We start from the raw sequence: 57,671 nt of genomic DNA, 5'->3' as shown, positions 1-57,671 counted from the left end.
GTATGGGTCGGGGTCATTAAAAGGTGTGACAGTTGGAGTAAGTTCCTTGTACTTATCCACTAGAAATTGTAGATCGGCGTTTTTGTCTAAGGCAGCCCGTGGCAAGCCTAACTTTTTAGCTAAATCAGCAATTTTATCTGCGCGTTCTTCAGTTTTGGTTTTCTTGAATTTACGGTAGCGGTGTAGGGGGATGGGACCATCAACTGGGTAAAATGGTCCGTAGCGCTGGTCGTCAAACTCTACGTACAATTCGTTGTCAAACAAACCCCACCACAACACCACAGTTTCCCCAGCCAAGTCAGGTTCTATCTCATAAGCCACGCCCTCTACAGATACCCTAGCATCTGTTCCCACTTTCCTTCTTTGTGGCTCGCGAGCAAAGGTACAGAATCGCTCCCAACTGCACATCGAGCGTAAACCAGACTTTGGTATATTTCGTAACCAATCCTCCAACCGCGAGTGTGGTTCTATGCGGTGTGGTTTGTCGTTGTAATGCAATAAATACTGGCGCAACCACAAGTTCGCTTCAACATCGCTTTCAGGTTCGTGAAAGTGATATAGAGTCTCGTGGGCTTCTTTGACCGTCCGAAAAGGTCTTTCCACTTTACCCTTGGAGCGAGCTGTTACCCGACGACCATCTTTACCCGCAGGCATGTGCGTGACAAGATTGATTCTCAAGCAATCCATCACATTTTGAAATACATGGCTTTTGGAAATTGGTCCGTTGTCTGTATAAATCATCTCTGGAATTCCCTGAAAGGCGAATCCGTCAGTTGTTTTCGCCGTCATCGCATTAAATAAGAAACGCAATGCAGCTTCCACATCCTCTCCATAAACGCAGTGGTATTCCTGGTAACATACACCACTACGGTCATCGACAATGCTATAAAGCATCAGTAGTGGATTACCCCTACCCGGTTCCACCCATGATGGCTGTTTTACGTGTTTGAGATCGGATGGGCTGAGGTCAAAATGCCAACAAGAGTTGCTGTACTCTGCTTGAAAACGTACCGCCGGTGGTTGCCGGGTCATCCGTTCATTGTCATACCCCCACGCTTTCAAGTAGTAATTGACAGTACTCCTGGTCAACATACCTTTGGGCGGTTGGACGAAACCATCAGGTGTCTCCATCCCAAACTTCTCCAATAGTTCAATCGCCCGTACTGTGGAGACATGTCGCCCTTTTTTGTTACTGGTGCGGATTTTCATCGCGGCAATAACTTCGCAGTAACGTTCCATTTCAGAAAGTGAAAGTTTTCTCGGTACTCCACTATCTGAGCGATTGATGGATTTGGGACGCGAGGAATTACGCAAAGTTCGATATAAAGTATCTGTTGACACACCATACAGTGCTGCTGTTTCTTCAATGAGAATTCGACGCTCTTGGCAACGACTGGGCAAACCGTCAAGGCGGTGGCGTAAATTAATCAGTGCCTCTAACGGGATTTGCTTATGTGCCATGTTAGGTGTTTATCTCTGCTATATAGTTGTAAAGCGTTGGTTTGGAAATTCCCATTAACCTACAGATTTCAATAATTGTGTGGTGTCCCTCGGTATAAAGTCTTACTGCTAATTGACGTTTAGCTGGGTCAAGAGCTTTTGGTCTGCCTCCCTTGTGACCACGCGCTCGCGCTGCTACAAGCCCAGCAGTTGTGCGTTCGTGGATTAGATTACGCTCAAACTCCGCCAATGCACCAAATAGATGGAAAATTAGTCTGCCACTGCTGTTCGTTGTGGTGATGGATTCTTGTAAACTTGAGAGTCCAATTCCCCTCTCATCTAACGTGGACATGATCTCAATTAGGTCTTTGAGCGACCTTCCCAGGCGATCTAGCCGCCACACCACCAGTACATCACCAGTACGCGCTACCTCCAGCGCTAGACTAAGACCAGGTCGTGCAGCTTTCGCCCCACTCATCCGATCCGAGTAAATTTTTGCACAACCAGCTTGCTGCAAAGCATCCGTTTGCAGGTTCAAATTTTGGTCGTCTGTTGAAACTCGCGCGTAGCCGATCAACATCCTTAAACCCCAGCAAGCAAGTAAATAAACTCGTTGTTTAACAGTATATATTGCCTTAAATATAATTACCGAGTTTCTTTACCAAACTTGAGCAGCTTTTAGGGTTTATTGGCAGTAGGTAGTCGCCGTAAAGAAAACGACCCTTTATCTTACCATGCTCGTTGCTTATCTTACCTGGTTGAAATTCAAATGGTTTTGTTTATAAGTGGGAGCGTTTTTTAGCAACTTGCCAAACTAACCTTTGGCAGGACTTTCGGTCAGTTGCAAATAATCCTGGCTGAAATCGATGATTGCAGGTTGGTTGCATTTAATCCTGGTTCAGTTGCAATTAATCCTGGCTGAAGCGTAATTATAGTTGCAAATATTCCTGGTTGGGAAACGCCTTGATTGCAGGTTTAAGCGATTAGTATTGCAGGTTGTTACAGGTAATATCCTTTATTTCACGTGGGTAAATAGCAAATAGAGATCCTTCGTCTACACCTTGGGCTATGCCAGCATTTAATTTAACTAGGACTGGATGAGAAGTTGCATCGACTTGCATCACCGTGGCAGTATACTGGAGGGATTCATAGCTGTTACCGAAAACCAAACGGTTACCCTCACCCATCAGCATGGGCGTTTGTTGCTGAAACTGACTGTGGATTTTGGCATTGATACGTGAGTAGAGTTCGTTATAAGTCAAATCCAGACTGCGGTTCTGTAGGGAATCTAACAACCAATAAGTTAAAGCTCCATTACGCTCAAAACCGTTAAAGGCATACTCATAAGCATATTCCGACGGACGACAAGCCGCTAGTAAAACATAATCTTTAACCAACGGGAGCATCCCACCTATAGCAGTAGCATTACGAGCTCCTCCTGTTAAGTTTTGCCAAGTCTTCACCAACTCCCAAGACGATGCGACTAAACTTTCTGTTGGTCTTGGTGTTGTGTCAACAGTGTTTGTATCAGCGCCACGAATGTCGGAATCTCCGGCTCGCGTTGCTCCTCCAGAATGGCAGCTATCTAACACGACTGTGACAACTAACCCTTTACTCACCATCTTTTGCAAAAGCGCCGCTAACTCCAAGTCGCGAAGATAACGAGATGTTGGCTTACCAATATCAAGGGGAACAAGTGCTTCATCAAATCCTTTTTCTCGCTTGAGTTCTGGATAAATTGTGACTGCACGTCCCCCGTGACCGGAGTAGTGAATGTAAACTTGGTCACCTGATTGCGCCATTGAAGTGACTTCCTGAAACATTTTGACAATATTCTCGTAAGTTGGCCATTTTGAAGGTGGCTCGAATGGCTCACCAGAATCGTCAACATTGGAAGCAGTCAGCATATAAATTTGCTCTGGTGGGAGATTAAACTGGCGCTTTAGGAAAGCTTCCACATGATTAATATCACGCACGCATCCCTTAAGGCTTCTATAAGAAGCACCATCTGGTAATTCGTTAGGTAAATAACAATCAATACCTACTAGCAAAGCGTACAAGTGGTTCATTACTTAATAACCTGTAGACGTTTTCAAGGGTAGGTGTAGGCAAAACCGACTTATTAAGTTGTATATTCTTATAGGTGCAAGCTCAATCAACTTATGCACTTACCACTGTGGCTGAAAGATTAGTAACTAGAGATGTCTTGCCCTAGCTTACCATTGAGAGGATCGCCATGATACGAATCATGGTCAGACGACTCGCATGATTTTTAACTGCTTTCGACTTTTAAAACCCTCTTACAATGATATCATCACAAAGATGGCGATCGCTTTTCTAAACCGCTTGAAAACACAATTTTATACCTGTAATCGACTTCAGAAACGAATTTTTTTTATTTACAATAGAGCATTGTTAAAAATTTTTGACACAGATTTTTTATCAGTGAGATGGAAAGCTTTGAATTCCAACCGGACGCCACAGAAATTCCGGGTGGAAAATGCGAAATTCCAACCGGACACGGTAGAAATTCCGGGTGGAAAATGCGAAATTCCAGCCGGACACGATAGAAATTCCGGGTGGAAAATGCGAAATTCCAGCCGGACACGATAGAAATTCTGGATCGAAAATACTGAATTCCAGATTCAAGTATCTTGGGAACACTATGGTTTGACAATCTTGACTATCCTAGTAACTACACCCGTAGGCGTTGTTGAACCAAGAAAGGCATTTTTATCTATCCTTTTGGTACGGCTATTCTTACTTTCCAGCCAATCTTTAAATACTTGGTACTTGCGATTAAAGAACACCGATTCAGGTACGACTGAAACTAACACTCCCTTGGGTACAAGTAGTTCCCATGCGTGGTAGATATGTTCGACGAGTTCACAAAAGGGTGGATTCATAATGCAGGCATTGTATAATTGGTCAGGATGGAACTCTAAAAAGTTTTTCCCTACAAGGTTAAATCCTTTGAGTTCCAGTATTTCTCTTAATGTGGAGTTAATCTCAACCACGTCTAGCTGAATATTGGGATAAGTTTGAATGAGCAATTCAGCGATATTTCCGCTACCAGCACTTGGTTCAAGAATGCGCCAGTCTGGTTTAATATCTACCATTGCAATCAATTCATGACAAATCGGTCTTGGAGTTGGGAAGAAATCTCCCGCTCTCATTCCAATTATTTCCAACTCAAGCCTGTTGAGTTTTTGTTTGGTGGTATCTATCTCTTCAGGCTTGATGACTTGCTGAATTTCTCTAATTGCGGATACAATTTCTTTGGCTGTGTGCAAGCCTGCACGAGAAAGTGATTTCATCCATTCATCTCGAAGGCTTTCTTCTACTTTCTGGAGGTTTGTTCCCTTTTGAGAGATTCTGAATAGTATCTCAACCTGTGATTTTTGGGTTATACCGCGTAGTACAATGGGGATATTTCCTGTCTCCCACATTTAGACGATCGCAATTAACCAGGACTGAATTATCTCAAGTTCAATTCCTTCTTGAATTATGCCTTGGGCTATGGTTTTACGGCGCTTTGTTGGACGTTGATTGCCAATAGCAGGGTTCTTCTTTTGGTCAATTTTCGATTGCATTGAAGCGGCTAGTTCTCGGAGAACTGCTGCTTTTTCTTGGTTAGGAATGTTGAAAATTTTTAGAGGTGAATTATCTTTATCGCAAGGCAGATTCAGTAGCGACAGTTGCATTATTTGATTCCTTCAAATCTTTGAGAGTGCATTCAAGAATGAGGGAGGTCGGTACACCCCAAGCTTTGACCTCCCAGGCAGTAGTTAATCGTTCGGTAGTGCGAACAATTGCACTAGTACATTTTTTGTTTTGGACAAGCCAATCTTTAAACTTCTCGGCTTGTTCTTTGGTATCGAACCCAAAGTAGGTAGTTTTTCGGTTTCCCAAGGGGTCAGTGATAGTTGCTACTCGGCGCGAAAGGATATTGAGCGTCCAACCACCATCAGGAGTCAGTTCGATTTTAGTAATATTGAATTCTGTCGGATTCATATTTCCACTTCAGGAATAGCTGCTAAATATTCCTCAGTCGATATTTCTCTTACCATCCATTTGGCATGAGCTTCTTGAGGAGTCATGTGGGTAGAATTTGCTTGTTTACTTGGACAATTTTCTGTTTCGCTGACAAATGGCGCTAGTGTTTCTTCTAGTCTTTTAAAGAAAGCCATGTGTTTGTCCTTAGAATAGGTAAACTGATAGAGATTGCCAGTATTAACAAATAGGTAAATTAAGCTAATCTGTTCTAATGGCATCTCAGTTTCTTGGTGTAAGAGGAATAGCCTTAATTGAGTTTGCCATGTGTTTTCTAAAGTATCAAATAAGATAGGTTTTTGAATACTCCAGTCAAAACCGATGACTTGATGTTCTCCATAGACAACCAGATCGTACTCGCTATATAGTAGATTTTGATGATACAAGTATTGAAGTTGGGCTTTCCATTGTTTACTGCCTGGAGTATCTAGAAATGGTTTTACCCTGTCTACCCAATTAGCAATTTGAGGGTATTCTTTTAAAAAGGGTTCAACTGGTAACCCTAGCCCAATTTGCTGCATGATGAGGTGAAACTGATTTCCAGCAACTTCGGATTGACTTCTTAGGTTTAGATAAGAATGCTGAGAAAGCAAACATTCTGGATTATGTTCGACTATCTCAAGTACTTTATGGTTGAATCGATTCATAAAAAATCTATCCCGAATCTACTTTTTCGAGATAGATATGCGTTAGTTGTTGTGGTAGTTTATCTATGGCATGTAGTATTTTGTGAAATTGTCAATACTTGTGTACAAACTACAAGTTGACATTGTTTTGAGGTCAAAATAACTGGTGAACTTTTTCAATCCTCCAGTTAGGGTTAGCGTCAGGAGATATTGAGCGGCGATCGCGGAGTGTGGTTCGTTGGTTGCATCACCGCAAAAGTCACTCGTTTTATGTTTATTTGTGCGATCGCTGGGGTGAAGGCGAAATGTGCCCGATGAGCTTGCATTGGCGATATTGCATCATGGATGTATACCCTTTCCTTTTCAGAAAAATCTATGAATGATAGAAGACAATATCTTCTTGAGTTAGCAAAGCGTAATGTAAAAGCTTACACCGCCAATTCAAAGGTTAAAGCAGCAATGGTTACAGGTTCAGTTGCAGAAGGGTTGTGTGATGAATATTCTGATATTGACATGAGCATTTACTACTCGGACTTACCAACTGATGAAGAATTACAGATTGCGCGTCAGCAAAATCAAGGTTCAGAACCTCTTTGGGTAATTGGCGATCGCTCTGATGGCGGGTTTGCTGAGGCTTATTTAGTCAATGGAGTGGAATGTCAGTTTGGTCATGTGACGATCGCGCAATGGGAACAAGACATCGCAAACATTTTAGAGAAATTCGATGTAAAAACTCCGTTAATGAAAGCCATGTCTGGAACCTTAATTTGCATTCCATTATATAATGAGATACTAATCCAGCAATGGAAAGCGAAAGTTGCTGAATATCCCGATGCATTGGCACAAGCGATGGTTGAACAGCATCTTCATTTTTTTCCGTTGTGGGGTGTGCAACAGCACTTAGCAGAGCGTGACGCAACCCTTTTTTACTATCAAGTTTTAGTTGAAGCAGCCCAAAATCTTTTAGGTGTTTTGTCTGGGTTGAATCGATTGTACTATTCAACGTTTCAGTTTAAGCGCATGAGACGCTTTGTTGAACAAATGAGTATTGCGCCAAAAAATGTTGCAGATCGGATTGAAAATTTATTTCATGCCGCTCCCGATCCAGCTGCCGATCGGCTTGAGGAGTTAGTTCAAGAAACCTTAGATCTTGTAGATATTCATATGCCGCAAGTCGATACATCATTAGCAAAGCGAAGACTAGGTTGGAGACAACAACCTTGGCAACTCCCACCAGAGAAATCATGAAAATGACCCATTTGACTGTTCATACTAAGAAAGATTAGCGAACCTAAATAAAGTACGGATAGTGATGCCAGTTTTGCGAAACGACTGCCATTTATAAGCACATTCGCCTATTTTGTACTTTGGTGATAGCTGGCTCCAGGAATCCCATGCTTTAAGTAAGATTGGACTAACACTTTTAAGTGCCATGCCTATTTGAATCCACGAATCGTAATCATCTGCAAATCGGGGATGAATAACCTCAAGCAGTACAAGTGCAGTCTGGATATTTTTTTCGATTTGGGGGTAGAGGTGCGTGTACCTGTCTATCCTATATCTGCGGTTATACTTTTCTTGAGGTAGATTTAGTACCCTTTTTTTCTCTTGCTTAATAAGCATTTGGGCAATTACCCAGTCAGGAGATTGACGCACTTCTATTTCAGATGGACTGCAACCGGGAAGCCATTTGTACTTTCTGCCGTTTGGGTGAAAGGAGGGTGGGAGGATTGAAGCTAGGTTTTTGCCCCTAAACTCCAAGTGCTCGTCTTTCCCAGTTTTGACTTTGCAAGATTTTACCTCCCAAGTTCTCGAATCAGGGATAAGGTATAAATGCTGACTACGGTATTTCCTTCCAGAAGTAAATGCAACTGTGTCCGGGAGGTATTTTTGAGCGCGAACGTATGCTTGGGCGGGTGAAAGTTGCTTCAGTTCCTCTGGTTCTGGATGTTCATTGATTTGTATGATTTTTCGCCAGGAACTTTCTCCATCGCAGTCTATGGCTACTAAGTATCCTTGGGGGTGATTGGGTCCACATACCAAGGCTACGCCAGTGGGGGTGATATATCTGTTGTTTGTCCAAACTTTCAGGCGGCGGCGGATAAGTTCGGCTTGTAGTTCTTTGGGAGAGTAAGTATTTTTCTCCCAATCTTTCCCTAGAGGACGTTTACCAAAGGTGGGAACGATTTGCCATTCAGAGGGTAAGCTGTTCAAAGAAGCCACCAGATGACGGATTTGGGCGTGCATGAGTTCATGTCATGAATTTTTTGTAATAATTCATATACGTATTGCGTTAGTATAGGTTGTTGTTCAAATTTGGTGTAACTACGGTTTTCTTAGGTAATTAGGGGAATACATCTCAACTAAGAGCGACGAGAAGGTTTAGCTGTAACTCCTTTTTCATAATGCAAAGTATACACTCCCGAAGCTCGCAACACTCTATGCCATAAGCCGATGTTTACTCCCGTAGATAGAGCCTTGCCAACATTCATTTTGGCATTTTTAAACTGTTCGGGTGTTAATTCATCTCCATACAAGTCACGTACAATCGCATCTATTTGAAAATGGAGTTCTGGTCGGCGGCGCATCAAAATCAGGATAGCGTTAGAGACGGAATATTCTTGGAATTCGCCTAGCATCGCTAAGGTTCCCGGTTTCCTGGGAGTATTTAGTTTGGGAATGTCCGAGATGTCTGGCTCAACTTCTGGCGCAACAGTTTCATCCAATGGAATTGGAGATTGGTGATTGGGATTTGGGGTAGGAGGTGATGCGATCGCCTTTGCTGCTGTCTCTTGGGCGATCGCACTTTGGTTGACTTCTACACTCGATTGTTGTGCAGTATCGAGTCTAGTGTCCTCTTTCTCAGGAGTGAGCGTATCGAGTGCTCCTGTTGTCCCCGATTCTTCCCCATCAGCTTCATCGGTTGGACTATCTTCTAAAAGTGCTTGACTAGAAGATTCAAAAAAACGCCTTTGAGATGGATACATCTGCTCTTCTTTTGCGTAACCTGATATAAGAACCTCTAAGGAAGTCGTTTGGTTGCGAACGTGCTGGAGACGACGCTCTAATTCAGCCGCTTCCAATACGTAGCGATCGCGCTCAGCTTCCAGTAACCTCAAAATCGATGAATATTCAAGCATAGTGGTTGAGTCAAATCAAATGGACAAACAGTTGGAAATTAAAGAAGTATTCGTTCAGGCTCACACTCGCGTCATTAAGCAACGAGTGTACCGCTTTGTATGTAAGGGCTGCAATCATGTGGTAGAACGGGTGTGTTATCCATCACAACCACTGTATTGCGAAAAATGCAGACCGACAAAACCAAAAAAGCAGAAACCTTCACCCACTTTGGTTAAATCAAAGAAAAAATTACCAATAAAACAACCCAAGGAAGTTACTTATGACTTGGAAGTGGCGACATCGAATGTAATATTGTGACGTAAAAACCAGTCCTCTAGAATGCTCGCCTGCAAGGTAATCCATCTGCTGGTGATGGATACCATCTCAAAAAAAATATAACAAAAATATATAAGAATTCTCTACATTTTGAACATGAAAAAATCTAAAAAATGTAGACAATAAAAAAAGCTGCTTTTAGTACACAATTATAAATATTTTTAATGCTATATGCGTAGTATTAGTATATGTAAATTTTTTATTACTACCAGTACGATCGCTGGTAGTAATGGATTTTTTATGATACTCGTGAATGACCTGCTTCTACTAACTTTGCAATAGTATTTTGGTCAAATGCTTTGATAGCTGCTACCAACTGTTGCCACTGTTGCCATTTTTCCAGCGAGTAGCCATGATTGGGGTCAAAGTTGCAAACTTCGCAGAATTTATTGAAGTCGGCGTTCCAATGAAAAGTGCAAATTCCTACTAGAAAATAATTAATTTCTTGGTTGTCCATAATTGGTTGATATTTTGGTTTATGAATGTTGGTTGTATGCTGATTGAGGGCATACTTCTACCCTGCTAAATCTCTACTGGTACTGTTGTTGTATTTATCTGTTAATGATGGATGCTATTGCTTCGTCCTTAGTAAGCCATTTCAAGCTTTGTGTACTGTAACAAGGTTGAGATACCCAAAAGCCTTCAAGATTCTGGTAAAAAGTTCCAATGAGTTTGATTCCTTCCCAAATGCGGTACAATTCACCAAAAATGTCGTTTACTGTATCGATTTTAATTTCTGGTTTATATTGCTTGAGCAATTTCCATTCTTCATGGGTCAGGTGTTCAAATGGTCTGTCTAGAAGTAGTTCTGTCTCTCTTCTTGGTATGAGATAACTATATTTGGGATTTTCTTGTTCAGATTTTTGACAAGAGATTTTTACCTCATAGCCTAGATTGACAGAATGATTGATGATAAGATGGATGCAATTTGCTTTGACAAAATCTCCTATTTTTAAGTTAAACTCTGCTAAGAGTTTGGTCGGTGCATGAAGAATTTGAAACTGTTGGAAGTTTTGACTTGAATCAGCTAATAACTTGACGGACATCACTAATTTTTATAAACTTCAATAAACTCTTGCGTAGCGATGTATGTGGGTTTACTACAAAAAAGATTCCCGCCTTTTAATGGCAGGAATAGTTCTAGGTTTTATCAAGAAATAATTCAGGAGACAGAATTCAGAATTCTGCATGAATCCTGTACGATTGACGAATGAATAAAGGGGTTTAAGACACCTTTAAATATTTGATTTAGTGGGGCTTCTAGGTGGCAAGTTTGAATTACCCACTGATTGATTCTGATTCTGACGGATGTATTCTGACTTCTGCATTCTTCTGTTGGAAAGTTATGATATCCTCTAGGAGAGTTAACCCAACAGATTTAAACAAAGCTTCGTTATCATTAGGACAGCGATGAATAGTGGTACAAGAGGAGCAGCCGTATTTACAAGGGCAATTTTGTACCAGAAACCTGGCTTTCATAAAAGCTGTCTCTAGATATTTGACAAGCGTATCGCACATTCCCGTACCGTGTTGGCACGTGTCGAAGAAGTAGCCAACTAAGTGAGGGTTATCGGGCTTTTCAAATAGGATAAAATCCATATCTCGACTGTTAGCTCCATGTTCGACCAGTGGTAGACTGAGTATGAGTTGATGTGCAAGAGTATGAACGCAAATATTGATTTCATTGCTTTCAAATAACGTTTTTTCTTCATTTGGGATATACTTCTGCTTGTTAAGTATATCTTTTCTGATGTTTTGGATCGTTGTCCTAAAGTATTTTCTGGCTTCGGCATTTATTTCAACCCTAATGCAGAATGTGTTGTAGTTAAGGGCAAGCGCTTCCTTATATTTGTTTTCCTCCAATAGCTCGATAACTTCTCGTTCAACAAGTTGGGTACTGCATGCAGGACAAGTTTGTAAATGTTCGGGTAATTTTGAATTAAAGTGACGACATTTGTTATTGCTACAAGTCCATTTGGTTAACCATCTGTATAAGTTATAACCCCAAATTTCTTCTTTGATTTTGGCGCTTAAAGGTGTGAATCTTGCTGCTCCTTGGGGAAGGTTGATGATTTTAGCACCGCCTGTGAGTTTAATTTCCTTAAAGTCTAGATTCCCTTGGGCGCGGGTAAAGAGATTGGTTGAACCGATTGGCTTAAGAATAGCTTTCCCTTCGGTTAGGTTAAGTTCGTTAGACTTGTACCACACGGGATTGCCATCGTAATCTTGAGCGGGATAAATTGCTCCAGGGTAAACTTCTCGCAAAGCAGAAGAAGCTGCGCTTTCTTCAAATTCCTCCCCGCTATTTTGATTGATGTAACTGACATTTCTGTCGGTATTGCCTCTGACTTTAATAGCTGAGTGTACATAGCCGAGGTTGCGGTTAGTTGTCAGCCTTTGGTTGTAGCTGAATATCAACTGGTTATCGGCGATGAGTTGTCGTGCGATCGCATCTCCAGAGTTACCAAAATGACGGGCAATTTGAGCGAGCGTGGGTTTACTTTCTTTGCAACAAGCAAGAATGTGCTGTGACAAAATTGTCTCATAATTGTGGTTAAAGTTGATAACTTCTGGAGAGTCAGACAAAAGGCGTTCTGGGTGGTAGGCGTAGTAAGAATCCATAATCGACCTTTTGGAAGGCACAAACACTAACAGCCCTGCTTCCTGCCTGCCAGCACGTCCTGCCCTTTGACGAAAGGCAAGAATTGAGCCGGGATAGCTATGCACAACCGTTGCATCAATGCAGCCAATGTCAAGCCCAGCTTCCAAAGCACTAGTTGAGACAATAAATTTGACCTTTCCGTCCTGAATATCCTCAATAATTTTGTTTCGTTGATTGGGCTTCATACTGCCATAAAATGCCGAGATAGTTTCTTCCAAGTGAGGTAGTTGCATCTGGGCTAAAGTCTTACGGATAGTGTTGGTCAAAACCTTGACTAATTCCCTGCTATCGCAAAAGCATATGCCAACAATTCCTTTACTCACAAGCATGGCTGCAACTTGGGCAGTTTGGTAAAGGGTGTTGTTTCGCGGTTTGAGACTCAGGAAAGTAATCTCCGAGCGTTTTGCCCCACTTTGGTCAATAATAGTGAGGTTGTTATTCTCGACTCGATTCGATATCTTTTGGGCGATTTCGCTGCTGTTGCTGATAGTAGCGGAGGCGAATACATATCTCAGTTTAGAAATATCATTGCCAGCAGATTCCATCATGAGTTGAGTGCGTCGATTCAGTAGTGCAAAATGAGCGCCAAAAACGCCTTGGTAAAAATGAGTTTCGTCACAAACAATAATCGAGATATTCCTAATAGTTTCGATAAACCCCCAGTTAGAATTGTTTTGATAATTGTTTAGTTCGTGATTCCAGACATCGGGAGTGATGCAGACTATGGATGGTTTATTGCTGTAGAGCGATTTGCGTTCTTGGGGTGGGATGTCACCATTGATATTAAGGACTTGCGGGCGAATTTTTTCATCTAGGTAACTAACAAAGGATTGGATTTTTTGTACCTGGTCAAACGCAAGTGCTTTGAGGTTAAAGAACACTAAAGCAGATTTACCATTCAAGCACTCGTGAATAATTGGAATTAGGAAAGAGATACTCTTGCCACTGCTTGTAGGAGTTTGAAGGATAATATCCCGCCCTTGTTTGTAAGCTAACCAAGCCTCAATTTGGTGGGAATATAATTGATTAATTCCTAATTTGATAAGAGCCTCTTTAACTTCAGGATGAATATCATCTGGTATGGGAGACAGTTTAGCAACAGTTGCGGGAATGATATCACAACTCTGTAGTTTTCCCATGCCGTCGAGAATAGCGGCTATCTCTTGATAGAGGATACTTTTACCGGGTGGTGCTTCATGAATGGGAAGGAGATTACCGTTATTGACTTCTTGTTTCCAGTTAAAGAGAATCTGATTTACATTTCCCTTTTTAAAGTAAAGATTTTCATCAATGATAGCGGCGATATGGATGACGCCATGTTCTTTGGAATAAACCTGTTTGTTTGCTTGTAACCACTCAGGCTGAGCCATAAAAATTACCTGCTCGTTCATCTTAACAAGCAGGCGTTAGTTAATAGTGGTGGTTTTTGTTATTACAGTATTAATCACACGTATCCCCATCCAGGTGGGTGTCGCATGAGGATGGCGATTTTGAACTGTAATTCTAGTTTTTGTTTTTGGACTTTCGGGCTTGAACTGTAATATTTTTTAATTCTTTCTACGGCTTGTTGCCAACTTCGCCACCATTGTTCTGAACTCAGGTCTTTTACATCTACGGCTTTTCCTTCAATACTAAAGGCAGGTATGTACTGGTAAAGTAAGATTTTAGGGATGCTTAAACCCGAACCACCAAGTTCCGAGGTTAAAAGAGTAAGCAAGATTGTGTGGGTTAAATCATACTTGTAGAGTACGTATCTAACGACACCATCCGAACAATATTCCAGATACACATCACCATGCTCGGAATTAGTATCTATTGGTTCCTTCCATAAAACCTGCCATTTGCCTATTATTAGTTCTTCACATTGTGAAAGTTTTACTTCATTTAAATCCATTTTGAGGTAGAGAATTATTACAAATCGTTTTTTTTATACAAGTGTTAACATCTGGAGTGATTTAAACTTTAAATTGGCTTTATAGAATATTTAGTTGATAAGTTGATATTTTTACACGTACTTAATATTTTTAGAAGATACTGGATATGGCTGTGTTTAAGAATTGGTAGTATGAGGTCTATACAAAAGCAACAGCAAATTGAGCTAATTATCCAGAAAGCTCGTCAGGAGAATTTTACTGATGAAGAGAAAGCTATTTTTGATGACTTTATTGTTGAGGCGGGGGTAAAAAATCCCGCGAAGATGACTGAGGCTAGTGCTGATGCTTTTATTAGATACCTTAATAGCTGTGATGCATCAAACGAATTTGTCGCTAATGTAGTCAATCGCCTCGCGCAAGTTGCTCCTGCTCATATCATGACTAAGATTCTTTTGAGCGATAATGATGGCGATGGTGTGCCTTTGTATCAGGAGTTACGGCTTGGCACAAAGGCTACTGAATACGATACTCCTTCAGAGATAGCGGCTGCACGGCAAAGGCAATATCCGTTCTTTCCGAGTCGAGATAGCGACATGGAGTTGTAGATATTAATGATATAATTTATACTAAATAATTTAAATTTTACTTATAAATTTAAAAAATTATGTTTAAAAAGATTTAGTACCTCTGAGATTAGCACTTATAAGCTTGATATCAATGAAAAAACCCTATGGGGTTTTTAAAGGTGTAGAGTTTTTGCCACGCAAAAGGAAAAACAGGACTCCATATTGGTCTTATATGAGATTACCCTTTAAAATTAGCAAAGGTATTATCATAATAAACTAGTTTATTATTCCCTATCATGTCTTTGGACTTCTCTGGTCAAAATCTGCAAGGTCGCTCTTTTAAAGGTCAAGTCCTTATAGGTACAGATTTTAGCTATGCCGATATCCGAGGTGCAGATTTTACCAGTGCTAACCTTATAGGTGCAAACTTTAGTAATGCAAAAGCCGGATTACAAATCAGTTGGAAACTTTTTTTGATACTAGCCTCATTTGTTCTATCAGGACTGTCAGGATTTTGCTTATCAGTAGTTCTTAGATATGTGACGTGGAGTACAACCCTAGTTGATCCCGTTATTATGACTTTGGTCTGGATTGGCTCTGGAACAGTCTCTATAACTGCCGTACTAGTTTTAGCACTAGTGGTAACTTTAGCAAAACAATTGGCTGGGAATAAAGCTGGTATAGGAGCTGTAGCCATCGGTATTTGTGCTGTAATGGTAGCTGGAGCTAAAGCTACAGTGGCTTTTTCTGCGATTGCAACAGCTTTTACTTTAGTATTGTTAGGAAATTATATTGCTTGGCGAACTCTAAGTGGAGATGAGAAATGTGCTTGGATTCACAAGCTCGCTGTTATCTTTGCTACTATGGGTGGAACTAGTTTTCGTGCTACCGATTTAACAGACGCTAACTTTGCATCTGCCACGCTAAAGAGTACAGATTTTAGAAACGCGAACTTAACCCGTACTTGTTGGTATAAAGCTAAAATGCTTGACTTTGCTCGACCTGGAAAAACTTACCTTCAGAATGCACAAGTGCGTCAATTGCTGGTTACAGGGCGGGGGCAGGACAAAAACTTTGACCGTGAAATCCTACGCGGTATTAATTTACAGGCAGCTAATTTAACAGATGCTAGCTTTATTGGTGCAGATTTAAGCGAAGCTAATTTGCAAGAGGCAAATTTATCAAGAGCAAAGCTAGTACAGACGCAATTAGCCGGAACTAATTTTACAGGCGCTAATCTTACCGGAGCTTACATTGAGGACTGGGGTATTACCAGTGATACTAAGTTCGACGGGGTGAGGTGCGAGTATGTTTATATGCGAGTCCCCACAAAAGAAAATCCTGACCCTCTTCGCAAACCAGACAACAACAAGGAAGTTTTTGCAGATGGGGAGTTTGGTGATTTCATCCAACCAATTTTTGATACACTTGAGCTTTACCACAACCAAGGCGTTGACCCTCGTGCCATTGCCATCTCATTTAAGCAGCTAACTGACAATAATCCGAATGCCGAATTAGAAATTGTGGCAATGGAGAAGCGAGGGCAAGATAAGTTGTTACTCCGTGCAAAAACTTCTACCTTTGCTGACCAGCCTCAACTAAGTGCAGAATATTTTGAGACTTATAATCAAATTAAAAAATTGTCTGAAGAAGACCTCAAAGTAATACTAACAGAAAAAAATATTCAAATCCGTAGACTAGAAAATATGATAATGACGGCACTCGAACGTCCCAGCTTTTATACTGAAGGTGGAAATATAACAATCGGAAATATTAATCAGACGGGAGGTACATTCCACACCGGAGATATAGATGTAATAAAAAATATTGATAATGTTGGAGACATTACAGGGAATATTGAAAATTTTCAACCTGTTGCAACTATTGAAAGTAATGACGATTTTATCGATGCTCTTGAAATTCAAATAATAAGAGGAAGTGGGATGTTGGTTGGGGAACAGAGTGAGTTAATTTTGGAAGTAACTAATGCTTGTAATCAAACTATGGAACATCTCGAAATAGAAATAATTCAAGATTCAGCAGAATATCAAGTCAATAGTGAAAACCAAGTATCTCTTAAAATTTTAAATGCTGGAGAATCAAGAGAAGTTAGTTTTTATTTACAAATGAACTTTGCAAAACAAATTGCTGTTAATTATAAAGTAAACGGTAAATTAAGAAAACCCCCTCTATATATTAATGCGGTACAGGATAATCCCTATCTGTATGGAAGCCCCGTGGAAGGTGAAAAAGCTTTTTTTGGTAGGCAAAGAGAATTAGAACAGATTATACAAGCTGTAACGAAGCCAACAAAACAAGACATTCTTATTGTAGGTGAGCGCCGTACTGGAAAAACTAGTTTGCTTAATCAACTACAAAAAAGATTGGAGATACCATTAATTCCTGTGTATGTTGTACTAAATACAAGCGAGGAACCAACAGCAGAAAGTATTCTCAAACTGATTATTCAAGAAACTCTTCATAACCTTGTTCAACGAAACGTTCTAAGAGAAAACAATATAGAAGAATATTTTTTTAATAATATTGATTTTATTAAACAGTATAAACAAATTATTCTGGCAGCGAAAGTAAACATTTCTAATTTGAAAATTGTGTTGTTACTTGATGAGGCAGATTATCTTCTTAAGGTAAAACAAAAACAATTAAATACTATTGATGAGCGTATACAGAATATACTAAGAGCCGCACTTCAATCAAATGAAATTGGTACTGATTTACGCGCTGTAGTTGCTGCGACAACAGATTTATCAACCTATATTTCTCAACATAGTTCACCATTTTATAACCATTTTCGTTTTGTTCCTCTTAAACCTCTTAGTGTTAAAGAAACAGAGGATCTAATAGTTAAACCTGCATCAATGTTAGGCTATTCTTACCCAGATAGTGCTATTGAAAAAATTATAAAATTGAGTGGAGGACAGCCTTATTATGCTCAAGCTATTTGCTATGAAGCTTTTGAAAATGCGCTTCAAGCTCAACGAAATTATATAAGTGATGAGGATGTATATATCGCAGAACAGAAAATAGTTGAAGATTTTTTTGATGGCTTTTTATCTGGCTTCTGGAATCGTTGTAATGAGGTAGAAATGAACTTTTTGAGAAATTTAGCTAAGACAAATATTACTAATAATATTTCTAAAATAAAAATTAAACGTTTGTTAGATTGGCAAATTATCATTGAGGATGTTAATGGAAATTATTCTTTATCCTCTGAGCTAATAAAACAATGGGTAATTATGGCATCTTGTAAATAGGTAGGTAATATGCAAGTGACTTACACGATATCAACAGTTGATAGTCCAGAGTATAAGCGTTTAATTTGTGGGCGTACAGATGATATTGCTAGATTGATTGACTATATTTCTCAAGGAAGAAGTATAGCTTTATTTGGAGAAAGACGAATTGGTAAAAGTTCTTTACTATATTTAGTAAGAGATATTATTAATAATCAAATCGATAACTATAGAGAAGATTTTATTGATTTGAGCCTAAAAAACGCTGTTCAAAGCTTAAGTTCAAGAGTCTCCAATTACAAAGCTATATATCTGGATCTTCAGGCTCTGAATAAGTCAGATTCTGAAGCTTTTATGCAATTAGTTAATAACAAATTTAAAGATAATGGTTTATTCCATGATTCGTTAGGCTCAAGCACCACTTCAATAAATTTTACAATCCCAGAACTTTTTAGTACAGTTAATAATCAATTAATTAATGGTGAGAGACTTGTTATTTTAGTGGATGAAGTAGAAGTTTTACTAGAATTAGCAGAAAGTAAACAGATTTTTAGAAATATAAGAAGTGTAATTCAGTCTTGCGCTAGAATTTGCTTTGTTATTGCAGGTGCAGATTATTGGCATAAAGAAATTAAAGATAAAACTTCACCTATTGTTAACAATGTTCAAACTTTTTACCTGAAAGCAGCAGCGCGTTTTCCTATAGAAAATTATCTAATAAAACAGCCTTTAGATAACTATATCTATGGAATAGATATAAACACAATCACGAGAACAATTCTTGAATGGACTGAATGCAAGCCTTGGTATGTTCAGGCAGTATGTCAAGCGGTTGTTGAAATTAACGCAGAGTGTGGGCAGCTACAGAAAGGTTGGCAGGCTGTAGTTATGAAGAGAGTAGAAGACTCTGTAGAATCAACTCTAGATAGATTTTATTTTCATGATAATCCTGATAATATATCTCAAAAAATTCTAGTTTTATTGGCTAATAAACCAGGCTTAACAATTAAAGAAATATCCCGTCTGCTGTCTTGTTCAGAAAAAATAATTTGGGATAGAATAGATGATTTAGAATCGTTAGATAAAGTTCGGAAGGAAGGCTCAAAATACAGAATAGTTGGGAGTCTTATAGAACAATGGGGACAAAAAACAAAAGATACTATTTTTGTTAAAAATAATAGATTTCAATTATTAACTATTTTTCTCAAAACAACACTAGCTATTGTGTTTTTGTTATTGGCAGGAGTAACATATTATTATGCAAATCCACCTTTGCATACTTCTTCCTGTAAATTTCCTAATGGAGAGTTACTTATTCAGATGCCATCTTCTTTAGAAGATGGTGAAGTCGGTGTTAGTAAAACTTTAGTTCAAAATACAAGTAAAAATAAACTATCTTCTGTCAATATAACTTTCACTTCTAAAAATATTGACTATGAACGAAATGGAACTAGTCTAATCAAATTAGATTCTATTGACATAGGTGAAACCAAGTCTTTAAAATTGAACTTTATCTCTCGCCCAATCAAAGATGAAAAAAATTATGCATCGCAAGTCTTAATCTCTCATGCAACTACAAAGCTTCCAAATAAATGTTATTTTGAGATTTCTATAAGGGTAATACCGATAAAGAAATCCTGGGGTTTGATAAGCCTTTTGCTTGTTACTATCAGCGGATTCTTTGCTAAACCTGATTTGCCGCAATTAATTACAAATTTAGTTTCTGGCTTGTTCAAGCCACAAGGTGAGAATAAAAGTGAAGGGAAAAGTTAGCTTTTGACTACGTAAAGAAAGACAGATGTATATAACTTTCAGTAGAAAAAATCCGGTTCTTCAGTACTTATTATTTCAGCATAACAAGTACTGAAGAACCAATTTTGATACAATCACCCTTACCTAAAACTGGATAAAAACCTGGTTTCATAACTCAGATAAGTTCTGAAATAGAATATTTTTTGTTGGAAATACCATATTGAGTCGTTGCGTGAGCTATAAGTCGTGATTTTTCCTGAAAATGAAGATGCCATCGCGCTTTACCGATTCAAAGAGCGATGGCGCGGAGCGCTCGCCTTCGGCGAGCGCATCTGTTATTACTCGCTTGGCAGATGATCGCCTAATTGCTGATGCAAATGAGCCAAACTTTTGAGTGCTTCAGCCTCAGTAGAAAGATGACCAATTTTTTTCCCAATCTCCAGCGCTGTCTGCAAAGATTTCAGCGCCTCTGGATATTGCTCAAGCGCTGTGAGTGTGTTTCCCAGTTTACACAGCGCATACCCTTCACCTTTACTATCATGAATTTCCTGTGCAATAACTAAACACTGCTGATAGTACTCCAGCGCTTGGTGATACTCCTTTAAGGAATAGTAGGCATCGCCCAAATTACCTAACGACGTGCCGATAGGAGCACGATTACCAATTTCCCGTGCGATCTCTAAACATTGCTGGTGGTACTCAATCGCTTGGCGATAATTTCCTAGTAAGTAGTAAGCATTGCCCAGATTGTTCAGAGCCTTCTGAGTACCTGCGCGATTACCGATTTCGCGTGCTATTGTCAAATGCTGCTGATAATACTCTCTCGCACGGGAGTAATCTGCCAACAAATAATAGGCATTTCCTAAATTGTTCAATGCCCGTCCCACACCTGCGCGATCGCCATTCTCCCGTGCAATACTTAAATCCTCGTTAAGGTAATCAATCGCACGGGCATTGTCTCCGAGAGCATTATAGGCATTGCCCAGACCACCGAGCGCTTTCCCCATACTTTCACAATTACCAATTTGCTTTGCAACTTCCAAACTTTGCTGATAATGCTCAATTGCTTGACGATAATCTTTAAGGGAATAATAGGCATTACCCAGATTGCCCAAAACCTGCCCAACACGTTCATGTTCACCATTCTCCCGTGCAATTTCTAAATGCTGTTCGTAGTACTCTACAGCTTGACGATACGCGCCTAAATAAAAGCAGACGTTGCCCAGATTGCTTAAGGCTGTCCCAATACCTTTGCGATCGTCAATCTCCCGTGCAATTTCTAAATGTTGCTGATGGTATTTAACGGCATGAGCATAGTCCCCAAGTGAATTACAAGCGTTACCTAAACCACTTAATGCTTTCGCCATCTCAGTGCGATCGCCAACCTCATATGCAATTTCCAAATGTTGCTGGTGATACTTAATAGCTTGATGATAATCCGCTAGCGCATGGTAGCTGATACCCAGATTGTTATAGCAGAAACACTCCCCTCTAGAATTTAATTTGCCTAAAAGCCTGCTATAAATTTCAATGCGTTCTTGATTGTAGCCCCAAATTCGCATTAGTATTTGCAACTGGTAATTAGTAGGGGTATCGAGGCGAATATCAAGTATTGCAATGGCTCTTAACCAGTCTTCCACTTCACAAAGTTGGTAAAATGCTTCCAAATAACCGCGCACCTTCTCTAAATTTGTCGCATCTAAGGGAGGTTCATCATTATCCATAAGGTAATTTTCAACCGCTATATAATGGTCAAGTTGCTCAAGCGGAACGTCATCTAAATTGATATTCCAATTCAAAAAAATTAATTTTCCTGTTTCTTTGAAGTTGCTTGCCATTTTGACTCAGTTTTGTATTGTTTGATTCAATAATTTTTCTTTCAAATTTTGACAATCTTTGGCTAGGGTAATACCTAATTTATTAGCAATGGCTAAAGCCTGACTACAATACTCGAAACTTGTTTCACGTCTGTCTACCTCTTGATAAAGTCTTGCCAAGTTATAAAGAACATAAGCTTCCGTAGAATGACTGCCAATTTGTTTACAAACATCTAGTGCTGCCTGTAAATTCTCTAAAGCTTCTAAAAAGTTATTAAGTTCTATAAAAGTAGCACCTAAGAGGTACAGAGAGATTCCTTGACTGTGGCGGTTACCTATTTTTTGTGAAATAGTTAAACTTTGCTTGTAGCAATCGATTGCTTTCACATATTTTTCCATAGAATAGTAAGCATTTCCTAGATTTCTCCAGAGTATCTCCTGTCCTAAAGACTCTTGCGTAACCTTAGCTATGGACAAACTATTTTCAAAATACTCAATTGCTTTAGCATAATTTTTGAGCGAGTAGTAAACTTCTCCTATGCTGCCTAAAAAATGCCCTTCCAAGCGTTGGTCATGGATTTTTCTTGCCAGGGCTAAATTCTGTTGATGAAACTCGATTGCTTTCTCATAGTTTCCTTTACTATTATAGACAAATGCTAGCACTCCTAAAGCACGTGATTCCTCTCGACGATCTTTAATTTCTCGAACAATTAACAAGCTTTCTTCTAGATATTTAATTGCTTGACAGTATTCTCCCAGATCCCTGTAAAAAATTCCTATACTTCTTAAAGATTGGATTTCTAATTTGATTTCCTGATGTTCTCTAGCAAGTACCAAACTTTGTTCTAGATATTCGAGAGCTTTTTCATAATCAAGTGAGGTATAAGCATTGCCTAAACTTTGCAAAGATAAAATTTCACCTGTGCTGTATTTAATATTTCTTGCAATCTTTAAGCTCTGCTTATAGTAATTAATAGCTATTCTGCTATCTTGCATTATACTGAAAACAGTTCCCAGATACCATAATGTATTTTGTTCACCTAATTTATCATTACTTTTCCATGATAACGCTAAGCGTTGCTGGTAAAATTCAATTGCTTTTTTATATTCTCCAATAATCAGAGCAATATTTCCTAGGCTACTAAGCGCTAACTCCTCTATCATTGGGTTTGCTATTTCTCGTGCAATTGCTAAACTTTGTGAATGAGAATTTATAGCTTTATTACTATCTCCGATGAAAAAATAAATTTCGCCGATACGATTTAGAATAATAGCGTTTAAATTAGGATTTAACTTACCTACAAGACGGTTATATATGCTCAAACGTTCGCTATAGTAACTCCAAGTTTCTAGTTGCTGGTGGAGTTCTTCATTGGTAGAAGTATTGAGGCGAAGAAATGTGATTTCGCTAGCTTTTTCCCAATCTTCCGCTTCACAAAGATGGTGAAACGCTTCCAAGTAGCCATGCACTTGCTCAATTGGGAGAGCATCTGGCAGTATTTCATCTTCTTCCGTGAGGAAGTTTTCTACTGCTATGTAATGGTCAAGTTTCTCCATTGGAATTTCATCTAAATTGATGTTCCATTCTGCACAAAGCAATTTTCCAGGATCTTGTAAATTAATCGCCATCTTAATTCAAACCTATACTTTATAACTGAAGAATTTTTCTTTTAACTCTTGGTATTCATGCAAATCTGGTAAATTTAACTCTGTAGCAATTTTCAAAGCTTTATCGCAAGACTCCTTAGCCATATTTTGATGACCTAATTTCTGGTAAACTTCTACCAAGTTATAAAGAATGATGGCTTCAGTAGGGCGCTCACCAGTTTCCCTAACAATATTTAGAGCAGTTTGTAAATATTCCAAAGCTTCTGTATACTGACCAATTTGGACTATGGTAATGCCCAAATTACATAACGTCCTCCCTTCTTCCTCGCGATTCCCAATGTGTCTAGCAATTTCTAAACTCTGATGATATGCCTGAACTGCTTTATCAACCTCTCCTAGAGCATCATAAATATTACCTAAGTTAAGTAATGCCGTTCCTTCTCCTCGACAATCACTAATTCGCCGAGTAATTTCTAAATGTTGTTGAGTATATTCAAGGGCTTTTAAGTACTCCCCCATAAAGTAGTAAGTATTACTAATATTTCCTATGCCGTTTGCTTCTCCTTGAGTACTACCAATTTCTCTTGAAATATCTAAATGTTGCTGATGGTATTCGATAGCCTGAGAATAATTACATTGAGAGTAGCAAACAAGACCTAAATTTCCAAAAGCATTCCCTTCGCCTTCACGATCTCCGATTTCTCTCGCTATCTCTAAAGCTTGTTGATGATATTTAATAGATTGGAAATAGTTACCAAGCGAATAATGAGCAAGACCTAAATTCGCCAGTGCATTCCCCTCTTGCCAGCGATTTTTGATTTCTCTTGAAATATCTAAATGTTGTTGATGATACTTAATAGCTTGGGAATGGTTACCTAGATTATCATAAACGTTGCCTAAATTTCCTAGCGCAATTCCTTCTGCTTCGCGATCGCTAATCTTCTGGGCAATCTCCAAATACTGTTGGTGACATTTAATAGCTTCAGTATAATTACTCAAATGGCGGTAAGCGCACCCTAGACCCCCTAACGCTCTTCCTTCCGCTTTAAGATCCCCAATTTCTTGCGCTATGGTTAATGATTGATTGTGGTATTCAATTGCTTGGGCATAGTTACCTATAGAATCGTAAGCATTACCCAAATTTCCAAGAGCATTCCCTTGCCCTGGTTGGTCACCAATTTCCTGTGCAATCAGCAAAGCCTGCTGAAAGCATTCAATAGCTTGAGAATAATTATTCAAAGAATAGTAAGCATTACCTAAATTTCCTAATGTTGTCCCTTCTCCTCGTCGGTCATTGATTGCCCTTGCAAGTATTAAATCCCGATCGTAATATTGAAGGGCTTGAGGGTAATTACTTAGAGAGTCATAAGCCATACCCAAGGTATTCAAACAAGTAGAATCTGTTCTGGTATCTAATTTGCCCAAGAGCCTACTACACAGATCAATCTGCTCTTGGTAGTAACCCCAAGTTCCCAGTTGAATGTGTAATTCTTCATTAGTCGGTGTACTAAGTTGAATCCTAACAATTGCCTTAGCTTTTTCCCAATCTTCCACTTCGCTGAGATGATAAAAAGCTTGCAAGTAAAAACTTACTTCCTCTAAATTATCAGCATCAGGTGGTGCCTCATCCTCATCCGTCAGGTAATTTTCTACTGCTATATAATGGTCAAGTTGCTCAATTGGAACTTCATCTAAATTGATATTCCAACTAGCGAAAAGTACATTACCTAGTTCTTTAAAGTTAGTAACCATCTCAATTTAGCCCTATGCTTCCTCACTCAATAATTGTTTTTCCAACCCCTGACACTCTTGTGCTAGCGGTATACCTAACTTTGTAGCGATGGCTAAAGCCTGATTGCAGTACTCAAGGGCACGAGTGCGATCGCCTAATTTTTGATACAGTTCTGCCAAGTTTCTGAAAGCATAAGCTTTAGTGTATTGCTCGCCAATTTCTCCGCAAATCTCCAGTGCTTCTTGCAAATTTTCTTGGGCTTGTGAATATTGCTCAAGTTTTATGAAAGTACCTCCCAAGCAACAAAGTGCCCTTCCCTCAATGTGGGGATTACCAATCAATCGTGCAATAGTCAAACCTTGCTGACAATAATCTATTGCTTGGAGGTAATCTGTAAGCGAATGATAACATATTCCCAAACATAACAATGAGTTTACCTCGCCGTAGCGATCGCCAATTTCCCGTGAGATATTTAAACTCTGTTGCTGATACTCAACCGCTTTAGCATAACTTTCTAGACAGTAGTAAGCATTTCCCAAATTCCCTAGCGAAATTCCTTCCCCAGCGCGATCGCCAATTTCCCGTGCGATTGCTAACCGTTGCAACTGATACTCAATCGCTCGCTCGTAGTAGCCCTGTTCCTACAAGCACTGCCCATATTACCTAAGGCATTAGCTTCTAATACCCGATCGCCAATTTCGCGTGCGATGGCTAAGGATTGATGGTAATACTCAATTGCTCGCTCGTAATAACCCAAGTGCTTGTAAGCAATACCTATATTACCTAGGGTTTTCCCTTCTGCTTTGCGTTCACCAATCTTCCGTGCAATAGCTAAGGATTGATGATAATACTCAATCGCTTGGTGATAGTCTCCTAAAGACTTATAGACAATTCCCAGACCACTAAGTGCCCTACCTTCTCTAGAGTGGTCGTCAATCTCCCGTGTAATCGATAACCACTGCTGATAATAATCAATAGCTTGGTGGTAGTTTCCTTTTGAATAGTAGATATTGCCCAGATTCCCCATTACACTTGCTTCGCCAACACGATCGGCATTGGCTCTTGAAAGAATTAAGCGCTGCTGCTGATAGTCAATCGCTTGGTGATAGTCTCCCAGCAACCTGTAAACAACCCCCAGATTGCCTATTGCTATCCCTTCCCTATTGCGATCGCCTATTTTTTGTGCAATGGCTAAACCTTGTTGATAATACTTAATTGCTTGGCGATACAGTGCCAAAGCCGAGTAAGACCTACCTAGACTTATTGAAAAAACGACTTCCTGATTGAGACTTAATTTGCCCAACATTTTATTGTACAAACCAATCAGTTCGCTATCATAGCCCCAAGTTTGTAGTTGACAGTGTAATTCTTCCTTGCTTGGAGTATCAAGACGAGTAAAAAGGACTTTACTGCCTCTTTCCCAATCTTCTACCTCGCAGAGGTGATGAAACGCTTCTAGGTAGCCACGCACTTGTTTAATTGGGGGAGCATCTTGCAGTGGCTCATCTTTTTCTGTGAGGAAGTTTTCTACTGCTATGTAATGGTCAAGTTGCTCAATTGGAACTTCTTCTAAATTGATATTCCAACTAGCAAAAAGTAAAATTCCTGCTTCTTTAAAATTATTAGCCATACGACTAAGTATCAGTTTTTAAACTTTTTAGCAATAGATTACGGTGTTCTATTGCCAAACTACGAATTAAATTGTGCTGCCCAAGAACACGCTTCTTATTATGATTCAATGATTCTTCAACCAAGAAACGGTTACCCAGTTCCTCTAAAGCTCTATCTTGTCTGTTTTTAGCACAATCTTGTTTTTCTAAACGTTTTAGCCAGTAAACTAAATGCTTCAGCCAAAACTCTTCCTTTTCAGGAGCGCGATAAACTGAAGCAGCGCACAGTAAGATATAAGCGTCCTTGACATCTCTTGCCAATCTTTGAAATGCTATTTGCAAACGTTGTTTATTAACTTTTTCTCGAACTTGACGGGTAAGTTTATGTAGCTCCCATTCATCTTTATCTCCCAAAGTTTTTCCTTGCTCTGCTTCTGCTAAAGCTTTTTCCACATCTTCTATCTTTTGACGTGTATTTTCACGTTCATCATTCCAATATGCCTGCACATCCCCATTAAAAGGCTCACTCCAAATTTCCCCGATAATTACCCGCAAAACTAGAGGATGACCTTTATAGGCTCTACCAATTCGTATCAGCAGAGGTTGATTTAGTGAATCATCGCTGACATCTAATCCCGTTGTCTTAAACAATGCCGCCTGCTCGGATTCAGTTAATCCATATAAAACTACTTGATGCCAGAAATTTCTCCAACGGTCGTTTACCAACTTGACTGGGCGATCCTGGGACGTGATGATTAATCGGCTTTGACACGATTCTACTGACAATAAGCTGAGAAAGAACTTTTCCCACCACTCATCAGCAAAATCACCCCAGCCTTCTTCCTTATTTTCTGTCAGCAGTCTTTCTAGAGAATCAATTAGCACTAACACCTGATGTTGCCGCAGGTATGCCACCAACCTTTGCAACAATAGTTCTGGCTTATGTTCCTCTGGTAAAATTCGCTCTCCCCATTCCTCTAGCCATTGCTTAGCGACACTGGCAAATTCTGTGCTTTTTTCCTGGTAGTCAAAATTAGCTCGCTTGAACCTATTCTTCCAGTTCTCCCCGAACCAGTCTTGCATTTCTACTGCCAATTTTTCTGCCAAGGCAGTTTTACCAATGCCCGTCAGTCCCAGGATTAGCAAAAGACGACACGAACCACGAAGCTTTGTACTTAGTTCGTTAACTAGCTGCTCTCGACCTACCCAAGCATCATCATAGGAAAAAAAGTCTGGTCGAGAATCTGCTTGGAGCATTGGAGTATCATCGACAATGACTTCCCAGTTATTTATCCCGACAGCTTTACAAATAGCAACAAATACATCTCTATCAATTGGTATCCTTCGCCTAAACCGCTTTAGGGTTGCAACTGAAGTATTGGCAGCATCATACCAAGCAGGAGCTGTTGCTTTCCATCCTTTCTTTCGTCTTGCTTTATCAACAATTTCTAAACCTTGTTTCGATGCTTTGAGAGTAACCGCCATAGGGTGCTTCTCGCTTGTGTAGACATTCCTAAATAACTACTAATCCAAGTTTTAGCTTTTCGGAATTCTGTACCAGCCGATTTATGAAAATGAGACGCTTCTCCTACATATACTTTACAGGAGTAATTTTGAGGTTCAATCTTGGCTCATTTTTGATAGCAGTGGCAAGGATGAGCCGAAACTGCGGATTTTTTGCCCGTTTGGGTTAGGCATTCTAAAAGTATGGAAAGCAAAGTTGGCGCTAACAAGCTTCTCCTTATACCAAAGCAAAATTTTTTACGGGAGAAATATCATGCAATCTCAACTCGAACAGGCAATCCAAACGGGCGAACCAACCATCCTTGTCCCGAATCACGTAGAATCAAATATACAATCTCGCTCTTGGGGTACTGAAACAGAAACCATTTTGGCTATAGCTATCTTAATTCGTTCATGCGCTTTACTCATTCAAGCTCTAGCCCCACTAATGAAGAAGCAAGCGTAATCCAAAATAGAGGTTCTCAATAATACCTGTTAGCCTCACGTTCAAAGGATCGCAAATTTTTCTTCAACAAGCGCGATAAAAGAGCTAAGCCAGTCTGTCGCCAGACTGGCTTAGGTTAATACCTTAATCTAGATATCAGTGGTAACAGCAGTCCGTTTTAAAAACTTTCTGACCGCATCTAGCGAGATGTGCAGACCTCGTTTGGAGAGGAATAAAAATTTAGAACCGGAGGATAGCCGCTTTGACACTGTTGGCGAATTTGTCAACTCTACCCCTCCTTTGTGAGCCGAGGTGATTATAATTGCAAGCCGCTGCACCTAAAGATCTGGGAAAATTTTCCCAGAGCCACTGCCGTATCAATTATCCCGGTTAGGGGAGAATAAACCTGCTAGGTTCATTAGCAGAGATTGTTCTGGTTCTGTACAAAAAGTCCCACTTGCTGCCAATGTTCGGTGAGTAACTCGATTCAGAAATCAGGATGGTTCCGTCTGAATTTATCTTTTCTACTACAGCTACATGACCCAAGGGGTACATTGAGCTTTTGTCCCATTGAGCGATCGCGCCAATTTGAGGTGTGTTTGATGTTGGAATCCCAGCATTAGCGGCTTGGGTACCCCATTCAAATGCATTGCCCAACATTCTATTTACAAGACCTGGATCGCGACCTAGTTCCTTAGCACGTCCATTAGCGTACCAGGTGCAATTTCCCTTTGCCTCACCTAATCGGGAGCTGAGAGGATTGGTCGATTGTGGTGCATACCCTGCTTGCCAAAATGGGTTATCTTCACGGTACACTCGCAAAGTGAAATCTGGTGTTCCACTTGGAGAAGGACTAGAAGTACTACAAGTTGGTGTCGAGTTTGGCGCATTCCCAGCAACTACGGCACTTGCAACCCAAGCATTTTCTCCACTAAGCTTATACCACCGTGCATCTAATTGGTTAGTCCAATAATCTGCAACAGTATCGCCGTAAGTCCATGCATCAAAGTTAAGGGTTTCATTAGACCCAGATATTCGGATAATAGAAGCGCTTGCAGAAGGAGCAGACCGAATATTTACACCATCTTCAACTGCTCTAGCGGAAAAGTTGACGTTACGAACAGCGTTACAATCTTTTGTCTGAGCAATAGCAGCCATCGGCTGAATGCTAAAATTTTGGAGGTTTACACTTAGTCCACTGAAAGTAAGGATTGAAGTGACTGCAATCACTGAAAAACGTTTGATAATCATGTTTGCTAAGAAAATCAGGTGTGAGTGAGTATCAAAGCGCACGACTTTTGAGTTTAAGTCAGAGGTCTGGATAATGTGGTATAACAATATCCCTTTTGTTGAATGCTTGTCTTACTTGTGTGCTTTCAGTCGGTGCGTTTGCGTTTGACTACTGACTACAGTAAGGCTTCCCAAAAGAGCTATCAATAGATGTTCGGGTTGAAGATCGGTAAGTTTTGAGAAATTTTCAAAATCATGTAAATTCAAGACCTATGAGCTTTTCAAGCTAAGATGTGAAAACCAACTAAAAGAGCCGCCTTTCGTCCAAGCTTGTACCGAACATCAGTAACTCAAAGTTAAATCTGCCAAATGTTTATGAGCTGCTATATACTGACTGACAGCAAAAGGAAAGAAGTCGAGAGCAAATTATCTGAGAGGTTTGGAAAGGGATGTTCCAACGAGAGAGTGGCATCGGAGTTTGGTATATCTGCTGAGACTGTTTCAAGGATCAGAACTGGCGGAGCGGGGGTCAGATTATCGAGCATCCGGAGATTATTTGACCCGCTTAACTTACCAGAACCGATATATGGCAAAGACTATAAAGAGTATATCCGCACTCCTTCTAGCAAGAGTACAACTTCCAACAAGAGCACAAGCAAAGCACAAACAGTTGATGTAACAAATGATGACTCAAATGTCATTACCTCTGAGAGCCTTGATGATCTTGGAAGCGACAGAACTGCTGCGAATCAGGAGTCAGATAATCTCTACCCAAGAATAACACCAGACCCAAGTTTCAAGGGGCGCGATGAAGATATAAAAAAACTTGAAGAATTTGTTAACCAAGGGGAGAAAGTAATACTGCTCCACGGTAAACCGGGCGTTGGGAAAACCAAGCTGGCTTGGGAGTTCGTCTTACGCTTCGACTTGATCCTAGAATGTTGGATAGGAAAAGAAACAGACGAGATCAAATCAGCAGCCCGTGTGGTTGAGGAATGGTTACAACTAAACTTCAATGAGGAGCCTGGGGGAGAATTTATGACCAACCTAGAGCGGCTGAGAGTAATACTACGAAACACAACAAAAAGAATTGGCATTTTAATTGATAACTTAGAAACTGCTCTAGATGCAGAAGGCAGGTTTATCTCGCCCCATAACCAATATGTAAGGCTATTGAGAATTTTGGCTAATCCTGCTGTTCAATCTATCACACTCATTACCTGCCGCGAATATCTGAGGGAGAGTGACATCAGATTTAGATGCCATACTTTACAGGGTTTAAGTATAGAAACGTGGAGAGAATATTTTCACAGACACAATATTACAACAGATTCTTTGGATTTTTCTAAGATACATGAGCAATGGCAGGGTAATGCTAAAGCTATGGAAATCCTTTGCGGGGCGATTCAACTAGATCATTCAAGCAGTATAGAGCAGTATTGGCAGGAAACTCAGGGGGATTTTTTGGGTAAGCCAGAATTACAGTATTTAATTGTAAGTCAGTTCAATCGTCTGCAACAGCTAGGAATGCAAAATGCCTATAACCTTCTTTGTCGTTTGGGATGCATTCGTTATCAAGATAGGCAGATAGCTCTTACACGCGAAGGACTATTCTCTTTATTGTGGGATGTTCCAGATGCAGAAAAAATCCGAGTAGTTCACTCTTTGCGTGAACGCGGTTTAGTTGACTTCCTTGATGGAAAATATTGGTTGCATCCAGAGATTCGCGCAGTGGCAATAGAAAAGCTGGAAATAAGTGAAAACTGGGAAAAAGCAAATCGCGAAGCAGCAAAATATTGGACGGACAGTGTTAAGACTATTAAAACTATACAAGATGCCTTGACAGCACTAGAAGCTTATTATCATTATGTAGCTATAGGTGATTTTAATTCAGCTTGCCTGGTCATTGTTAAAAATAGAAATAATGAATTAACAGGTAGGTTAAGTAGGTTAATCTTAAGTGAAGACTCTCTCGGCCATTCATTTTGTCGGCTTGGTCTTTTAGAATTAATGCTTGAGGTTACAGATCGAATTATCAACAACAGTAACCTTCCCCGTGAATATCCCCTTGGTAAAATTTACAATCTCTTGGGTGACTTGCATTTATCAAAGGGGAATATCGAAATATCGCTAGAGTACTATGTCAAATCAGGAGAAATAGCCGATGAGTGCAAGCATATGTATCTTAAATTAGCTTCTCTCACTAACCAAGGGTTTTGTCAAATAGCATTTGGAGAATACGAACAAGCACAAGATTTACTTGAAATTGTTGGTAGTTATGATAGCGGTGAATTTTATAACGAGAACGAAGACAGATTTGTAGTAATAGCCCGGTCTGCTTTGGCATTTTTGTATTCTCGCTTGCAATTACAACAAGCGAATGATTATACTGAAAGGGTTTATCGTGGACTTGATTCAATTGGATTAGGTGTCCAGGGAACTGGTTACAGAATAACCTTTCTAGGTTTAGCATATAGAAATTTAGGAAAGACTGAAAAGTCTTTAGAAATGTACAATAGAGCTTTTACATTTGCTCAAGATAATTATTACACCCAATTAAAAGCTCAAGCTTTAACTGGTCTAGCAACATTAGCTCTAGAACAAAACGACTTCAAAACCGCAAATAAAAAGTTGTTAGAAGCAATAAAATTACTAGAAGATATAGGGGCTAAATGGGATTTGGCTGAAGCCTACTACCATTTGGGGCTAACCTTCAGAAAGATAGTTAATATTCCTCAATCTCATGACTATTTCGAGAAATCAGTGCGACTTTTTCAAAACATGAAGGCTTTGAAGCAAGCTGAGAAAGTGGAGAAAGTCATGGTAAATAAATTACAATTTTCATATAAAATTGATTCAAGTGAATTGCCAGGAACTGAATTTAATGAGGAAAAAAGTGATATGAATATGAAAAGCTCTAGCACACAAAAACAGGCTTTAGTGACTGCTTTGATCGATCAAGGCTTGATTCGAGACTTCTTTAAAGATGAAAAAGAACTTCAAGGATATAAGCAAGAGGTTTATGAAAGTGGTCTGCTGGATGATCTCCAAGAGAGAGCAAAAGAGTTCGGGCAAACCGTGCATGGAAGAACGTACAGAGGTTCTGATTACGAATTAGCAGATATTGGCTTTGAAGAAGGGATCTATCTTTATTCTATCCTTAGAAAACTCAAGCCAGAGACTGCTGTTGAAACAGGAGTTTGTAATGGGTTTTCAACAGCTTTTATATTGCTAGCACTAGCGAAAAATCAAAAGGGGCAACTTTACTCTTTAGACTTCCCTGAAGTTGCCGGAGTGGATTATGACGATGGAACTTTTTGGGAAGGTAAGCGCGGTGCTGTGATTCCTAAAGACCAGGAACCTGGATGGGCTATTCCTGAGCATTTAAAGATAAGGTGGGATTTAACATTAGGAAAAAGCCAGGAAAAGTTACCAGAATTATTGGCGAGACTGGGAGAAATTGATTTTTTCATCCATGATAGTGAGCACTCCTACGAATGTCAGTGGTTTGAATGCAATGAATCGTACAAATTTTTGCGCGAAGGTGGGATACTTATGATGGATGACATGAGTTGGAATAATTCATTTGATAATTTTGCTAATGAGAAGGAAAAACATATTATCAAGATTGGGCATGACTTAGGATTTTTAATTAAATAACTTCTAATAACAGTTTCATTTAATTTGGCAGTATCTATAGACAAGATTGCTACCAGAACGTTGCGATCGCACCCTAGCGTATGTATATTTCGAGATTGGAAATATTGCAGTACAAGCTTTTTGGGGTGGTTAAGCCAAACTTACAAGCATGGAACAGTTTCAGTTCCATTACGGAATCGCCTCACCAGAATTGGGTGGGGCTTTCTCTTTACATCATCGCCAAAATTGACGTGCTAGTCTATCAGATAAATCATGTGATAAAAGTTGCTGTGTCTAACTTTAAAGACACCGCTTAAAAATTTTGAAATTTGAACTAATTTACCCATGATGCAAGATAATATTGATTGCATCTTGAGTGCTAATTTTGTGCTGTATAGCCATCCTGCTCATATTAGCTTCTCCGCTAGCATGAGCTAGAATAACTGCCTGAATAATATTTGGTGGGAAGTTGAGATCGATTTTCCTATTTTTAATAACTAGTTGGTGTGGAGATTGAACAAGAACACTTTCTTTTCTTCTTGAAAAATGTATCTGACGGTAGCGTTCTTTTCTGGGTATCCACAAACAATTACCTGGGGCAAAATCACCTTCGTTGTCTATGCGCGATATAACTGTTCCTTCAGGTGCTTCACCCATATCTTTTAAAAACTGAGTGAAGCTGTTGCGCCAGGATGCATCAACCTCGATACCACATCCACCATAGTATCTGTACTGATAGTGATTTTTGTTATAACAAAGGCGTTTGATATGTTGCCAGGAGTTGTATTCGTGGCTGTTGCACTTACCGTGGATAGTTTTCTCGGTTTTACCGTTTTCCCTGAGCAGACATCCACAACTTTGCGTCAATCCTCTTCTGAGGCTGCTTTTGTTGATGTATTTCTGAGTCTTGGCTTCGCAACTGCATTTAGTAAGAACTAGCGTTTCACCTCTTGTTCCCTTGGTTTCGATTTCAGAGATGACAGTTAACCTACCAAAAGTGGTTCCAACTGGAATTGGTTCGGTTTTTCTTTCGCAACCGCAGTTTGTTGATTTACCGTTGGTGAGGGTATGAGTATAGACAAGTTTTTTAGTTCCGCAATTGCACTCTACAAATACTTGTCTTCCTTGCTTTTCTAAAACAGTCCAACTACCAAACTTTTCGCCTATACCAATGACTCGCTTGTTTGTCTCCATAACCAGTTAAAATTCATATTATCCTGAAAATAGTGGTTTAGACAGCTACTAGTCTTAACTTTCGCGGATTATTGAACCCGTAATGGCGAATGATTTGACTTTCAGTTTTCTTGTTATTGCAAGGTGTGTTGTCGGTTGCAGTTTGGAACACCAAATTTAACCACTGACAGTCTGTAATCGCGTGCAGACTATGTAACTCGAAAGGTTGAATAATAAACCTATCTCCCTTTTTAGCAATAAATTTTGTTGGTTTCTTATCGAAAATGTTGCAGGTCGTTACTTCAACTTCTCCTGCTATGATGACGAACAACTCGTGATTATCTTTATGGTAGCGATCGCCGCGAGTTTGTTGGGCGTGGGTGATGGTAAAGTTAATTTCCGAAAAGTTTGTTGAGTCAAGGTCGCTGTTTGACAGCAGTTCTCCCAAATTGTCTTGAGCGATTTCAACTGGTGGTAATACTTTCATTTTCGTACTGCTTATAGATGAAATGCAAGTTTGTAGTCTGTTTATAAGGATGGCATTAAAAGCTAACCATTCGTCTGCCTAAAGTGGTTCGATATGATTCCCAAATCTTTTGAACAGTTTTTGGAACTTGTCTGTTCTTATTTGAACTTAAAAATCATATTTCCGTGAAATTATTAATTCTATACTTATTCCCAATATATTAGTATTCTTACTATTTGTTAAGGTATATTTTTGAGTTTTTATTAAACTATTTGTTGATTTATGTAAACTTTTATCAGAGCAATCTTTACTATTTATTTATAAATAGTTATTAGTAAATTTGCCCAAACTCAATTCCACTGTAATAATGACTGAAGGAAGGATAAAGGATGAAGGATGAAAAAAAGAAAGAGATACCTAGCACGAGGAAAGTAACGTCATTATTCAAGCCCCCAGATTTATCTTGGTGGTTCATACTTCATCCTTCATACTTTAGAAGGTGTTTGTTGCAAATACGAGACGAGTTATTCCTATGAGGCTACTGATAGCTAACTTCAAAGTTCCATTGCCTTTGGTTGAGTTTGTCTGGGTGTGGCCGCCGCGACGGTTTCACGTTGACGGGTGGGTATATTCTCGGTAGGAGTATACTGTTGCTTGATTTCTTCCCCTCTCCAATGTTGCAGGTCTTTCATAATTTCTTTAAGCGGAACAAAATCAATGACTGTTTCTCCTTTCTTTTCAGCTTCATTAGTCTTATAGTTTAAAATCTTGAAGTACATCTCGCGTTGAACGGCAATTGGTAGCTTGCCGTCGTTGTCCTTTATTCGTTCGAGAATTTCTTCATTACCTTGGTTCATCGCCCCTCCCCAATTAGGACCACCACGTTTGACCATGTTCGCCCATTCCTCAGCAATATAGGGATGAACCTTGACGGGGATATCACCAGCTGCTTGTACTGGTTGCTCTTTGGATTCTCGTGCAGTTGCGGCAGTAGGTTGTTCGTTACCAAAGATTTGTTCTAGGTTGAGTTTTTGGGCGTTCTGGGCAATAAACTTTATCTGGTTAATATCGTAGTCAGAGATATTCATCTTGCTGACTTCTTTGGTAATACCAGCTTCGGTTTTAGTCAAGTCAAACCGGAGGAGTTCTTGAGTTCCCTTTTCCTCAGTAGTTTTAAACAATTGCAGGCTGGCTCGATTGTTTTCAGGGTCACGCGATCGCCTAATGGTAAAATCGCCTACTGTAAGTTCTTCTTTATCAGCTTGGATGAGGACGTTGTTCAGGGTATGTAATAACTCGTTTTGTTTAAATACCTCTAGAGTTTTGATTGTACCAGCAGGTGCCAGACTCCCCAAAGAGTTTGCAATATCTCGAATATCGTCTTTACCCAAATCAGGGAGTTTGCCGTTGTCGTTTAGTTTTTCTGCCACCATAAGAAACTCCTGACGTTCGACAGGTAATATCTCAGTGGGCTTTTTCGTTATTTTGGGTTCTTCCTTTTTGTTGAGTTTAAACTCCATTAAAGAGTTTTGCCATCCAGATAGTTCATCACTGCGACGGTGAATGCCGATCGTATCTCCCTCTTGCCGAATCACAAACGCATCGCTGCGGTAAATACGCGAACCGTCTTGTTCGACAGTACCGTACTTTTTCAACATTGCAGTTGCCGTTTGGGCAATCTCCTTATTCTCCCCGTTAAACCGTTCCGAACGTGCTTGTTGGTTCTTAATCTGATAGACAGGGACTTCCACCTGACGCGCCCATTGTTGTGCTGCTGGTTCTACGCCATCCGAGTTAGCCACCTCTTGATAAGTATATTGAGGTGCGTAGGTAGATTCTAACTCTTCTTCTGACGTGAAGAATTGATTGCGACTGGGGTTTTCCTCTACCTCTTCTTCAACCTTTTTTTGAAATGGCTTGCTGTGAGAAACTTCCTCTACTTCAACTTTCTTTTGAACTTGGGGAGTTTGCTCTACTAATGGAGTTTCTGTTTCTAAATTATCAGTTGCTTGAGTTTCAGCTTTTACGTCTAATGCAACAAAATCGACTGTTTCGACAGGTTCGTTTGTTTCTACTGACTCTACCGATTGAACTTGATTAATTTCTTCTCGCGTAACAGATATAGCTTCAGGAGAATTTTGTTCTCCATAAGCCCAACCGTCAAACTCTTCATAATTATCTGGTGGCAAATCGATATCGGGAGGGTTGCTGATATCGACATCATCTAAAAACCCTACAATATCTTCTTCTTCGTAATAACTGACTGCTTCTGGTTCAACTTCATTTTTAACTAGATTGTTATTTTCATTTAACAGTTCTGACAATATATTGTCTGCAACTGCTGACAGATTTTCTTCTATCTGTTTGGGTTGCTCTTCAAAAGTATTATCTGTTGCAATCGCTATGTTTTCACTATTTACTAATAGCTCTTGCTTCTCCTCATAAGTTTTAATGATTTCAGAAGATGGGGGTAGTAGTTTTACGAGTGGTTCGCTTGCTACCTCCATAATTTCGTCTTGAGTAAGCGTTTCAGTAGCCAGATTGGTTGTACACTGACCTTCGCTATTTTGCTCATAGATAACGATTTGCTTAGATAAACTATCTGATTCTATATAAGCAGTAATCCTCAGGGGACTTTCACCTGAGTGCTGGTAATTATTCCCTAAATCAGGTACATCTTTCACTAATCTAGCACCAATAGTTTGAGCTTGATAATCAGTTAGTTCGACACTTTCTCCTTCATTAATGACTTTTGGTTCCTGGGGGTTCGTTAAATCTACCTTCTCCCATTTATATGCTCCAGGTGTAGATTCATCGGGTACGAGATTGTAAGTATCTTTTCCAACCTCAACAGCTATTTTACTAACTTCGCGAGCTTCTTTGAGCCTGTTAAGAATTTCTTGTGTTATTTCGGTAACAGCATAAACTAAAGCTTTGCTTATACCTTTTAGCGCTTTTCCTGTACTACTAAGTGTGGCTAAATACGATTCTTGAATTTGGGTTTGTCTTGGGTCAAACATATTAATTTTATTATTGATTGAGGAGTTTATTGTTCGGTTATCTCATCTTCCTGGTTGATTGTAATTGGTGTTAGCGTTCCATCCGGGTGACGATGGTGTAGTTGACCATTATTATCAACTTCGACTGTAGGTATTCCTCTTTTGTGCATTCGCGCCATCGCATCTCTCACTGCTTGTTGGGCTAGTGCTTCATGTTCTTGGGGAGTTAGCTCAAAATAATTTTTTTGGAGAATGTTGTTGTCACTGTTTGTACTGCTCATAATTGAAATTCTGAGGTTTACAGGTAGATCTATGCGACTATTTTACCAATCTCCCTCGATGAGCATTTGCTGCTGTGGCGCTCCACAAAGAATTTAGGAGTCAGGAGCCAGAATTCAGCATAAATCACCAACGAATTTGATTCTGACTTCTGGATTCTGAATTCTGAATTCTTCTTCATAGTGCTGTTGGTAATCTATCAAGTAGTACATTATGTAGGTATTTGACAAAGACTAGTTGATTATCAAACCTGATGATAATAAGTTCGGGACGAGCACCATCTGAGTAAAACTTATCGCAGTAAATATTATCTGGATTAGTGCGATCGCAATGGTAAACGAGCAGATTATCGAAATAGTGCTTTTCAATGTAGGGAGGAAACAGGTGATTCCAGCGTGGGAAGGATTTGTACTTATTAATTTCTGCTTCTAGTTGAGGCGATATCATCCTAAAAGGCTCCTAGAAAAATGACTTATAAGCATCAACTGGCAATGGTGCATTACCTGCTTGTACGGGTGCTTGGGGAATCGGAAAACGTTTATCTACAGACGATACCCTCAAATCTAAATCTTCTTGAGTAGGTTTTCTTTGGGTACTCTTTCTCGCGAGTTGTTTGATAACCTTGTCCCAATTTTCATCATTTTGTTGTTCCAGCCCAATGATATGTTTAGGAACTTTGATATTTTTCAATATGGGAACTGAACCTTCATTTCTATTACTATAAGCAGGGTTAATAAACAAACATTTACCAGGTGGTAATTTGAGAAATTGAGCAGGCTCAAACAATTTTCGAGTTCTCTCTTGTTCGGAGATTGAAGTAGAGGCTTTACCCCCTCCCGTCGAGCGAGATTTCTGCTTATATTTGATTTCTTCTTCTCCCAAATACGCAGAAAATAATCGAGCAGATTCTTCTTCACCAGGGTTAAATACAAACTTTGTACCGCAAGCACCAAGGATTGCTTTAGAAATTTCCTTCCCGTAAATCTTTTCAAGCTGACCCATGTTTTGCCAACCCAAAATACCGCAAAATCCTTCACTTCGCGATTCGTTCAACCACTTAAATAAGTCTGGAAGAAAAATACTGGGAAGCTCGTCCAAACATACAATGAGAGGACCATGTTCCTTTCGTTTTTTAGCGATACTGCGCGAGACTACCATGTGCAGAATACTGGTCATAAGGGGGCTAACTGCATCGCGGCGTTCCCGATCTAACCCGAAGATAATCATCTGCTTGCGTTTGACTTCCAAGGGTAGGGTAGTCTTACCGACAAAGCAACCCAACGTACCTCTAGCCATAAATCGGGTGAACATTAACGAAGCTGTACCAGCGATACCACTGACAGTTTTTTCAGAGCCAGCAGAGCTAAAAAGTTGACCAAATGCTATACGTACCCAAGGATTTAGGCTTGCTGCCATGAGCCGCTCCACCATCTTTTCGCTACTCAGTATGGCGGCGGCTGTCATGATGTCTGCATGCTCACCAAATTCCTTGGCTAGCATAAGAATTGCCTGCGTGAGCTGGTCACCCGCAGGACCGAAGAATGCGTCCTCGTTCCCACCACCCAAAACTCTAAAGTTCTTGTTAATGACTGTAGCCAACTGCCGCGCAGTTTCAGCATCGGAGGAATCGCGTAAAAAATCGATGGGGTTACAAACTTCCGATTCGGGAAAACCGGGCGCAAAGACGTGTACATCATAACCTTTAGATTTTGCGTAACTGGCAATCTTCGCTTGCGATGGATATTTAAAGTCATAGAGTACCACACCGAATCCTTGGTCAATTGCCGAGTAGAGCATGGGGTTGATAGCAGAAAAAGATTTACCGCTACCTGGCGCTCCGATGACGGCTGTTCCTCGTTGTACGTCAGGTACGTAAAGGGGAACTCCCCCACTCCCCTTGGGTGGTTTTTGACCTTTATACCTGTGTACTCCAATATACAAGCTGGCGCTATCGCATTTAGGAGAGGCAATTTGCTTCTTGGCTTTTTTCTTGGCTTGGGCAGTTTCCTTTCCTCCGCCCCAATAACTAGTAGCAAGTTTGCCTTTTTTACCATTACTAAAAAGCTGTAAAAGTAATATTAAGCCAATTCCACCTGCAAGTGCTAAACCTTGAGGTGACATCAGCTTGTCTGTATACTTACTAAAATCATAATGACTACTTTTATTACCAGCCTTGACTTCCCTAACTGTTTGAGTTTTGGCGGTTGCAAAAATATGATTATTCATATTAATGTGGGTTAATTTTGGGTGAGGACTGGTGCGATCGCGTCATGTTTCGCTTTATTAAAGAACCGCAGAGACGCAGAGGACGCGGAGGAAGAGAGAGGTAATAACCAATTTTCGACATCTTACCTTCGTGCTCTTTGTGTCTTTGTGGTTAAAAAATATTTTTGAACCGCGAAGACGCGAAGAGCACGAAGAAGATACTTGTTTTTCAACCATCTCCTTGACAGGGTTAGTTGAGGAAACTTAGGGCGTTACCTTTTTCGGTACGTTAAGGGGAGTGCCAAGGATAATTGAGTCCATCTCGCGATAGGTGAAGAAAGGAACGGGACCAATGAAGTAGGGACTGCAGCCCAAATCAGGGAAGCCGCGCTTGCAGATGCGGAAGAACATCGCGGTGGTGATGCTACCGTCGGCTTCATTAATATCCCAAATGACTTGTTTGAAGGATTTTCCAAAGGGGTGTCGTCCGGTAGGTTCCTTTCCACCGTTCAGTTTGCCTAATATCCCAAATCCGCCTTTCACCTTTTGGTCTTTCCCTGACATCCATTGTGCGCCAGTGACAATATTGCTCCCAGCAACTTCAATGTGACCGCATTTTTTCTCACACGAGACATTGAACCCAGCTTGATAGCTACCGCTTATTGACTTCCACCGTCCGCCTTCAAGCGAACCCAGAGGTAAATCAACCTTACCGATAAAGCTAACATCGGGAATTGGTACGCTGGGTAGCTGGTCAAACGGTACATCTGCTAATCCTGGCACGAGAGCGATCGCAGTATTTTGCCAGTTGGTAAAGTCTTTTAGCTGGGCATCTTGAATACCAGGAATGCTGGTTAGCTTATAGTTATCAAGTTGAACATATTTACCGAGTTCAGCTTCTCCCAACTCTGGGTAGTTGTCCAGCACCTCACCAACAGTTTGGTCATCTACAGCACTCCCTGTAACTTTAGTCACTAGCTCTTGAATGGGTAGGATGGCTCCAACTTTTAAATCTTCAAACTTGGGAATTGCTTCAGCAAGGTCTTCGAGTGTTTGCCACTTGAGGGTTTCAAAATCTGACAGTTTGAAGTTGTTCAAGTTGATTCCCGTGATGTCCGCAATATCTGTGAGGGTGAAAACTTCAATATTGAATTCAGTTGCCTCAAAATCCCCTAATTCCATAACTTCCGATAGGCTTTGACCTGCAGTCCAGGTACGTAACTCCTTCATACCGGGATTTTTGATATTGGGAAATTCAACGCTACCCGATCCACCAAATTTCATATTTTTAAAGGTCATTTGGCTCCAATCGGGAATAGGAGCGCCGTTGACGTATTTGGTAGCAATCGGTTGTGACTTGGTTTGTTTGCTTTTTGTCAAAGTATTCAAATTTGAATTATTTGTAGATTTGGTGGGCGGTGTTAGCGCCACAGCTGGTTTGCCCAGTATAAATTCATTAATCCTGCCACTGATATTGTAAGTCCCTCCAAACCTAATCATTCCATGTAAAGCAAGCCCAGCAAACAAACCTGCTGCCATCAGATAGCGCCAAGTATCCAATTTTTTCTTTTTATACTGAATTGCTAGGTCTTTCCGACTACCAGTAGTTTTTTCGATTGTTCGTACTGGTACAATTGCAGTCACCTCTGTCTCCGCTATGATATCTAGAATTTGGTTGTCGGATGTCAAGTTTTCGTTATACATAGTTTGCTATTTGATTTATCAGTAAAGAATTCAGGAGTCAGGAGTCAGAATTCAGCATGAATTCTGTACGACTGGTGGATGAATAAACGGGTTTAAGACTTATGATTTGGTGGTGCTTCTAGGTGGTGGATCTGAATCCCCTACTGATTGATTCTGACTCCTGTATTCTGACTTCTGAATTCTTCTTCATTGATTTTGATTGAGGACAAAGTTTGATTGAGCCGTGGTTGGAGTTGCGGTAGGTGGATTGTTGCGTTGTGGTGGTTGTACTTCGATGAGGCGTTTTCCACCTAGCAGCATGAGTTTTTCTACTAACTGCATTGAGACTCCAGCGCTGTTGGCTGCTACCACCAGTTCTTCTCCAAGCGATCGCAATTCCACAAGTTTATTGAGTCGCTGCCAAAGTTTGCTATCTCTTACCACCCACTGATTAGATAGTGCAACTTGCATTCCTCTAGAAATGTACCGACTGTCTGAGAGGGCTGTGTAACTGACTTTTGGTTTAACTTCTTCAGGTTTGCTAGGGGTATCGCCAATAATTTCAATTTGGCTGTATTCTGGTTTTCCACTGCCAGGTACAATCCGGAAGTGATAGCTTTTTCTAGTTGACCCAGATTCGGTAATCACCGTCATGTGCGCCCCGTAAGTAGCCTGCGGTAGACCGGGGATTTTAACTTTTTCGATGCGACGAATGTGAATTAATCCAGCGCCCGTACTCTTCTGCGAACATCTCCCCAACCCTTCCAAACATCCATCTACGTCAAAAACAAACTTTGAAGGGTCATCCAACCAGATTTTCTTGATAATTTCCCCGGTACGGTAAAATGAAATCGATACTCCGTGTCCGTTCCAAACTTTGACGGTTTGTAGTTGGGCAGTTTCTCCAGTGACTTGAGAAGCTGCAACTTTGCGGATAATACTTGCACTGGCAGGTAAATTTGTGGTGATTGCGGCTGCAAACGTATAAAAGCCAATCAGACCTAATCTGGCTAAATATTTCAGCTTCATAGTTTTATCGACCTGTTAACTTGAATGGTGATTCTGGTATTTTTAGGGATGTACCAAACGTTTGGTCTGCTGGTGATTTCCTTAGTAGCCTGTTCGGTTCGCTTACCGACTGTCTCGCTTAACCTACCGAAGAAACCTTCTATAAAGGCTCCTGTCATATTACGATTGTTATTGCGGCTGCGGGTTCTTGTTCCACCCAAAGGCAAATCTTCCGTGACTTCTTCATCAGGCTTATTCATAATTTCTCCAACTTTGGCAAGCCCAGCTAGCGCACCAATAGTCGTGTCATACTTAGCGATTTCTGGTCCCTTGTCATCATAGGGTTTGGCAATGAGAGGCGAACCTGCTTCTCCTAAAACAGATATTGTGCCAGGTGATATTGGATACTCAGTCCCGTCCTTGAGAATGGCTGTGACTTCCGCTCTTACCCCTGATGAGCCATCAACTGAAAGCATTGAAATCGTTACTTGCGTACCTGCAGGTATGGCGATTTCCCCTGTATTGCTGTAAAGCGGTTCCTCCAACTGAGCGACAAACCGCAATGTATTTGTTTGCTCTGGGGAACGGTTGTTATTGTTACCTTGTGGTAGTAGGAGGGGAGTGACTAAGGTTGCACTGGCAAATGAACCAACAACCAGATACTGAGGTTTTCTTTCTTCTAAAATTAATGCTTCTTCAGCTAAGTATCCATACGCGACTGTTTCAGATTTATTGTTTTCCTTACTACTAGCATCACCATCTTCTAGGGTATTTTCTTTGGTAACAGCAACTTCCCCAGGACTTTGTGTTTCTTCTTGTAATAGGTTATGTGCGACTGGTACGGTCAGGCTGTCTTCCCCATTATCAATGTTAGAGCTATTGTCGTTGATTACAGGTTCCCAGCGTGGGCGGAGTTCTTCAATTTCTTTGGGGGTGTTGGTAGCTGTTTCAACATTCTCGCTGCGACGATTGCGGCGGCGACGAGGGCGGGTAGTACTATCATCAGCAGTTTCTTCTATTTTAGGAGTGGCTTCTGTGGTTGTGCTGGCGATTGCCCAAGGGGCAGCGGCAAAGCCGAACGCATACTCAACTCGACCGACATTGCCCATGCTACGCAGGCGTTCGAGTTCGGCAAGTGGGTCTTTGGCTACAGCTTGACTTTGGTTGTTGCTTACCGCCGTTGCCAGTAGGGAATTTCCAGAATTGTTATTGCGAGGAAGTTTTGGTGCAGCAGCAGTAGGACGAATGGGGGGTATGGGTTGTTGAGCTACTTCTCTACGCCTCGGTCTAACTGGTTCGGATTCGCTTGCTTCTCGGTTTACCCGCCGTCTGGGAGGAGGTGTTTCTTGAGCAACGACCCTTTCCCTGACTCTACGCTGGCGAACGGGACGCTCTTTCTTATCATCTTTATCTTCATCTTTCTGAGATTTAGCGTCTTTTTCGTCCTTTTTAGCTTCATCTTCTTCAATTCCTTCCCTTTTCTCCTTACCATTTAGCGCATCAAGTTCTTCTTGTTGCTTGGCGAGAGCGAGCTTAGCGTAAACATCTCCTTCTTGCTTGTCAGAAGCAGCAGTGGGAGTAGGGGTAGGGGTAACTTCTAAAGTTTTAGCGCTTTTGCTACCACCGCCGTTCATTATACCATTGAGCATGAGAAATAGAAGTAGAAATCCAGCCCCAAATGCACCACCAATAATCCCCATTCTTGACCAAGGAGAGGTAACAAAATCGTGTTTAGTTTGGACTGCTGCGGGGTCCTCTCCATTGCTTTCATCATCTACATCTGAATCTAAACTTTCGTTTTCCTCCTTTAAAACTTCCTTATCTTCATCAATTGGTAAAAGGCTGTCTACAGATGGTAACTTCTTCTCTTTATCATCAATTGTCAAAAGGTCATCAACAGAAGAGACTGTATGATTATTGTGGTGCTCATCTACTAACTTTAACATCTTCCTAATTCAAACTATTAATTATTCAATAACTACTCTCTTCGGTAGTGCAGGATACCTATTTCTTCCTTCGCGCCCTCTGCGCCTCTGCGGTTCATTAAAACATAATCTCCCAACAGGAATAACAACTAATTACTTTTCTTTTTTCCCAAGATTATAATCAACAATTTCCATAATCTCCAAACCAGCTTCTCGTGCCAAATAAATCTTTTTATCCAGTTCAGTAGGATTTTTAGGTAACTTGGGAGTATCAATAGCTTCCACAGTAATTGTTTTATTGAAAGCTACACCTCTGCCTTGATTTTCATCTCTATCAAAGCTAACAATTGTACCGATATAATCAACCTCCCATCTTCCATCTTTAATTTTTCTGGGTTCGGAAACATATCGCGTAACCAGCGAAACTTGAATCTCGCCGTTGAATACTCCACTCGGAACGAGTTCAGCTAACTTTTTGAGAAAATTTGCTCTAAATTCTTTCTCTTCAGACAGTGCAAATGCTGCTTCCCAAGCTTTAGTTGGAATTTTCCGGCGACTATTTCTTGTAGTTTGAATGTCCACCCCTTTATCGGGCTTAGTGATATTTTCACCATTCTCCGACGCTTGTATGAGTCCATTCCAACCAAACATTTCAATCATGCTGTTGGAAATAAATCTTTTGATAGTTTCGTTATCGCGATCGCCAGGAGCAGCGAATTTACCATTTGAGATAGAACCGTCTTTCATTTGAATGATAGTCATGCCCTTTGTATGACGGTTTATCCCAGAAACCATTCCTAAATTTACCAACAATAACAACACTCCGAGAAGAGTTCCTCCTGCCGATATCAGAAGAGCGATCGCAACTGGTGTAGAAGTCGATTCACCGTAACTGAGGAGACGAGCTGGTTGGGACTTAGACTTAGCTTTCAGCATAATTATTGTTAATGACAAAAAGAATTCAGGAGTCAGGAGTCAGAATTCAGAATAGAATTAGCATAGCTTGTTAGTAGCCTACTAACTTCCTCAAGCTGAGGCATTAATCCTGACGTATCACCATATTTAAGGTCATTTGAAAGAATTAGATAGTAACGACATTCTTCCAAAGAACCTTGTGCAATGTTCAAAAATCGTACTTTATCTGCTGCTCCCTTTTTCTTAAATCCTTCTGCTATATTTGCAGGAATGGATACTGCTGCACGTCTAAATTGGGAGGTAAGCCCATATATTTCCGCTTTAGGGAACTCACCAGTAAATTGATATACTAATAAAACAAACTGATGCGCTTTTTGCCAAACTATCAAATCTTGAAATGTCCTAGCAGGTTGTCTCATTTCTTCTAACTCCTAAGTTCTGATTCCTGAATTCTAACTTCCAACTTCTGACTCCTGAATTCTAACTTCTGAATTCTGAATTCTGACTCCTGAATTCTGATTCCTGACTACTTTTTAAATTTAACTTTTGACCCAATAAATTTAGTGGCATTAACAGCAGTTGTAGAGGCTGTACTTGCTCCACTAGTTGCAATTCCGGCTGCAACTTCGGCTCCAAATGATGTAACTTTACCCAATCCCGTCCAAACAGCGAGTCCACCACCAGCAGCAAGTGCAGATGCCAGAATGGGGGAAACTAACCCAACGAAAAGGAGAAATATCATAGGCTGGTTTTGTTCCGAGTCAGCAATAAGTTGTCCGCACAAACCGATGATGATGTTGAAGCAAAGTTTCGCCATTCCAACGGTGAAATAACCAGTTAACCAGGCGAAAATAGGTTTAATACCAAAGGGGAGTAGCGAACCACCAATTGCCAATGGACCAAGGAGGGCGGTTAGAAGCATCGTGAATTCGATACCCCACTGGTAGGCGTTATTGAGGGCGAGCAGGATAACTGCAACAAACCCGGTTATCATCGAACCGATGGTGCTGGTGATAGAATTACCAACTTTTTCCAAGACTTGACCGGGAGAAAGATTTTCGAGTGCGTCTTTAGCATCGGATAGACTTTTAAGGGGGTTAAACTCCCAACTACCACTATCAGGAGCACTTCCTTTAAATAAGTCAGGTGCAGAGGTTTGGAGTTCAGCTTCTGCTTGCTGCAAGCAGGTAATGACATCTTGTGTGTTACCTTGAATTGAGCGGCATCTTTCTTGCGCTGCGCCTACTTGTTGCTGAAGGGCGATATTACCAACTGCGCGGTTGAAAGCGACTTCCAGGTTGGCTCCAGCAGCAGTAAACTCTAGAACATCGTTATTGACAATGTTGATGTAATTCCGTATGGAAAGCGTTCCAGTTCTGAGTAATGCGCCATTGTTAGTTAACAGCCCGACTACAATGATGGGCCATATCCAACTGGAGAGGGCTTTCATGTCCTCTTGGTTTATCCAGCTTTTACCCAGTTCCACCATGTATAGGGCAAGTGTTGCTAGGGCAAAGAATTGACCGACTTTGCACATTGAGCCGTACAGGTTGCCGTTGAGAGTTTCTTGCCAAAGCTCGTTAAACCCTTCAGCTACTAGTTGCGCTCCGCCAGCAGCATTCTCTAAAATGTCTTGTCCAAAAAATGGGTCAGTTGCAATTACGAGATGTTCTAACATGACACTTAGTTAACAAAAAAGAATTCAGGAGTCAGGAGTCAGAATTCAGCTTGGGGAATTTGTAGCTCTTGGTGGATGAATAAACCACACTAAATTTTTAATTTGGAGGTGCTTGTAAGAGACGAACCCTTCAACTAATTGATTCTGAATCCTGTGTTCTGAATTCTGCATTCTTCTTCAAGTAGTGGTCATCCCATTCCAGAGATGACCCTTCGGTTACAGTGAATTATTCACCTGCTGTAGTTTTCAGGCTGCTAAATCCAGCAATTTCCAGATACTGAGCGTTGATGCCGTCCATCATCAGGTTTTGACGGCGGCGATCGCTTGCACCTTGTTCGGCAATTTGAGATAGCATCAGGTTAGTTTGCTGGGCGTCATGCCGTGCTTGCAAACCATCAGTACGGGATTGTCCCAACATAGAGACAATTTGTGAGTTTTGGGCTGCAATAACCTTGAGGATGTTTTGTGAAGCATCCATTGTTTGTGCAGATTCCGCGAGTTCTTTCGCTTCGGCTACAGTTTGTTCGGTGACTTCAATTTCCTTTTTGGTACGTTCCTGCCCTTGCTCTCCCAGGACGCTCTCAACTGTGGCGCGGGTGGTTTCACGCTCTAGTTCGTTTGCAGCTGATACTGCACCTTCGACAGTGTTGCTTTCGTTCCAGTTACCCTTACCTTTAAGTTGGTCTTTCAGTTTGTTGGCACTGGCAACGGGGTTGGGCATATCCATACTACCAGTCTTAATAGCAGAAGTGGCTTCGCTTTTCATCCCACCCCAAGCTTCATTAACTGCTGCAGTGAGTTCGTTTTTGGTTGACTCAAAATAGCTATTGAGTTCGCCCAAAATCTCATTAAAGAAATCATCGATTGAGAAGGCATAACTGGGGGTTGTACTGAATAGAGTCACCAGACCAATTGTTGACCCGATGATTATTCCTTTCTTAGGAAACTTCAACTGTGGTTTCATACTTTCTGTAGATAAAATAACCAACGTGGCAATTAAAGGAGAATACAGAATTCAGAAGTCAGAATTCAGAATCAAGAATGCAATTAGTAGGAGTTTCAAATTTTTGATTTAGTAAGATACTAGACCATCTACTCGACACCTCAGCTTAAAGAAGCATCGGAATTCTGACTCCTAGTTTCTGATTCCTGAATTCTGACTCCTGAATTCTGAATTCTTAATAATTGTTTTGCTTCTTCGCTTAACTCATCTCCCCGAATCATCTGTACGTATGCCTGGGAAAATCTCACCATTCCCACCATTGGGTTATTGGCATATTTATTGAGGAACAGGGTACGTAGTTCTTGCTCGTTCGGGTTGTTTGCTACTGCGGCAAGTAGGCAATAAGCAGGGTAATACCTACAGAAAGTAAGTTTGCCATTGTCATCAAGTAACCACTGAGAGTAGATACTTTCGCGTTTGGGGAAGAATGCTTCGGTGGAGTTGCGTGAGATAATTTCATAAGGGTATTTGAATCTATCTACAAATGGGTCAACTGCTGATGTTTGAATCCGACCGATAAGACGGGTCGTGAGGTTGGCAAATATTTTGGGAGCAGACTTGCTTTGGAAAATACTTTCTGGTTCTTGTGCTGATAAAATAACACGTATACCAGCCTTTGCACCGTTGGCACAGAGTCTGCCAATAAGTTCGGCTATACTCTCGAAGCTAAATAGAATTGGTGCTTCGTCTAAGAAGAATATTGAGACTTTAGACGACAATGCTCTGCGTAATGCTGCGGAATATGCGCTGAGGGCAAGGACAGCTGCATCGGCTTCGCTACCAAGCGATCGCAATGCAAATACCAAGAGACGAGCATTAGTTCTAAAGCTAGATGGGTTGGCAATTGACTGCCCAACTCGAGAGTTTAGCCAGAACTTCAATCGCAATCTAATTTGGTCGAGGGCATCAAGGATTTCTTTACTATTATTAGTAATCGAATCTAATTTTATAAAACCGGGCGAACACATATTATAAAAATCTTTGAGGGTGGGAATATCTGCCCATTCGGTGGTTCCTATCCCGTTTTCTAGTGCTAGCTTATACCTGAGTTTAATATCTTCATCTTTGAAGAAAGTTTCAATGGCGATTGTCAGAATACTTTCGATATTTGATATCGTTGTGGGACTGACTCCTACAGGATTTGTCCCCAATACCATCGTCATTAATGTTGATTTCAAGAAATCTTTGAAATCGGTCATTCTTTCCTTAATAACTTCAGGTTCGTATCCTCTCAAATCCGGGACTTCAAATAAGTTGTTTGACTCTTTACTAATATCGAAATACGCTCCTTCTTCTCCCATAAATTTGGTATAGTCGGTAAACGTACTGGTACCATCGGGTTTGGGATAATCAAGTGCAATGACGGGGATACCTTGAGCCAAAGCTGGTGTTAACAACCCAGCGACTAATACGGATTTACCAGCACGGGTGGTACCGAAAACTGCGAGGTTTTTGTGCTGGTTGTACAAGTCGAGATGTACGGGGGTTCCTCCTTCTTCGGCGATTAGCTCGAACCCAGATTTATCTCCTGTTGCGGTTCTTACTATTGGCATGAGTCCGGGGACTTCTGAGGAGAAATAGGGTAGGCGACGGTTAAAGGGTCTTGTGAGTAGGTTTTCCCAAACAGTAGGTATACATTGCAGCCATGTTTTCCAAGCATACTCAATTTCTCTATCGACTACAGCAGGGCGTAAGAAGCAGCTAGATAGGTATTGACAAGCTTCATCAAGTTTTTGACGACTGTGACGATGGATACAAAAGACGACAGCAGTGTGGATGGGTATGGAACCTCGGAGGATGGTTTCTTGCGCCTTCACTGCTTCTTCAATATTTATATTGGCTTTTACGTCAATTGACCCCTTTTCAGAAGACATGGCGCTGGAGGTAATTGACTGTTTGGTTATTCTTTGAAGGGCAGTTTTGGCAAGTCCTTGGTTGGCTTTAGATAGCTGGCAGATAATCTCAGTGTCGGAGATTTTTTCTTTGGATATGACTTCCCACAGGTAGCGAAGTTGTGCGTATTCATCAACCCAGCCTTGGGGCTTTTCGCTAAATTGGAGAACGCCGATATATTTGTCTTGGAGTCTTATCCAACTGCGATCGAGAAAAGGAACGGATTTTTCGTTTTCCAGCATCAAATGACGAATGTGGAAATCGCTGGTTTGAACTTCTCGAAGCCCATCTTCATCCAATATGAGAGGGTTGGGAACTTTAGGTACTTCGCTACGGTTAAACTGGTTCCAAAGAATTGACCAGACTTCCTCACTCGTGACTGCTCGTACTGAAAGTCCCATTGAGTTCGTAAAAAGTTGCTCCCACCGTTGGAATCCAGAGGTAAAACTATCCCGTAGGATTGTTTCGATTCGTTCTAGCCGGACACCGTGAATTTGACCGGTAAATTGGAACCAGGTGTTCTGCAACTGCTTGATAGTTTTTTCAATTGTGTCATGCGATCGGCTATCTTCAGAAGCAAGGATGCTGTAGGTACACCAGAAGCGTAAGAACTTGTTTTTGCGGACACCTGCAGAGGTGAGTTCTCTGGCTCGCAGGCGTTCTGACCGTACTAGCAGGGTGAGTTGCTCTAAGTTGCATTTCTCTTCTATTTTCTTGAGTTCTTGCTGCCTTTGAGAGTCATCGGTGAATGAGCCAAGGTGAATTGTTAGGGTTTCGCGATCGGGTAGTTCTTTGAGTCCACCTTCAATATTTTCAAAGATGGGGATAATTTGTTCTTCGGGTAAGGATGGGTGAATCCCTTGCACGTCGAAGCAGAACTTGATTTGAATATCTTCTTTTTTCTGGAGGATGAGTGCGCCGATATCTTTACGACCAGCAAGCGAAATACTTGCAATTCCGGCTAAATGGGTAATATCCTCAAAGGGTGTCAGGTTTTTGACAACGCCTAATTGTTCGGGGTCGAGGGATTTTTTACCAATTTTATCCTTTGCTTTTGAAGTGGTCGAAGTCATGGCGTGTAGTTTCGTGCGTCTATATTTCTTAACTCTTGAAGTTTGGGAAGCGTTTTTTGGGCTTGCGCTTTTTCTTAGGTTGTGGGGGATTTACGAGGGAGACAAATGGTTTATAGCCACGGGTGATGCGGGGTGTGCCAACAAATTTACCGAAGAAGGTTTTGTTGGAGGATACCGTCCACCAGGTTGCCCATCCCCAGGCGGTTGTGATTCCGGTTGCGAGCCAGGAAGCTTGCATAAATCCTTTGACTACTATGTAGGAGATGAGAGCGATCGCACTCCAGGGGACAATTTGGTCAGCTGGGAACGGTCCGAGGCGTGGTTGGTCTCCTAATACGCGGTTGACGGTGCGAAATTCCCGTTCTCTTGTCATTGATTGTGAAAGGAAAAAGTCAAATTTTGGAATTATGATGAGTGGCACTTTTTGAACAAGTAGTCAGGAGTCAGAAGTCAGGAATCAGAATGTAGTTTAGGAATTCTTTGCAAGTAAATAACTTGCGGCTTGGTGTCCCCTACCAAATTTTGGATTGGGTGGTGCTTCTGGGTGGCGAGTTTTATCGTCAACTAACTGATTCTGACTTCTGAATTCTGACTTCTGAATTCTTCAAGAGTGCCACTCGTGTGGTGGCATTTTTGACGAGTGGCGTATCAACCAGTAACCAAACCAGCTAGGATATCGCCAACAACAACAGTTAGAGCAACAATGATAGGTGTACGTGCTACCGTTTGCCAATCTTCGTCGTTTCTGGCTGATTGAACGACCCGGATCAGACCAATACCGAGGTAAATTAGGAACAAACCGCGTAGTACCGCGAATACGTATTTAATAATTGTTTCGTCAATACCTTCAAAGTATTCGGTAAAGAAGTCTTCAGCGTTTTGCATGAACTGGGCGTTTGCAGGTGCAGCCATCATATCAATCATGAATACTGCACCTACCAAACAGAACAAGACGGTATAGATATTGATGCCATATTTACGCTGCCATTTCTCAAAGTTGGAAAGTAAGCTGTTTGCTTCCTTAGGTAGTAGAGCTACAATGGCAGTTCCAAACGCGAGTGATGCCATTACCATGTGGTGAATGGAAATATCTGCAATCATCAAACCAGTACCAACAGCCATCAGTCCGGCGATGCTAGCGTTTTCTTTCCAGTTGCGCTTTTTGCGGTGGGTGGGAGCGGGATAGCCGTATTCTTCTTCGTAGCTGGGAACGCGGTCATTTTCAAATTCAGGTTCGTAGTATGTTCTCATAAAAAAATAGATGATTTCGGGAATAAATGGTTGAAAACTTGTAGGAGTAATTGCGCTTCAATTACCCTTTTTCTTAAGCTTCATTTCTCACCCTACGGGTTTGGCAGAAGATTCCGATGCAAAGCAACAGGAACGCACTGCCTCACTTTCTCTGCGAGAATTCTTTATGCGCTTGTGAATCTATTCTATGAGGCAGATATCCGTAAAAGCATCTAAAAAATTTCCATTTTTAGACACTATATTTTTCAGTAATTACCAGGAAAAAAATAGAAAAAAGTTGATTGACAAACCTTAATAATTAAAACAGAGCAGGATTTCACAATGTTTGACCCTTGGCACTTCCTATACTAAGTAGATATCAATATCTACCCCTAATTCCGTTATATTTGTGATCGCAACTGTAATGTACCTCTACTTTCCTTTTCTCGGAGTTTTTCCGCAATTGGTAATGTTCTTCACCATTGAGTATCATCGTGTCAATGATCGGATTGCCTGGGATATTGCCAATACACATCTTCCCGATTTAGAAAAAGCGATTTGTTGGCTTCTTCAGCAACCAGGCATTAAGCCGAGATCCTTGTAAAATCATGCAAGATGGTCTGAGAATACTGCTATGTCTACCTTTTAACTATTCTTGAAAAATTTGTGCTACACCATGAAGCGTGAACATACGGTTGACAGGGGATGGGATTAGCAACTTACGTTAAATAACTAAAGCAATTTTTGTTATGTTAAGCAATCTGTATATTATTATCTATGTATTGTGCAAAATAATTGAGGCTGTATGGGTAATGGTGCCGCAGTAAAAAAAATCCTAATTCTGGCTGCGAATCCAAAGGATACACCTCATTTGCGCTTAGATCAAGAAGTACGTGACATTGAAGAAGGTTTGGAGCGAGCGCAAAAACGGGATCAATTTGTCATTGTAAAAAAAACAGCCGTGCGTCCAAGGGATTTTCGTCGTGCGTTGATGGATGTTAAACCGCAGATCGTTCACTTTTGTGGTCATGGTCTCAAGCAAGAGGGTATTGCTTTAGAAAACGAAGTCGGCAAAGTTCAGCTGGTTAACGCCAAAGCACTATCAGGGTTGTTCGATCTGTTCTCAAAACAGGTTAAATGTGTGCTGCTCAATGCTTGTTACTCGGAGGAGCAAGCAGAAGCTATTAGCCAACACATAAATTATGTAGTTGGTATGAATCAGGCAATTGGAGATAAAGCAGCAATCGAGTTTGCGGTGGCGTTTTATGATGCCTTGGCAGCAGAAGATAATGCATTGGAAGCTCCAGAGTCCGTTGAATTTGCTTACAGACTAGGTTGTAGTGCAATCGAAATGGCAGGGGTTTCTGGGAGCTTAATACCTGTTCTAAAAAAGAAACCTAAATCAACAGTTACTGCCTCTGAGAACAGAACAAACACTTCTGGGGAAGAAGTATCAGAAGCCAAGTTAGGTATGGATGTAGTACCAAAGTCAGTTACAAAACCTGCGAGAGTTTTTTTAAGTTATCGCAGCGAAGAACCTGATATGGGACTGGCTCATACGTTCTACGACGCCTTAAAGTCTGTAGGACACAAAGTATTCATGGCAGGGGAAAATATTCGTCTGGGGGAAAACTGGGCACAGCGAATTTACGAAGAACTGGAGCAATGTGATTACTTTATGCTGCTGTTGTCTCCGCAATCTGCTTTTAGCGAGATGGTAACAGAGGAGGTGCGACGGGCAAAGGAGCTAAGTGAACTGCGTTCTCAGCGAAAGCCCGTTATTTTACCAATTCGAGTCAACTTTCCTCTGAAATCGCCATTAAACTACGAGCTGCGAGCGTATCTCAGTCAAATTCAGCAACGGGAGTGGCAAGCAGCTGATGACACCTCCAAGATACTACAGGAAGTTCTGAATACCCTAGCAGCAGGTGAGGAACCTCTATTGATTGAGCCGAGGGAAGTCTCGCTTCCTCAGGCAGATAGTGACCCAGATCATCCTCCCTTGCCAGTAGCAGAGCCAGAGTTACAAAGGGAGCCTGGGGGAACAATTCCACTAAATTCTAGCTTGTATATAGAACGATCTCCCATTGAGACTGATTGTTATTGGGAGATTAAGCAACCAGGTGCGCTGATTCGGGTGAAAGCGCCAAGGCAGATGGGTAAAACCTCGTTGATGGCAAGAATTCTTAATCATGCTCGGGAGCAAGGTTATCAAGCTATATCGTTGAGTTTTCAGCGAGCAGATAGCACTTTATTTGTCAATTTAGATCGGTTACTCCGATGGTTTTCCGAGCAAGTTGGTCGGAGGCTGAAGCGACTGAATCAACTAGATGACTATTGGAGTAAGGGTACCAGTATGGATAAGTGTACCTTCTACTTTGAGGAGTGTTTGTTAGAGGAGCTTGATAGCCCGCTTGTCTTGGGACTAGATGAAGTCGATCGTGTATTCTCTTGCCGCGAAGTTGCAGATGATTTTTTTGCGCTTCTACGTTCCTGGTTTGAAGCAGCTCGAATCGGTGATTACAGTAGCGACCTTTGGAAAAACCTGCGGTTGGTAATTGTGCATTCAACTGAGGTTTACGTGCCTCTTAATATCAATCAATCACCATTTAATGTGGGTAAAAATATTGAGTTACTAGAGTTTAACATCAACCAGGTGAAAGATTTGATGCAACGCTATGGACTAAATTTCTCAAAAGAGCAGATTGAACAATTGATGACGTTAGTTGGGGGACATCCGTACTTGGTACGAAAAGCTCTCTATCATATTCGGCGACGGGATGTGACGTTAGAGCAATTGATGAAAGCAGCTCCTACAGAAGCAGGAATTTACAGCGACCACTTACGAAGACACTTACTGAATATACAACAGTATCCCCAGTTGATGGAGGCGTTACGCCAGGTTGTAACGAAAAGTAGACCTGTTGAAATCGATCCAGAACCTGCTTTTAAGCTTGATAGTATGGGATTAATTAAACTACAAGGTAATGAAGCATTACCTCGGTGCGACTTATATCGACATTATTTTCGCGACCACATAAAGATTTGAGCATCAAATGGTGAGATGAGTATGGCATCCAACTCGGCTTACAGATATCAGGTTGGTGGAAGTTTAGAGCAAAATGCTCCTAGCTACGTTGTACGACAGGCTGACGAGGACTTCTACGAAGTTCTGAAAGCAGGCGAGTTCAGCTACGTGCTCAATTCTCGACAAATGGGCAAGTCAAGCTTACGGGTGCAAGTGATGCGTCGGCTACAAGCAGATGGGGTGGCTTGCGGTGTAATTGATATCACGTCAATTGGTAGTCATGACATTACTCCTGTAGAGTGGTATTTGGGTGTAGTACGAAGGTTAGCACGGAGCTTTAGAACCAGCGTTCAGCCACTTGGATGGTGGAATGAACGTGAAGGACTTTCACCTGTGCAACGTTTGAGCGAATTTCTTGAAGAAGTGCTGCTTGCAGAAATTCCTCAAAAGATTGTCATCTTTATTGATGAAATCGACAGTATCCTTAAGTTAGGCTTCAAAGACGACTTCTTTGCTCTAATTCGGTCTTGTTACAACCAGCGTGCTGAGAATCAAGAATATCAACGTCTCACATTTGCCCTGTTGGGAGTGGCAACCCCCTCAGACTTAATTCAGGACAAGAGTCGAACGCCGTTTAATGTTGGTAAGGCAATTGATTTGAGGGGATTTCAGCTACAGGAAGTTCTGCCGTTGGTTAGGGGATTGGAGAAAAAGGCAGAGAATCCGCAAGAGGTGTTAAGGGAAATTTTGACTTGGACTGCTGGGCAACCGTTTTTGACGCAAAAGCTTTGTCAATTAGTTACTGAGTCTCCTTTTTCGATTGCTACGGGTAGTGAAGCAGAGTTAATTGAGCAGTTAGTGCGATCGCGCATCATCGAAAACTCGGAAGCTCAGGATAAGCCAGAGCATTTAAAGACTATTCGCGATCGTATTCTTAGCAATGAAGAACGAGCAGGTCGATTATTAGGTATATATCAGCAAATCTTGCAGCAGAGAGAAATTTTAACTGATAACAATCCCGAACAGATAGAGTTACGGCTATCAGGGTTGGTAGTTGAGCATCAGGGTAAGTTAAAAGTTTATAACAGAATTTATGAGTTGGTTTTTGACCTCATCTGGACAAGCAAGGCATTAGCCAAGTTGCGGCCTTATGCAACGGCAATAGAAGCTTGGGTTGCTTCAAATAAAGACGAATCTTGGCTATTGGGTGGGCAGGCATTGCGGGATGCCCAAATATGGGCAGATAACAAAAGCTTAAGCGATCTTGACTATCAATTTTTAGCTGCCAGCCAGGAGTTGTCTAAGCGAGAAGTTCAAATTGCTTTGGATGCTGAGAGACAGGCGAAGCAAATATTAGCTCAGGCACAACAGAAAGCAGAGCTAGCTTTGGAGGAAGAGAAGCAGGCAAATCAGCGATTGGCTCAGGCACAACAGAAAACTAAGTGGCAGATGGTTATCGGTGCTGCTGTCTTGGGACTGTCCCTAGTTGGAGCAGTAGTTGTGGTTGGTGATGCTAATCAAAAGCTAAATTCTGCAATTTCAGCGCGAGATGCGGCAAATCAAAAGCGAGATTCTGCAATTTCAGAACTCAACCGTGCAAAGCAAGCATTACTTTCTATAAATTTAAAACTAGAAGAAGCAGAAAACGCTCGGAAAGTTGCACAAGCAGCACGTGAGACAGCAGAGCTGAATGTTCTGCAGGTTAAAAAAGCTTTGGAGGGAGAGAAGGTAAACCTTCATAAGGTTAATCGGGATATTAAGCAGAAAAACATAGAACTACAGCAAGCACAAGCAGCACGTGAGACAGCAGAGCTGAATGTTCTGCAGGTTAAAAAAGCTTTGGAGG

At 40.9% G+C, this 57,671-nt stretch carries 47 protein-coding genes (1 of these 47 running past the window's edge); 10 read left to right on the top strand and 37 right to left on the bottom strand.

All coding sequences use genetic code 11. The features are described 5' to 3' along the window. From WA1_RS50555 to WA1_RS50545, 3 genes are all read right to left on the bottom strand, one after another. A protein-coding gene (locus WA1_RS50555) for a DDE-type integrase/transposase/recombinase (protein WP_081403198.1) crosses the window boundary here: on the bottom strand, nt 1-1,446 show its 5' portion. The gene continues 201 nt to the left of window position 1, outside the view; the window shows 1,446 of its 1,647 coding nt (coding positions 1-1,446); it begins with the start codon at nt 1,444-1,446; its stop codon lies beyond the left edge, outside the window. 16 nt (nt 1,447-1,462) lie between these two features. Then, entirely contained in the window at nt 1,463-2,020 is a 558-nt protein-coding gene (locus WA1_RS50550; protein ID WP_017749972.1) for a recombinase family protein, read from the bottom strand. A gap of 403 nt (nt 2,021-2,423) precedes the next feature. Next, nucleotides 2,424-3,509 carry a caspase family protein gene (locus tag WA1_RS50545; protein WP_017749973.1) on the bottom strand — a complete coding sequence of 362 codons (1,086 nt, stop codon included), beginning with the start codon at nt 3,507-3,509 and terminating at the stop codon, nt 2,424-2,426. A 196-nt stretch (nt 3,510-3,705) separates the two neighbouring features. Between WA1_RS50545 and WA1_RS50540 the strand changes: the two genes are divergently transcribed. After that, nucleotides 3,706-4,053, top strand: coding sequence for a hypothetical protein (locus tag WA1_RS50540; protein WP_017749974.1), 348 nt, complete (start codon nt 3,706-3,708; stop codon nt 4,051-4,053). Nucleotides 4,054-4,103: 50 nt separating this feature from the next. On the opposite strand, the gene WA1_RS50535 is transcribed toward WA1_RS50540, so the two are convergent. The 5 genes from WA1_RS50535 to WA1_RS61170 all read right to left on the bottom strand — a co-directional run bounded on the left by WA1_RS50535 (nt 4,104) and on the right by WA1_RS61170 (nt 6,445). Further along, nucleotides 4,104-4,757: a DNA methyltransferase family protein gene (locus WA1_RS50535; RefSeq protein ID WP_272819487.1), complete on the bottom strand. Its 654-nt coding sequence runs from the start codon at nt 4,755-4,757 to the stop codon at nt 4,104-4,106. A gap of 132 nt (nt 4,758-4,889) precedes the next feature. Further along, on the bottom strand, nt 4,890-5,144 hold the full coding sequence (locus WA1_RS61175; protein ID WP_017749976.1) for a hypothetical protein: 255 nt from the start codon (nt 5,142-5,144) through the stop codon (nt 4,890-4,892). After that, nucleotides 5,110-5,454: a hypothetical protein gene (locus tag WA1_RS50530; RefSeq protein ID WP_017749977.1), complete on the bottom strand. Its 345-nt coding sequence runs from the start codon at nt 5,452-5,454 to the stop codon at nt 5,110-5,112. Before WA1_RS50530 ends, WA1_RS61175 begins: the two co-directional genes overlap by 35 nt. After that, on the bottom strand, nt 5,451-6,140 hold the full coding sequence (locus WA1_RS50525) for a hypothetical protein (RefSeq protein WP_017749978.1): 690 nt from the start codon (nt 6,138-6,140) through the stop codon (nt 5,451-5,453). Before WA1_RS50525 ends, WA1_RS50530 begins: the two co-directional genes overlap by 4 nt. A 179-nt stretch (nt 6,141-6,319) precedes the next feature. Then, nucleotides 6,320-6,445 (bottom strand): hypothetical protein, encoded by a 126-nt coding sequence (locus WA1_RS61170; RefSeq protein ID WP_272819486.1) that lies wholly within the window; start codon nt 6,443-6,445, stop codon nt 6,320-6,322. Between the two features lie 49 nt (nt 6,446-6,494). Between WA1_RS61170 and WA1_RS50520 the strand changes: the two genes are divergently transcribed. After that, a complete protein-coding gene (locus WA1_RS50520; RefSeq protein ID WP_017749979.1) occupies nt 6,495-7,367 on the top strand; it encodes a nucleotidyltransferase domain-containing protein in 873 nt (290 codons plus the stop codon). Nucleotides 7,368-7,391: 24 nt separating this feature from the next. On the opposite strand, the gene WA1_RS50515 is transcribed toward WA1_RS50520, so the two are convergent. The 6 genes from WA1_RS50515 to WA1_RS50485 form a co-directional block, all read right to left on the bottom strand. Then, entirely contained in the window at nt 7,392-8,366 is a 975-nt protein-coding gene (locus WA1_RS50515; RefSeq protein WP_017749980.1) for a bifunctional DNA primase/polymerase, read from the bottom strand. Nucleotides 8,367-8,482: 116 nt separating this feature from the next. Then, on the bottom strand, nt 8,483-9,259 hold the full coding sequence (locus tag WA1_RS50510; RefSeq protein WP_017749981.1) for a hypothetical protein: 777 nt from the start codon (nt 9,257-9,259) through the stop codon (nt 8,483-8,485). 554 nt (nt 9,260-9,813) lie between these two features. Continuing rightward, the gene (locus WA1_RS50500; RefSeq protein WP_017749982.1) at nt 9,814-10,032 is read right to left on the bottom strand and encodes a hypothetical protein; all 219 of its coding nucleotides are present in this window, start codon (nt 10,030-10,032) and stop codon (nt 9,814-9,816) included. A 94-nt stretch (nt 10,033-10,126) separates the two neighbouring features. After that, nucleotides 10,127-10,621, bottom strand: coding sequence for a hypothetical protein (locus WA1_RS50495; RefSeq protein WP_017749983.1), 495 nt, complete (start codon nt 10,619-10,621; stop codon nt 10,127-10,129). 232 nt (nt 10,622-10,853) lie between these two features. Further along, on the bottom strand, nt 10,854-13,607 hold the full coding sequence (locus WA1_RS50490) for a DEAD/DEAH box helicase (protein ID WP_017749984.1): 2,754 nt from the start codon (nt 13,605-13,607) through the stop codon (nt 10,854-10,856). Nucleotides 13,608-13,681: 74 nt separating this feature from the next. Next, nucleotides 13,682-14,131 (bottom strand): hypothetical protein, encoded by a 450-nt coding sequence (locus tag WA1_RS50485; RefSeq protein ID WP_017749985.1) that lies wholly within the window; start codon nt 14,129-14,131, stop codon nt 13,682-13,684. Between the two features lie 171 nt (nt 14,132-14,302). Here WA1_RS50485 and WA1_RS50480 point away from each other — a divergent pair, with 171 nt between their 5' ends. The 3 genes from WA1_RS50480 (at nt 14,303) to WA1_RS50470 (ending at nt 19,704) form a co-directional block, all read left to right on the top strand. Next, nucleotides 14,303-14,716 (top strand): hypothetical protein, encoded by a 414-nt coding sequence (locus tag WA1_RS50480; protein ID WP_017749986.1) that lies wholly within the window; start codon nt 14,303-14,305, stop codon nt 14,714-14,716. 257 nt (nt 14,717-14,973) lie between these two features. Then, nucleotides 14,974-17,952, top strand: coding sequence for a pentapeptide repeat-containing protein (locus WA1_RS50475; RefSeq protein ID WP_017749987.1), 2,979 nt, complete (start codon nt 14,974-14,976; stop codon nt 17,950-17,952). A gap of 9 nt (nt 17,953-17,961) precedes the next feature. Further along, on the top strand, nt 17,962-19,704 hold the full coding sequence (locus WA1_RS50470) for an AAA family ATPase (RefSeq protein WP_017749988.1): 1,743 nt from the start codon (nt 17,962-17,964) through the stop codon (nt 19,702-19,704). A gap of 317 nt (nt 19,705-20,021) precedes the next feature. Here the strand turns inward: WA1_RS50470 and WA1_RS50465 are convergent, their stop codons facing one another. From WA1_RS50465 to WA1_RS50440, 6 genes are read right to left on the bottom strand one after another with little or no spacing between them, the layout of a single operon-like run. Continuing rightward, entirely contained in the window at nt 20,022-21,521 is a 1,500-nt protein-coding gene (locus tag WA1_RS50465) for a tetratricopeptide repeat protein (protein WP_066613561.1), read from the bottom strand. Between the two features lie 6 nt (nt 21,522-21,527). After that, nucleotides 21,528-23,129 carry a tetratricopeptide repeat protein gene (locus tag WA1_RS50460; RefSeq protein WP_066613559.1) on the bottom strand — a complete coding sequence of 534 codons (1,602 nt, stop codon included), beginning with the start codon at nt 23,127-23,129 and terminating at the stop codon, nt 21,528-21,530. Between the two features lie 12 nt (nt 23,130-23,141). Next, the gene (locus WA1_RS50455) at nt 23,142-24,860 is read right to left on the bottom strand and encodes a tetratricopeptide repeat protein (RefSeq protein ID WP_066613556.1); all 1,719 of its coding nucleotides are present in this window, start codon (nt 24,858-24,860) and stop codon (nt 23,142-23,144) included. Nucleotides 24,861-24,872: 12 nt separating this feature from the next. Continuing rightward, nucleotides 24,873-25,445 carry a tetratricopeptide repeat protein gene (locus WA1_RS50450; RefSeq protein WP_066613554.1) on the bottom strand — a complete coding sequence of 191 codons (573 nt, stop codon included), beginning with the start codon at nt 25,443-25,445 and terminating at the stop codon, nt 24,873-24,875. After that, nucleotides 25,433-26,470 (bottom strand): tetratricopeptide repeat protein, encoded by a 1,038-nt coding sequence (locus WA1_RS50445; protein WP_066613553.1) that lies wholly within the window; start codon nt 26,468-26,470, stop codon nt 25,433-25,435. Before WA1_RS50445 ends, WA1_RS50450 begins: the two co-directional genes overlap by 13 nt. Nucleotides 26,471-26,474: 4 nt before the next feature. Beyond that, on the bottom strand, nt 26,475-27,935 hold the full coding sequence (locus WA1_RS50440) for an AAA family ATPase (protein WP_066613545.1): 1,461 nt from the start codon (nt 27,933-27,935) through the stop codon (nt 26,475-26,477). 292 nt (nt 27,936-28,227) lie between these two features. On the opposite strand from WA1_RS50440, the gene WA1_RS50435 reads away from it, so the two are divergent. After that, nucleotides 28,228-28,419: a hypothetical protein gene (locus WA1_RS50435; RefSeq protein ID WP_066613543.1), complete on the top strand. Its 192-nt coding sequence runs from the start codon at nt 28,228-28,230 to the stop codon at nt 28,417-28,419. Between the two features lie 369 nt (nt 28,420-28,788). Here the strand turns inward: WA1_RS50435 and WA1_RS50430 are convergent, their stop codons facing one another. Further along, nucleotides 28,789-29,649, bottom strand: coding sequence for a CHAP domain-containing protein (locus WA1_RS50430; RefSeq protein WP_066613541.1), 861 nt, complete (start codon nt 29,647-29,649; stop codon nt 28,789-28,791). A 444-nt stretch (nt 29,650-30,093) separates the two neighbouring features. On the opposite strand from WA1_RS50430, the gene WA1_RS50425 reads away from it, so the two are divergent. Further along, nucleotides 30,094-33,288: a class I SAM-dependent methyltransferase gene (locus WA1_RS50425; protein WP_066613539.1), complete on the top strand. Its 3,195-nt coding sequence runs from the start codon at nt 30,094-30,096 to the stop codon at nt 33,286-33,288. Between the two features lie 318 nt (nt 33,289-33,606). On the opposite strand, the gene WA1_RS50415 is transcribed toward WA1_RS50425, so the two are convergent. The 16 genes from WA1_RS50415 to WA1_RS50340 form a co-directional block, all read right to left on the bottom strand. Beyond that, on the bottom strand, nt 33,607-34,461 hold the full coding sequence (locus tag WA1_RS50415; RefSeq protein ID WP_017740911.1) for a hypothetical protein: 855 nt from the start codon (nt 34,459-34,461) through the stop codon (nt 33,607-33,609). Between the two features lie 37 nt (nt 34,462-34,498). Beyond that, nucleotides 34,499-34,927 (bottom strand): cupin domain-containing protein, encoded by a 429-nt coding sequence (locus WA1_RS50410; protein ID WP_017740910.1) that lies wholly within the window; start codon nt 34,925-34,927, stop codon nt 34,499-34,501. A gap of 533 nt (nt 34,928-35,460) precedes the next feature. Beyond that, entirely contained in the window at nt 35,461-37,926 is a 2,466-nt protein-coding gene (locus WA1_RS50405; protein ID WP_017740909.1) for a hypothetical protein, read from the bottom strand. 26 nt (nt 37,927-37,952) lie between these two features. Next, the gene (locus WA1_RS50400; protein ID WP_017740908.1) at nt 37,953-38,186 is read right to left on the bottom strand and encodes a hypothetical protein; all 234 of its coding nucleotides are present in this window, start codon (nt 38,184-38,186) and stop codon (nt 37,953-37,955) included. A 175-nt stretch (nt 38,187-38,361) separates the two neighbouring features. Then, on the bottom strand, nt 38,362-38,631 hold the full coding sequence (locus WA1_RS50395; RefSeq protein ID WP_017740907.1) for a hypothetical protein: 270 nt from the start codon (nt 38,629-38,631) through the stop codon (nt 38,362-38,364). A 12-nt stretch (nt 38,632-38,643) separates the two neighbouring features. Next, entirely contained in the window at nt 38,644-40,410 is a 1,767-nt protein-coding gene (locus WA1_RS50390; RefSeq protein ID WP_017740906.1) for a type IV secretory system conjugative DNA transfer family protein, read from the bottom strand. Nucleotides 40,411-40,653: 243 nt separating this feature from the next. Further along, nucleotides 40,654-42,093 (bottom strand): hypothetical protein, encoded by a 1,440-nt coding sequence (locus WA1_RS50385; protein ID WP_017740904.1) that lies wholly within the window; start codon nt 42,091-42,093, stop codon nt 40,654-40,656. Between the two features lie 186 nt (nt 42,094-42,279). Continuing rightward, nucleotides 42,280-43,101: a hypothetical protein gene (locus WA1_RS50380; protein ID WP_017740903.1), complete on the bottom strand. Its 822-nt coding sequence runs from the start codon at nt 43,099-43,101 to the stop codon at nt 42,280-42,282. Beyond that, the gene (locus WA1_RS50375) at nt 43,098-45,026 is read right to left on the bottom strand and encodes a TrbI/VirB10 family protein (protein ID WP_017740902.1); all 1,929 of its coding nucleotides are present in this window, start codon (nt 45,024-45,026) and stop codon (nt 43,098-43,100) included. Before WA1_RS50375 ends, WA1_RS50380 begins: the two co-directional genes overlap by 4 nt. A gap of 132 nt (nt 45,027-45,158) precedes the next feature. After that, complete coding sequence (locus WA1_RS50370) at nt 45,159-45,941, bottom strand: hypothetical protein (protein WP_017740901.1); 783 nt, start codon at nt 45,939-45,941, stop codon at nt 45,159-45,161. A gap of 32 nt (nt 45,942-45,973) precedes the next feature. Continuing rightward, complete coding sequence (locus WA1_RS50365) at nt 45,974-46,339, bottom strand: four helix bundle protein (RefSeq protein ID WP_017740900.1); 366 nt, start codon at nt 46,337-46,339, stop codon at nt 45,974-45,976. Nucleotides 46,340-46,446: 107 nt separating this feature from the next. Then, complete coding sequence (locus WA1_RS50360) at nt 46,447-47,598, bottom strand: hypothetical protein (RefSeq protein ID WP_017740899.1); 1,152 nt, start codon at nt 47,596-47,598, stop codon at nt 46,447-46,449. Nucleotides 47,599-47,824: 226 nt separating this feature from the next. Next, nucleotides 47,825-48,562, bottom strand: coding sequence for a hypothetical protein (locus tag WA1_RS50355; protein WP_017740898.1), 738 nt, complete (start codon nt 48,560-48,562; stop codon nt 47,825-47,827). Nucleotides 48,563-48,702: 140 nt separating this feature from the next. Further along, nucleotides 48,703-51,567, bottom strand: coding sequence for a hypothetical protein (locus tag WA1_RS50350; RefSeq protein WP_017740897.1), 2,865 nt, complete (start codon nt 51,565-51,567; stop codon nt 48,703-48,705). A 28-nt stretch (nt 51,568-51,595) separates the two neighbouring features. Further along, nucleotides 51,596-51,940, bottom strand: coding sequence for a hypothetical protein (locus tag WA1_RS54375; RefSeq protein WP_081403194.1), 345 nt, complete (start codon nt 51,938-51,940; stop codon nt 51,596-51,598). A gap of 275 nt (nt 51,941-52,215) precedes the next feature. After that, the gene (locus WA1_RS50340) at nt 52,216-52,818 is read right to left on the bottom strand and encodes a hypothetical protein (protein ID WP_017740895.1); all 603 of its coding nucleotides are present in this window, start codon (nt 52,816-52,818) and stop codon (nt 52,216-52,218) included. Between the two features lie 388 nt (nt 52,819-53,206). Between WA1_RS50340 and WA1_RS59140 the strand changes: the two genes are divergently transcribed. From WA1_RS59140 to WA1_RS50325, 3 genes are all read left to right on the top strand, one after another. Further along, complete coding sequence (locus WA1_RS59140) at nt 53,207-53,401, top strand: ribonuclease HepT family protein (RefSeq protein WP_201789261.1); 195 nt, start codon at nt 53,207-53,209, stop codon at nt 53,399-53,401. A gap of 201 nt (nt 53,402-53,602) precedes the next feature. Further along, the gene (locus tag WA1_RS50330) at nt 53,603-55,846 is read left to right on the top strand and encodes an AAA-like domain-containing protein (protein ID WP_017740893.1); all 2,244 of its coding nucleotides are present in this window, start codon (nt 53,603-53,605) and stop codon (nt 55,844-55,846) included. A gap of 21 nt (nt 55,847-55,867) precedes the next feature. Next, nucleotides 55,868-57,671, top strand: a 1,804-nt coding sequence (locus WA1_RS50325) for an AAA-like domain-containing protein (protein ID WP_201789260.1), incomplete at its 3' end; no start/stop codon positions are given.

Origin of the sequence: Scytonema hofmannii PCC 7110 (assembly GCF_000346485.2) — a bacterium.
In the GTDB taxonomy this organism is placed as follows: domain Bacteria; phylum Cyanobacteriota; class Cyanobacteriia; order Cyanobacteriales; family Nostocaceae; genus Scytonema; species Scytonema hofmannii.
The sequence above is the reverse complement of the archived record's forward strand: the minus strand, read 5'-3'. Positions and strand labels throughout refer to the sequence as shown.

Coding starts and splice junctions, on each gene's coding strand:
- WA1_RS50535 (WP_272819487.1), bottom strand. CDS start 4,757: ATGAAATCACTTTCTCGTGCAGGCTTGCACACAGCCAAAGAAATTGTA.
- WA1_RS50385 (WP_017740904.1), bottom strand. CDS start 42,093: ATGTATAACGAAAACTTGACATCCGACAACCAAATTCTAGATATCATA.
- WA1_RS50375 (WP_017740902.1), bottom strand. CDS start 45,026: ATGTTAAAGTTAGTAGATGAGCACCACAATAATCATACAGTCTCTTCT.
- WA1_RS50520 (WP_017749979.1), top strand. CDS start 6,495: ATGAATGATAGAAGACAATATCTTCTTGAGTTAGCAAAGCGTAATGTA.
- WA1_RS50490 (WP_017749984.1), bottom strand. CDS start 13,607: ATGGCTCAGCCTGAGTGGTTACAAGCAAACAAACAGGTTTATTCCAAA.
- WA1_RS50455 (WP_066613556.1), bottom strand. CDS start 24,860: ATGGTTACTAACTTTAAAGAACTAGGTAATGTACTTTTCGCTAGTTGG.
- WA1_RS50470 (WP_017749988.1), top strand. CDS start 17,962: ATGCAAGTGACTTACACGATATCAACAGTTGATAGTCCAGAGTATAAG.
- WA1_RS50405 (WP_017740909.1), bottom strand. CDS start 37,926: ATGTTTGACCCAAGACAAACCCAAATTCAAGAATCGTATTTAGCCACA.
- WA1_RS50525 (WP_017749978.1), bottom strand. CDS start 6,140: ATGAATCGATTCAACCATAAAGTACTTGAGATAGTCGAACATAATCCA.
- WA1_RS50360 (WP_017740899.1), bottom strand. CDS start 47,598: ATGTTAGAACATCTCGTAATTGCAACTGACCCATTTTTTGGACAAGAC.
- WA1_RS50415 (WP_017740911.1), bottom strand. CDS start 34,461: ATGGAGACAAACAAGCGAGTCATTGGTATAGGCGAAAAGTTTGGTAGT.
- WA1_RS50435 (WP_066613543.1), top strand. CDS start 28,228: ATGCAATCTCAACTCGAACAGGCAATCCAAACGGGCGAACCAACCATC.
- WA1_RS50500 (WP_017749982.1), bottom strand. CDS start 10,032: ATGGACAACCAAGAAATTAATTATTTTCTAGTAGGAATTTGCACTTTT.
- WA1_RS50465 (WP_066613561.1), bottom strand. CDS start 21,521: ATGGCAAGCAACTTCAAAGAAACAGGAAAATTAATTTTTTTGAATTGG.
- WA1_RS50330 (WP_017740893.1), top strand. CDS start 53,603: ATGGGTAATGGTGCCGCAGTAAAAAAAATCCTAATTCTGGCTGCGAAT.
- WA1_RS50460 (WP_066613559.1), bottom strand. CDS start 23,129: ATGGCGATTAATTTACAAGATCCTGGAAAATTGCTTTGTGCAGAATGG.
- WA1_RS50485 (WP_017749985.1), bottom strand. CDS start 14,131: ATGGATTTAAATGAAGTAAAACTTTCACAATGTGAAGAACTAATAATA.
- WA1_RS50510 (WP_017749981.1), bottom strand. CDS start 9,259: ATGCTTGAATATTCATCGATTTTGAGGTTACTGGAAGCTGAGCGCGAT.
- WA1_RS50400 (WP_017740908.1), bottom strand. CDS start 38,186: ATGAGCAGTACAAACAGTGACAACAACATTCTCCAAAAAAATTATTTT.
- WA1_RS50365 (WP_017740900.1), bottom strand. CDS start 46,339: ATGAGACAACCTGCTAGGACATTTCAAGATTTGATAGTTTGGCAAAAA.
- WA1_RS50380 (WP_017740903.1), bottom strand. CDS start 43,101: ATGAAGCTGAAATATTTAGCCAGATTAGGTCTGATTGGCTTTTATACG.
- WA1_RS61170 (WP_272819486.1), bottom strand. CDS start 6,445: ATGCAAGCTCATCGGGCACATTTCGCCTTCACCCCAGCGATCGCACAA.
- WA1_RS50495 (WP_017749983.1), bottom strand. CDS start 10,621: ATGTCCGTCAAGTTATTAGCTGATTCAAGTCAAAACTTCCAACAGTTT.
- WA1_RS50410 (WP_017740910.1), bottom strand. CDS start 34,927: ATGAAAGTATTACCACCAGTTGAAATCGCTCAAGACAATTTGGGAGAA.
- WA1_RS50515 (WP_017749980.1), bottom strand. CDS start 8,366: ATGCACGCCCAAATCCGTCATCTGGTGGCTTCTTTGAACAGCTTACCC.
- WA1_RS50550 (WP_017749972.1), bottom strand. CDS start 2,020: ATGTTGATCGGCTACGCGCGAGTTTCAACAGACGACCAAAATTTGAAC.
- WA1_RS50480 (WP_017749986.1), top strand. CDS start 14,303: ATGAGGTCTATACAAAAGCAACAGCAAATTGAGCTAATTATCCAGAAA.
- WA1_RS50350 (WP_017740897.1), bottom strand. CDS start 51,567: ATGACTTCGACCACTTCAAAAGCAAAGGATAAAATTGGTAAAAAATCC.
- WA1_RS50530 (WP_017749977.1), bottom strand. CDS start 5,454: ATGAATCCGACAGAATTCAATATTACTAAAATCGAACTGACTCCTGAT.
- WA1_RS50475 (WP_017749987.1), top strand. CDS start 14,974: ATGTCTTTGGACTTCTCTGGTCAAAATCTGCAAGGTCGCTCTTTTAAA.
- WA1_RS50395 (WP_017740907.1), bottom strand. CDS start 38,631: ATGATATCGCCTCAACTAGAAGCAGAAATTAATAAGTACAAATCCTTC.
- WA1_RS50440 (WP_066613545.1), bottom strand. CDS start 27,935: ATGGCGGTTACTCTCAAAGCATCGAAACAAGGTTTAGAAATTGTTGAT.
- WA1_RS50340 (WP_017740895.1), bottom strand. CDS start 52,818: ATGAGAACATACTACGAACCTGAATTTGAAAATGACCGCGTTCCCAGC.
- WA1_RS54375 (WP_081403194.1), bottom strand. CDS start 51,940: ATGACAAGAGAACGGGAATTTCGCACCGTCAACCGCGTATTAGGAGAC.
- WA1_RS50445 (WP_066613553.1), bottom strand. CDS start 26,470: ATGGCTAATAATTTTAAAGAAGCAGGAATTTTACTTTTTGCTAGTTGG.
- WA1_RS50370 (WP_017740901.1), bottom strand. CDS start 45,941: ATGCTGAAAGCTAAGTCTAAGTCCCAACCAGCTCGTCTCCTCAGTTAC.
- WA1_RS50545 (WP_017749973.1), bottom strand. CDS start 3,509: ATGAACCACTTGTACGCTTTGCTAGTAGGTATTGATTGTTATTTACCT.
- WA1_RS50540 (WP_017749974.1), top strand. CDS start 3,706: ATGATTTTTAACTGCTTTCGACTTTTAAAACCCTCTTACAATGATATC.
- WA1_RS50430 (WP_066613541.1), bottom strand. CDS start 29,649: ATGATTATCAAACGTTTTTCAGTGATTGCAGTCACTTCAATCCTTACT.
- WA1_RS50390 (WP_017740906.1), bottom strand. CDS start 40,410: ATGAATAATCATATTTTTGCAACCGCCAAAACTCAAACAGTTAGGGAA.
- WA1_RS50355 (WP_017740898.1), bottom strand. CDS start 48,562: ATGAAACCACAGTTGAAGTTTCCTAAGAAAGGAATAATCATCGGGTCA.
- WA1_RS61175 (WP_017749976.1), bottom strand. CDS start 5,144: ATGCAACTGTCGCTACTGAATCTGCCTTGCGATAAAGATAATTCACCT.